The 49681-nt window shown below is 73.2% G+C and carries 55 protein-coding genes and 2 rRNA genes (1 of these 57 running past the window's edge); 35 read left to right on the top strand and 22 right to left on the bottom strand.

Features of this window, described 5'->3' with window-relative positions:
* Together ACYVJE_RS09780 and rrf are read left to right on the top strand one after the other, a co-directional pair.
* Positions 1-123 (top strand): 23S ribosomal RNA (locus ACYVJE_RS09780); the annotation flags it as partial.
* Between the two features lie 107 nt (positions 124-230).
* Positions 231-347: ribosomal RNA gene (rrf, locus tag ACYVJE_RS09775) — 5S ribosomal RNA — on the top strand.
* 679 nt (positions 348-1026) lie between these two features.
* Here rrf and ACYVJE_RS09770 read toward each other — a convergent pair.
* Entirely contained in the window at positions 1027-1785 is a 759-nt protein-coding gene (locus ACYVJE_RS09770; protein WP_461144212.1) for a TrmH family RNA methyltransferase, read from the bottom strand.
* A 100-nt stretch (positions 1786-1885) separates the two neighbouring features.
* Here ACYVJE_RS09770 and ACYVJE_RS09765 point away from each other — a divergent pair, with 100 nt between their 5' ends.
* A complete protein-coding gene (locus tag ACYVJE_RS09765; RefSeq protein WP_461144211.1) occupies positions 1886-3259 on the top strand; it encodes a WS/DGAT/MGAT family O-acyltransferase in 1374 nt (457 codons plus the stop codon).
* Entirely contained in the window at positions 3256-3768 is a 513-nt protein-coding gene (locus ACYVJE_RS09760; RefSeq protein WP_459157147.1) for a DUF6912 family protein, read from the top strand. Before ACYVJE_RS09765 ends, ACYVJE_RS09760 begins: the two co-directional genes overlap by 4 nt.
* A 66-nt stretch (positions 3769-3834) precedes the next feature.
* Here the strand turns inward: ACYVJE_RS09760 and ACYVJE_RS09755 are convergent, their stop codons facing one another.
* The 3 genes from ACYVJE_RS09755 to aroA all read right to left on the bottom strand — a co-directional run bounded on the left by ACYVJE_RS09755 (position 3835) and on the right by aroA (position 7102).
* Complete coding sequence (locus ACYVJE_RS09755) at positions 3835-4656, bottom strand: hypothetical protein (RefSeq protein WP_461144210.1); 822 nt, start codon at positions 4654-4656, stop codon at positions 3835-3837.
* Positions 4657-4826: 170 nt separating this feature from the next.
* Positions 4827-5822 carry a ribosome small subunit-dependent GTPase A gene (gene rsgA, locus ACYVJE_RS09750; protein ID WP_461144221.1) on the bottom strand — a complete coding sequence of 332 codons (996 nt, stop codon included), beginning with the start codon at positions 5820-5822 and terminating at the stop codon, positions 4827-4829.
* Positions 5819-7102: a 3-phosphoshikimate 1-carboxyvinyltransferase gene (gene aroA, locus ACYVJE_RS09745; protein ID WP_461144209.1), complete on the bottom strand. Its 1284-nt coding sequence runs from the start codon at positions 7100-7102 to the stop codon at positions 5819-5821. The genes rsgA and aroA overlap by 4 nt, the downstream gene beginning before the upstream one ends.
* Positions 7103-7227: 125 nt before the next feature.
* Between aroA and ACYVJE_RS09740 the strand changes: the two genes are divergently transcribed.
* The 3 genes from ACYVJE_RS09740 to ACYVJE_RS09730 are packed head-to-tail and all read left to right on the top strand — an operon-like array spanning position 7228 to position 9282.
* Positions 7228-7953 (top strand): SOS response-associated peptidase, encoded by a 726-nt coding sequence (locus tag ACYVJE_RS09740; RefSeq protein ID WP_461144208.1) that lies wholly within the window; start codon positions 7228-7230, stop codon positions 7951-7953.
* Positions 7954-7969: 16 nt separating this feature from the next.
* Positions 7970-8674 carry an SOS response-associated peptidase gene (locus ACYVJE_RS09735; protein ID WP_461144207.1) on the top strand — a complete coding sequence of 235 codons (705 nt, stop codon included), beginning with the start codon at positions 7970-7972 and terminating at the stop codon, positions 8672-8674.
* The gene (locus ACYVJE_RS09730; protein WP_459157142.1) at positions 8671-9282 is read left to right on the top strand and encodes an alpha/beta hydrolase family protein; all 612 of its coding nucleotides are present in this window, start codon (positions 8671-8673) and stop codon (positions 9280-9282) included. Before ACYVJE_RS09735 ends, ACYVJE_RS09730 begins: the two co-directional genes overlap by 4 nt.
* Here ACYVJE_RS09730 and ybaK read toward each other — a convergent pair whose 3' ends face one another.
* A complete protein-coding gene (gene ybaK, locus ACYVJE_RS09725; RefSeq protein ID WP_461144206.1) occupies positions 9283-9765 on the bottom strand; it encodes a Cys-tRNA(Pro) deacylase in 483 nt (160 codons plus the stop codon).
* 337 nt (positions 9766-10102) lie between these two features.
* Here ybaK and ACYVJE_RS09720 point away from each other — a divergent pair, with 337 nt between their 5' ends.
* The gene (locus ACYVJE_RS09720; protein ID WP_459157140.1) at positions 10103-10807 is read left to right on the top strand and encodes a sigma-70 family RNA polymerase sigma factor; all 705 of its coding nucleotides are present in this window, start codon (positions 10103-10105) and stop codon (positions 10805-10807) included.
* On the top strand, positions 10804-11160 hold the full coding sequence (gene rsrA, locus ACYVJE_RS09715) for a mycothiol system anti-sigma-R factor (protein ID WP_461144205.1): 357 nt from the start codon (positions 10804-10806) through the stop codon (positions 11158-11160). Before ACYVJE_RS09720 ends, rsrA begins: the two co-directional genes overlap by 4 nt.
* A gap of 296 nt (positions 11161-11456) precedes the next feature.
* Here the strand turns inward: rsrA and ACYVJE_RS09710 are convergent, their stop codons facing one another.
* Entirely contained in the window at positions 11457-11540 is an 84-nt protein-coding gene (locus ACYVJE_RS09710) for a 50S ribosomal protein bL37 (protein WP_459160067.1), read from the bottom strand.
* Between the two features lie 228 nt (positions 11541-11768).
* Here ACYVJE_RS09710 and ACYVJE_RS09705 point away from each other — a divergent pair, with 228 nt between their 5' ends.
* Together ACYVJE_RS09705 and ACYVJE_RS09700 are read left to right on the top strand one after the other, a co-directional pair.
* Complete coding sequence (locus tag ACYVJE_RS09705) at positions 11769-11984, top strand: biotin/lipoyl-binding carrier protein (RefSeq protein ID WP_459157138.1); 216 nt, start codon at positions 11769-11771, stop codon at positions 11982-11984.
* Between the two features lie 41 nt (positions 11985-12025).
* A complete protein-coding gene (locus ACYVJE_RS09700) occupies positions 12026-13519 on the top strand; it encodes a histidine kinase N-terminal domain-containing protein (RefSeq protein ID WP_459157137.1) in 1494 nt (497 codons plus the stop codon).
* A 405-nt stretch (positions 13520-13924) separates the two neighbouring features.
* Here ACYVJE_RS09700 and ACYVJE_RS09695 read toward each other — a convergent pair whose 3' ends face one another.
* Both ACYVJE_RS09695 and ACYVJE_RS09690 read right to left on the bottom strand, forming a co-directional pair.
* A complete protein-coding gene (locus ACYVJE_RS09695; protein WP_459157136.1) occupies positions 13925-14182 on the bottom strand; it encodes a WhiB family transcriptional regulator in 258 nt (85 codons plus the stop codon).
* 244 nt (positions 14183-14426) lie between these two features.
* Positions 14427-15353, bottom strand: coding sequence for a diacylglycerol/lipid kinase family protein (locus ACYVJE_RS09690; RefSeq protein WP_461144204.1), 927 nt, complete (start codon positions 15351-15353; stop codon positions 14427-14429).
* Positions 15354-15739: 386 nt separating this feature from the next.
* On the opposite strand from ACYVJE_RS09690, the gene ACYVJE_RS09685 reads away from it, so the two are divergent.
* Together ACYVJE_RS09685 and arfB are read left to right on the top strand one after the other, a co-directional pair.
* Positions 15740-16195 (top strand): hypothetical protein, encoded by a 456-nt coding sequence (locus ACYVJE_RS09685; RefSeq protein WP_461144203.1) that lies wholly within the window; start codon positions 15740-15742, stop codon positions 16193-16195.
* A 98-nt stretch (positions 16196-16293) separates the two neighbouring features.
* Positions 16294-16731, top strand: coding sequence for an alternative ribosome rescue aminoacyl-tRNA hydrolase ArfB (gene arfB, locus ACYVJE_RS09680; protein WP_461144202.1), 438 nt, complete (start codon positions 16294-16296; stop codon positions 16729-16731).
* On the opposite strand, the gene ACYVJE_RS09675 is transcribed toward arfB, so the two are convergent.
* Both ACYVJE_RS09675 and ACYVJE_RS09670 read right to left on the bottom strand, forming a co-directional pair.
* Positions 16719-17204 carry a GNAT family N-acetyltransferase gene (locus ACYVJE_RS09675; protein WP_461144201.1) on the bottom strand — a complete coding sequence of 162 codons (486 nt, stop codon included), beginning with the start codon at positions 17202-17204 and terminating at the stop codon, positions 16719-16721. The genes arfB and ACYVJE_RS09675 overlap by 13 nt on opposite strands.
* Positions 17205-17231: 27 nt before the next feature.
* Positions 17232-17816 (bottom strand): acid phosphatase, encoded by a 585-nt coding sequence (locus ACYVJE_RS09670; protein ID WP_461144200.1) that lies wholly within the window; start codon positions 17814-17816, stop codon positions 17232-17234.
* A gap of 215 nt (positions 17817-18031) precedes the next feature.
* Here ACYVJE_RS09670 and ACYVJE_RS09665 point away from each other — a divergent pair, with 215 nt between their 5' ends.
* From ACYVJE_RS09665 to ACYVJE_RS09630, 8 genes are all read left to right on the top strand, one after another.
* Positions 18032-18691 (top strand): DUF1326 domain-containing protein, encoded by a 660-nt coding sequence (locus ACYVJE_RS09665; RefSeq protein ID WP_461144199.1) that lies wholly within the window; start codon positions 18032-18034, stop codon positions 18689-18691.
* Positions 18667-19488 carry a DUF2182 domain-containing protein gene (locus ACYVJE_RS09660; protein WP_461144198.1) on the top strand — a complete coding sequence of 274 codons (822 nt, stop codon included), beginning with the start codon at positions 18667-18669 and terminating at the stop codon, positions 19486-19488. The genes ACYVJE_RS09665 and ACYVJE_RS09660 overlap by 25 nt, the downstream gene beginning before the upstream one ends.
* Before the next feature lie 130 nt (positions 19489-19618).
* Positions 19619-21208 (top strand): ABC transporter substrate-binding protein, encoded by a 1590-nt coding sequence (locus ACYVJE_RS09655; protein WP_461144197.1) that lies wholly within the window; start codon positions 19619-19621, stop codon positions 21206-21208.
* On the top strand, positions 21205-22179 hold the full coding sequence (locus ACYVJE_RS09650; protein ID WP_459157127.1) for an ABC transporter permease: 975 nt from the start codon (positions 21205-21207) through the stop codon (positions 22177-22179). Before ACYVJE_RS09655 ends, ACYVJE_RS09650 begins: the two co-directional genes overlap by 4 nt.
* Positions 22172-23074, top strand: a complete 903-nt coding sequence (locus ACYVJE_RS09645) for an ABC transporter permease (RefSeq protein ID WP_459157126.1) — start codon at positions 22172-22174, stop codon at positions 23072-23074. The genes ACYVJE_RS09650 and ACYVJE_RS09645 overlap by 8 nt, the downstream gene beginning before the upstream one ends.
* Positions 23071-24051, top strand: coding sequence for an ABC transporter ATP-binding protein (locus ACYVJE_RS09640; RefSeq protein ID WP_461144196.1), 981 nt, complete (start codon positions 23071-23073; stop codon positions 24049-24051). Before ACYVJE_RS09645 ends, ACYVJE_RS09640 begins: the two co-directional genes overlap by 4 nt.
* Positions 24045-24470 carry an ATP-binding cassette domain-containing protein gene (locus ACYVJE_RS09635; RefSeq protein WP_461144195.1) on the top strand — a complete coding sequence of 142 codons (426 nt, stop codon included), beginning with the start codon at positions 24045-24047 and terminating at the stop codon, positions 24468-24470. Before ACYVJE_RS09640 ends, ACYVJE_RS09635 begins: the two co-directional genes overlap by 7 nt.
* Before the next feature lie 66 nt (positions 24471-24536).
* Positions 24537-24725: a hypothetical protein gene (locus tag ACYVJE_RS09630; protein WP_461144194.1), complete on the top strand. Its 189-nt coding sequence runs from the start codon at positions 24537-24539 to the stop codon at positions 24723-24725.
* Positions 24726-24825: 100 nt separating this feature from the next.
* Here ACYVJE_RS09630 and ACYVJE_RS09625 read toward each other — a convergent pair whose 3' ends face one another.
* Positions 24826-25905, bottom strand: coding sequence for an alcohol dehydrogenase family protein (locus ACYVJE_RS09625; protein ID WP_461144193.1), 1080 nt, complete (start codon positions 25903-25905; stop codon positions 24826-24828).
* 220 nt (positions 25906-26125) lie between these two features.
* Positions 26126-26725 (bottom strand): ABATE domain-containing protein, encoded by a 600-nt coding sequence (locus tag ACYVJE_RS09620; RefSeq protein ID WP_461144192.1) that lies wholly within the window; start codon positions 26723-26725, stop codon positions 26126-26128.
* 89 nt (positions 26726-26814) lie between these two features.
* On the opposite strand from ACYVJE_RS09620, the gene ACYVJE_RS09615 reads away from it, so the two are divergent.
* On the top strand, positions 26815-27600 hold the full coding sequence (locus ACYVJE_RS09615; protein WP_461144191.1) for an MBL fold metallo-hydrolase: 786 nt from the start codon (positions 26815-26817) through the stop codon (positions 27598-27600).
* 76 nt (positions 27601-27676) lie between these two features.
* Here ACYVJE_RS09615 and ACYVJE_RS09610 read toward each other — a convergent pair whose 3' ends face one another.
* From ACYVJE_RS09610 to ACYVJE_RS09585, 6 genes are all read right to left on the bottom strand, one after another.
* Entirely contained in the window at positions 27677-28651 is a 975-nt protein-coding gene (locus ACYVJE_RS09610; protein WP_461144220.1) for an arsenic resistance protein, read from the bottom strand.
* A gap of 29 nt (positions 28652-28680) precedes the next feature.
* Positions 28681-29019 (bottom strand): hypothetical protein, encoded by a 339-nt coding sequence (locus tag ACYVJE_RS09605; protein ID WP_461144190.1) that lies wholly within the window; start codon positions 29017-29019, stop codon positions 28681-28683.
* 149 nt (positions 29020-29168) lie between these two features.
* The gene (locus ACYVJE_RS09600; RefSeq protein ID WP_459157119.1) at positions 29169-29567 is read right to left on the bottom strand and encodes a hypothetical protein; all 399 of its coding nucleotides are present in this window, start codon (positions 29565-29567) and stop codon (positions 29169-29171) included.
* 324 nt (positions 29568-29891) lie between these two features.
* On the bottom strand, positions 29892-30608 hold the full coding sequence (locus tag ACYVJE_RS09595; RefSeq protein ID WP_461144189.1) for a class I SAM-dependent methyltransferase: 717 nt from the start codon (positions 30606-30608) through the stop codon (positions 29892-29894).
* 208 nt (positions 30609-30816) lie between these two features.
* Positions 30817-31773 carry an ADP-ribosylglycohydrolase family protein gene (locus ACYVJE_RS09590; RefSeq protein WP_461144188.1) on the bottom strand — a complete coding sequence of 319 codons (957 nt, stop codon included), beginning with the start codon at positions 31771-31773 and terminating at the stop codon, positions 30817-30819.
* Between the two features lie 166 nt (positions 31774-31939).
* Positions 31940-32158 (bottom strand): DUF2795 domain-containing protein, encoded by a 219-nt coding sequence (locus ACYVJE_RS09585; protein ID WP_461144187.1) that lies wholly within the window; start codon positions 32156-32158, stop codon positions 31940-31942.
* A gap of 201 nt (positions 32159-32359) precedes the next feature.
* Between ACYVJE_RS09585 and ACYVJE_RS09580 the strand changes: the two genes are divergently transcribed.
* Positions 32360-32809: a hypothetical protein gene (locus tag ACYVJE_RS09580; RefSeq protein ID WP_461144186.1), complete on the top strand. Its 450-nt coding sequence runs from the start codon at positions 32360-32362 to the stop codon at positions 32807-32809.
* A gap of 728 nt (positions 32810-33537) precedes the next feature.
* Here ACYVJE_RS09580 and sodN read toward each other — a convergent pair.
* Positions 33538-33945 carry a superoxide dismutase, Ni gene (gene sodN, locus ACYVJE_RS09575; RefSeq protein ID WP_459157118.1) on the bottom strand — a complete coding sequence of 136 codons (408 nt, stop codon included), beginning with the start codon at positions 33943-33945 and terminating at the stop codon, positions 33538-33540.
* Between the two features lie 79 nt (positions 33946-34024).
* Between sodN and ACYVJE_RS09570 the strand changes: the two genes are divergently transcribed.
* On the top strand, positions 34025-34351 hold the full coding sequence (locus ACYVJE_RS09570; RefSeq protein WP_459157117.1) for a S24/S26 family peptidase: 327 nt from the start codon (positions 34025-34027) through the stop codon (positions 34349-34351).
* On the opposite strand, the gene ACYVJE_RS09565 is transcribed toward ACYVJE_RS09570, so the two are convergent.
* Positions 34337-34945 (bottom strand): dTDP-4-dehydrorhamnose 3,5-epimerase family protein, encoded by a 609-nt coding sequence (locus ACYVJE_RS09565; RefSeq protein ID WP_461144185.1) that lies wholly within the window; start codon positions 34943-34945, stop codon positions 34337-34339. The genes ACYVJE_RS09570 and ACYVJE_RS09565 overlap by 15 nt on opposite strands.
* 185 nt (positions 34946-35130) lie before the next feature.
* Here ACYVJE_RS09565 and ACYVJE_RS09560 point away from each other — a divergent pair, with 185 nt between their 5' ends.
* From ACYVJE_RS09560 to ACYVJE_RS09540, 5 genes are all read left to right on the top strand, one after another.
* Positions 35131-35361 carry a hypothetical protein gene (locus ACYVJE_RS09560; RefSeq protein ID WP_461144184.1) on the top strand — a complete coding sequence of 77 codons (231 nt, stop codon included), beginning with the start codon at positions 35131-35133 and terminating at the stop codon, positions 35359-35361.
* A complete protein-coding gene (locus ACYVJE_RS09555) occupies positions 35358-36560 on the top strand; it encodes an NAD(P)-dependent malic enzyme (protein WP_461144183.1) in 1203 nt (400 codons plus the stop codon). The genes ACYVJE_RS09560 and ACYVJE_RS09555 overlap by 4 nt, the downstream gene beginning before the upstream one ends.
* A 386-nt stretch (positions 36561-36946) precedes the next feature.
* Positions 36947-39760, top strand: coding sequence for a sensor domain-containing protein (locus ACYVJE_RS09550; RefSeq protein ID WP_461144182.1), 2814 nt, complete (start codon positions 36947-36949; stop codon positions 39758-39760).
* A gap of 260 nt (positions 39761-40020) precedes the next feature.
* Complete coding sequence (locus tag ACYVJE_RS09545; RefSeq protein WP_459157113.1) at positions 40021-40341, top strand: hypothetical protein; 321 nt, start codon at positions 40021-40023, stop codon at positions 40339-40341.
* A gap of 145 nt (positions 40342-40486) precedes the next feature.
* Entirely contained in the window at positions 40487-40981 is a 495-nt protein-coding gene (locus tag ACYVJE_RS09540; protein WP_461144181.1) for a hypothetical protein, read from the top strand.
* A gap of 200 nt (positions 40982-41181) precedes the next feature.
* Here ACYVJE_RS09540 and ACYVJE_RS09535 read toward each other — a convergent pair whose 3' ends face one another.
* A complete protein-coding gene (locus tag ACYVJE_RS09535; RefSeq protein ID WP_461144180.1) occupies positions 41182-42927 on the bottom strand; it encodes a bis-aminopropyl spermidine synthase family protein in 1746 nt (581 codons plus the stop codon).
* A 189-nt stretch (positions 42928-43116) separates the two neighbouring features.
* Here ACYVJE_RS09535 and ACYVJE_RS09530 point away from each other — a divergent pair, with 189 nt between their 5' ends.
* The 6 genes from ACYVJE_RS09530 to ACYVJE_RS09505 all read left to right on the top strand — a co-directional run bounded on the left by ACYVJE_RS09530 (position 43117) and on the right by ACYVJE_RS09505 (position 49249).
* Complete coding sequence (locus ACYVJE_RS09530) at positions 43117-44211, top strand: ABC transporter ATP-binding protein (protein WP_461144179.1); 1095 nt, start codon at positions 43117-43119, stop codon at positions 44209-44211.
* Between the two features lie 44 nt (positions 44212-44255).
* Positions 44256-44888, top strand: coding sequence for an ABC transporter permease (locus ACYVJE_RS09525; RefSeq protein ID WP_459160065.1), 633 nt, complete (start codon positions 44256-44258; stop codon positions 44886-44888).
* On the top strand, positions 44885-45607 hold the full coding sequence (locus tag ACYVJE_RS09520) for an ABC transporter permease (RefSeq protein ID WP_461144178.1): 723 nt from the start codon (positions 44885-44887) through the stop codon (positions 45605-45607). Before ACYVJE_RS09525 ends, ACYVJE_RS09520 begins: the two co-directional genes overlap by 4 nt.
* Entirely contained in the window at positions 45604-46479 is an 876-nt protein-coding gene (locus tag ACYVJE_RS09515; protein WP_461144177.1) for an ABC transporter substrate-binding protein, read from the top strand. The genes ACYVJE_RS09520 and ACYVJE_RS09515 overlap by 4 nt, the downstream gene beginning before the upstream one ends.
* A gap of 241 nt (positions 46480-46720) precedes the next feature.
* Positions 46721-47923 (top strand): allantoate amidohydrolase, encoded by a 1203-nt coding sequence (locus tag ACYVJE_RS09510; protein WP_461144176.1) that lies wholly within the window; start codon positions 46721-46723, stop codon positions 47921-47923.
* Between the two features lie 3 nt (positions 47924-47926).
* On the top strand, positions 47927-49249 hold the full coding sequence (locus ACYVJE_RS09505) for a formimidoylglutamate deiminase (protein ID WP_461144175.1): 1323 nt from the start codon (positions 47927-47929) through the stop codon (positions 49247-49249).
* A 202-nt stretch (positions 49250-49451) separates the two neighbouring features.
* Here the strand turns inward: ACYVJE_RS09505 and ACYVJE_RS09500 are convergent, their stop codons facing one another.
* Positions 49452-49681, bottom strand: partial view of an aldehyde dehydrogenase family protein gene (locus ACYVJE_RS09500; protein WP_461144174.1) — the 3' portion only. 1234 nt of this gene lie beyond the right edge of the window; the window shows 230 of its 1464 coding nt (coding positions 1235-1464); its start codon lies beyond the right edge, outside the window; it ends in the stop codon at positions 49452-49454.

Genomic DNA, 49681 nt, shown 5'->3' with positions numbered 1-49681 from the left:
GAGGTCTCCCTCCCCATGTGGGTTAAGGCTCCCAGGAGATGACTGGGTGGATAGGCTTGGCATGGAAGCGCAGTAATGTGTTTGTGAGTGGACGAGTACTAATCAGCCGAGTGACTTACCAACTCCCCGTTGTGTGGGCTGTTGGGTGGGGTGATGCGTGGGGTGTTCACACCTGCTGATCGGCTTCTCAAGCATCGTCCCCACCACCACGGGTGGTGGGGTGTGGGGTTGTCGGTGGCTATGGCGGGAGGGGTAGGCCCGGTCCCATTCCGAACCCGGTAGCGAAGTCTCCCTGCGCTGATGGTACTGCACTCGGTGGGGTGTGGGAGAGTAAGGCGCCGCCGACACAACACGAAAAGAGGGGTGGGGTTGTTGAGCCCGTCCGCCCGGGGGAACCAGGGGGTTCTCCCGTGCGGGGTGAGGGTTCCGGCCCCACCCCTTTTTTTTGTGTGTGTGGGGGTCTGTGCCGGCCGTGTGGGGTGTGGGTGTGCCTCCTGGGGTGGGGGTCGCGTCCGCACCCCTTTTGTGTGTGTGGGGGGTGCCGGCGGTGCGGGGGCGGGCTCGGCCATCTCCCCGCGTGCCTGGCGGGACCCTTCCCGCGTGTGCCGGCCCGAGTGGTCGGGTGGTCGCCGTGTTTCGGCTGGCGGGCGGCGCGTGCGGGGCGCAGCCGCACGGTGGTCCAGTTCCGGAGCTGGCGAGCATCGCATGGTGGTGTTCGTGCCTCCTCCGCCCTGGCTGCCCCTGCCAGGGCAGCGCGGTATTCCGGACTGCTGAGCTCGCACTGGCCCGGCGGTGGGTCACCGCGGCAGCGTTCGGCAGTCCCGAACGGTTCGGCGAGTGGCCGGCTGCGGCGGGCCGGGGCCGGTGCCGCAGCACCTGCTGCGGCACCGGCCAACGGTGCACACCGACCGACGGCGGGTCTCGCCGGGTCGGGACCGGGTCAGGCGCCGATCCTGCCGGCGTCGGCGCGCGTGACGGTCACGACCGCGGGCCGCGCTCGGGAAGTGCCACCACCAGGCCAGTGCGTCACCGGGTGCGGCGGAGCATTTCGAAGGCGAGCACGGACGCCGCGCTGGCGACGTTGAGCGATTCCACCGCCTCGCGCATCGGAATCCGGAGCGTGCCGGCCACGTACGCGCGCACGTCCTCCGAGAGCCCTGCGGTCTCGCTGCCGAGGATGAACGCGGCGCGGTTGCCGAACTCGGCCTCGAAGATGTCCTCCTCGCCGTCAGCGGCCAGCGCGTACAGCGGGTAGCCGGCCTCGCTGAGCAGCTCCGCCGCCTCCCCAGCTGTTTCCGTGCGCAGCACGGGGGCGTGGAAGGCCACCCCCGCCGAGGCCTTCACCACGAGGGGGTCGATGCGCGCGGTGCCGCGGTGCGGCACGACGATCCCGTCGATGCCCGCTGCGGTCGCGGTCCGCAGGACCATCCCCACGTTCGCCGGCGTCGTCAGCCCGTCGAGCAGGAAGACGCTGCGCGGGGCGCGGGCCGGGTCCTCGAGGACGTCGGTGAGGCGCCGCATGCCGCGCGCCACGACGTCCGCGACGACTCCCTGGTCGTGCCTGCCGTTGCCCGCGAGCACCTTCACCCGCTGCGCGCTCGCGCGCTGCACCTTGACGGCGCGGTCCGCGGCGGCCTCCTTGATCTCCTCGACCACGCGACCCTGCATCCCTTCGGCGAGGACGACCTTGTCCACGCGCACGTCCAGGTCGCCGAGCGCTTCGAGGACGGGTTTGCGGCCGTAGACGGTGACGAAGCGGTCCTTGGGTGCCGGTGTCGTGCTCACTCGACCAGTGTGCAACCCGGTGCCGCCCGGTTCGCCCGGACCCCCGGCGAGCCCCCGCAGCGGGTCCGGGCGCGCCCGGCGGTGTGCCAGGATCACGGGCATGTCCGAACGGTTGACCGCTCTCGACGCGTCGTTCCTCTACCTGGAGGAGCGCACCACGCCGATGCACCTGGGTGGTGTGACGGTGTTCGAAGCGCCGGGGCTGGACTACGACACCGTGCTGGAGCTGATCGACCGGCGGCTCAACGCGGTGCCGCGCTACCGGCAGCGGGTCCGGCACGTGCCCGGCCGGTTGGCGCGGCCGGTGTGGATCGACGACGAGGACTTCGACCTCACCTACCACGTGCGGCGTTCGGCGTTGCCGCGTCCGGGTGACGAGGAGCAGTTGCACGACCTCGTCGCCCGGCTCATGTCGCGGCAGCTCGACCACACGCGTCCCCTGTGGGAGATGTACGTGGTGGAGGGGTTGGCCGGTGACCGGGTCGCCGTGGTCACCAAGGCGCACCAGGCGCTGGTCGACGGTGTCGGCGCGATCGACCCGACTCAGGTGCTGCTCGACGACACGGCGCAGGGCGGCTCGGAGATGTGGGCGCCCCGGCCGGCTCCCGGGCCGGTCGGCCTGCTCGCGGACGCCGGGGTGGAGGCGGTGCAGCGCCCGGGTGCGGTCGTGGAGAACCTGCGCGCCACGGCGGCCGATCTGAACGCGACGGCGGGCAAGTTCCGCCGCGTCCTCGGCGGGATCGGCTCGGCGGCGTGGTCCGCCGCGGTGCCCGCGCCGAACCGGCCGTTGAACGCGCCGACTTCGCCGCAGCGCCGCTTCGCCGTGGCGCGTGCGGGGCTCGACGAGCTGCGCGCCGTCCGCACCGAGCACGGCACGACCGTCAACGACGTGGTGCTGGCCGTGGTGACCAGCGCCCTGCGGAACTGGTTGCTCTCCCGCGGCGAGCTCGTCGGCTCGGGCGCGAGCCTGCGGGCGATGGTGCCGATGTCCGTCCGGTTCGGCGCGGAGAGCGGGCCGGATTCCGTCGCTCCGTACCTGGTGGACCTGCCCGTGGGGGAGCCGAACCCGGCGGTGCGGCTGCACCAGATCAGCCACGTGCTGCGCAGGCACGTGGACTCGGGCCAGTCGGTGGCGGCGGACGCGCTGGTGACCCTGTCCGGGTTCGCCCCGCCCACGCTGCACGCGCTGGGCGCTAGGGTGGCCAACGGGTTCTCGGATCGCCTGTTCAACGTGCTCGTCACCAACGTGCCGGGGCCGCAGGCCGCGCGGTCGGTGGCGGGCGCGACGATGCGGGAGATGTTCCCAGTGGTACCGCTGGCCAAGAACCAGTCGCTGTCGATCGGCGTGACGTCCTATCGCGGCGACGTGTTCTTCGGGCTCAACGCGGACCGCAACGCGATGTCCGATGTGGAGGTGGTGGCGACGATGCTCACTGAGGCCGTGGACGAGATGCGCGGGACGGTCGCCGGATGAGGGTGTACGTGCCGGCGACGCTGTCCCTGTTGCGGCGCCTCGTCGACGAGCGCCAGCTGTTCCCGCTGGGCGGCAACGCGTTCGCGCTGACCGCCGCGCTGCGCGAGGCCTACGCCAGCGGGGACACCGAGGAGTTGGAGTACGCCGCGCTGCGCGAGGCCGCGCGCGCGTCGCTGCGCCTGCTGGCCACCAACGAGTCGGACAGCTCCGAGGAGGACCACGAGCACCCGCGGCGCGTGGTGCTCTCGGCCGACGTGGACGACGTGACACCGCGGCCCGACCTGGACCACGCGGTGGTGAAGGTCTCCTCGGCTCTCGAGTGGACGCAGGTGGCCGCGGTGCACGTGGACACCGGCGAGGCCGAGGAGGCGGTGCGGGCGGCCGCGTCCGTCGTGGACGCGGCCGATCTCGGCGATGTGGACGCGGAGTTCCAGCTCGGCGAGGCCGAGGACCACGAGCTCGCCTGGTACGCGCCCCAGGAGGTCCCGTTCCTGCTCGAGCTCATGTGAACCGTCCGCGCGGAACCCCGGCCGGGGTTCCGCGCGGATCCGCTGCTGCGCCGGCCGGGTGCCGGGTCAGTTCGGCATCTGCGGCGTGTTGCCGCCCATGCCGGGCATCTCCTGGACCTGGTCGGCCGGCGGGACGGTGATGTCCACCGGCTCGCCCCACTCGCTGTAGTTCACGGTCGTGGTGGTCTCGGGGACCTGCTGGCCCATGATCTGCATGGGCGGCACGACGCTCTTCACCCGGATCGGCAGGTCGTCCTCGCCGACCCACACGGTCTGCCGCAGCTGGTCGACACCGGCGTCGGCAACCGGCTGCAGGATCTTCTTCTGCTGCTCGGGAGCTTCCTGCACGGCCTTGCGCACGTCGGTCACCGTCTCGTACTTGGTGGCCTGCTGCCCGTCGACCTGCTCCTCGCTCGTGTTCGCGATCTCGGTGCCGGGCGGCAGCATGCTCTGCAGGTCCTGGAACTTGGACACGTCGGATCCCTGCTGCTGGGGCATGCCGGAGATGTCGGTCTTCATCCAGGGCTTGCCGGACTCGCCGCCGAGCTCGGCCATCTGCGGGACCTTCACGTAGACGGCGTCGCCGGTGCTGACCAATTCCTGGTCGCCGCCGCAGGCGACGTCCTGCTTGCCCAGGTCGACCTGGCAGTCGAGGTGCTGCCCGCCCTGCGGGCCGCCGGCGATGTCGATCGCCATGCGCGCGGTGTCCTTGCCGTTCATGCTCTGCGTCGACGCGTCGACGAGGGACGTGACGCTGTCGAACGCGCCACCGCTGGAGTTCTGCCCGCCGGAGTCGCCGGACGAGGAGTCACCGGCGGGGGAGCCGCAGGCGCTCAGCACGGCAGCGGTCAGGGTGACCGCGGAGAGGGTCATCGTCGTACGACGCACGATCCGTCCTTCCTTCGGTGGAATGGCTACGCGGGGGAGCGTAGTCACCGGACGGGGAGGTGCGTGTCGTTTCGGCGAATTTCACCCGGGTCGGACGCGCCCGGCGGAGCCCTCCGCTCGCCCGGCCCGTTGGGGAGGCGCCGGCCACCGCGGAGGGGTGGCGAGGCCGGTCAGGTCTCCTGGCCCGCGCGGGAGCGCAGCAGGCGGCGCAGGGAGGCCAGCTGGTCGCCGCGCTCCTCCTCGGCGGCGAACGCGTCGAGGTGGCAGTCCGGGTCGTCGATGTGGTCGCAGTGCGGCGAGCACTCCTCGGCGGCAGCGGCGAAGCCCTCGAACACGTCGATGACGTCCTCGGCGGTGACGTGGGCCAGGCCGAACGAGCGGATGCCGGGCGTGTCGACGACCCATCCGCTGCCGGGCAGCGGCAGCGCCACCATCGAGGTCGACGTGTGCCGGCCCTTGCCGACTTCGCTGACCTCGGCCGTGGCGCGCTGCGCGTCCGGGACCACCCGGTTGACCAGGGTGGACTTGCCGACGCCGGAGTGGCCGATGAGGGCGGAGACGCTTCCGGACAGGCAGGAGCGCAGCTCCTCCGGCTCCTCGTCCAGCCGGGTGACGATGATCCGCAGGTCCAGCGCGGTGTAGTCGTCGAGGAACGAGCCGGGGTCGGCCAGGTCGGCCTTGGTCAGGCACAGCACCGGGGAGAGCCCCCCGGCGTAGGCGGCGACGAGCGCGCGGTCGACGAACCCGGCGCGCGGCGGGGGGTCGGCCAGCGAGCTGACGATGAGCAGCTGCTCGGCGTTGGCCACCACGACCCGCTCGTACGGGTCGGTGTCGTCGGCGGTGCGGCGCAGCACGCTGCTGCGCTCCTCGACCCGCACGATCCGGGCGAGCGTGCCGGGATCGCCCGAGGTGTCGCCGACGAGGTTGACCCGGTCCCCGACGACGACGGGTGTGCGTTTGAGCTCCCGCGCGCGCATGGCCACCACGGTGCGGTCCGGGTCGCCGTGCAGCGCGCAGGTCCAGCGCCCGCGGTCGACGGCCACGACCATCGCGCTCTCCGCGTCGGCGTGCCGCGGCCGCTGCTTGCTGCGGGGGCGGCTGCCCCGCCGGTTCGGCCTGACCCGCACGTCGGATTCGTCGAGGTCGCGCCAACCGCGGCTCATCAGGCGCTCCCCCGCGCGTCGGTGAGCATGCCGGACCACAGCGCCGGGAAGTTCGGCATCGTCTTGCGGGTGGTGGAGATGTCGTCGATGGCCACCTCGGGCAGCCGCAGGCCGAGGATCGCCCCGGCGGTGGCCATGCGGTGGTCGTCGTAGGTGTGCCAGGTGGCCGCGCGGGGGCTGCGCGGCGGGCCGTCGATGACCAGTCCGTCCTCGGTCTGCTCGGCGGTGCAGCCGACCGCGCCCAGCTCGCGCGCGAGGGCGCCGAGCCGGTCGGTCTCGTGCCCGCGGAGGTGGGCGATGCCGCGCAGCTGGGAGCGTCCGTCGGCGAGCGCGGCCAGGGCGGCCACGGTGGGGGTGAGCTCGCCGACGTCGTGCAGGTCCGCGTCGGCCGGCTGCAGCTGTTGCGGCCCCGTCACCGTCAGCCCCGCCTCGTCGAGCCGCACCCGGCAGCCCATCGACTCGAGCAGGCCGCGGATCGCGTCGCCGGCCTGCGTGGTCCGCTGCGGCCACCCGGGCACGGTGACGCTCCCGCCGGTGGCGGCCGCGGCGGCCAGGAACGGGGTGGCGTTGGACAGGTCCGGTTCGACCGCGACGTCGGCGGCGGCGATCTCCGCCGGTGCGACGTGCCAGACGTCCGCGGTGGAGGTGTCCACGTGCACGCCGCGCTCGGCGAGCATGGCCACGGTCATGTCGATGTGCGGCAGCGACGGCACGGGCGGGCCCGCGTGCGTGACGGTCAGCCCCTCGCCGAACCGCGCGGCCGACAGCAGCAGACCGGAGACGAACTGCGAGGACGCGGACGCGTCGATGGTCACCGCGCCGCCCGCGAGACCGCCGGTGCCGTGCACGGTGAACGGCAGCGCGTCGCCGTCCACGTTCGCGCCGAGCGCGCGCAGCGCGGACACCATGGGGCCGAGGGGCCGCTCGCGCGCCCGGGGGTCGCCGTCGAAGCGGATCTCGCCCTTGGCCAGGGCGGCCATCGGGGGCACGAAGCGCATCACGGTGCCGGCCAGGCCGCAGTCCACGTCGGCGGGACCGTGCGGCGTGTCGGGCTCGACGACCCAGGAGTCCTCGTCGCCGTCCCGCACCGCCGCGCCCAGCGCGCGCACCGCCGAGGCCATGAGTTCGGTGTCCCGGCTGCGCAGCGGTCCGCGGATGGTGGACGGTCCGGTGCCCAGGGCGGCGAGCACCAGCGCCCGGTTGGTGATCGATTTCGAACCGGGCACGGGCACGGTGGCCTCCACCGGGCCGGTGGCGACGGGAGCGGGCCATGGCTGCGTCATGCCCGCAATGATTCCGTACTCGTGCGCTGAGGTGCAGCGGTGGGGGTGCGCGCGCGCCGCGCGTGCTGTTGCCTGGGGGAGGGCGCTCGTTCGCGCGGGGCGGGCGCCGCCGAGGAGGTGGGGCGATGTGCGGCAGGTACGCATCGACGAAGGGCCCGGCCGCGTTGGCCCGGGAGTTCGCCGCCGTGGACGCCACCGGCGGTGCGGCCCCCGGCGCGGACTTCAACGTGGCACCGACCAAGGAGGTGCTCGGCGTGGCCGAGCGCCCCCCGCGGCAGGACGGCGGCGGGAGCGGTGAGCGCGAGGTCCGCGTGCTGCGCTGGGGGCTCGTGCCGCACTGGGCGAAGGATCCGGCGATCGGCAACCGGATGATCAACGCGAAGGCGGAGACGGTGACCGACAAGCCGGCGTTCCGGGCGCCGATCCGCCGCAACCGCTGCCTGGTGCCCGCCGACGGCTGGTACGAGTGGCAGCCCACCGGCGCGGGCAAGCAGCCGTACTTCATGACCACCGGCGACGGTTCCTCGCTGGCCCTGGCCGGAATCTGGTCGGTGTGGCGCGACCCGTCCGCCGCGGAGGAGGCGCCGCCGCTGGTGACGTGCTCGGTGCTGACCACCCGCTCGGTGGGGCGGCTGCGGTCGATCCACGAGCGGATGCCGCTCCTGCTGCCGGCCGGGGTGTGGGGCGAGTGGCTCGACCCTGAGGTGCGGGACGTGTCCGACCTGCTGGGGCCTCCGGCGGAGGACTTCGTGGACGAGCTGGTCCTGCGGCCGGTCTCCACCCGGGTGAACAACGTGCGCAACAATGGCCCCGAACTCGTCGAGCGCGTCCGGGCGGCGGACGCCGGGTGAAGCGAAGGGAGCGGTGATGTGCGGTCGCTACGCCGTGCACCGCGATCCCGCCGCGCTGGCCGCGGAGTTCGCGGCCGCGGACAAGATCGGTGCGCACCTCGGCCCGGACTGCAACGTGACACCTGCCAGGACGGTGCCGATCGTGGTGCAGCGCGGTGCCGAGCGCAGTCTGCGGCCGGTGCGGTGGGGGCTGCTGCCGGAGTGGGCCGCCGAGGACGCCAAACCGCTGATCAACGCGCGCGCCGAGACGTTGACGCGCAAGCCCGCGTTCGCCGAGGCGGCGGCGCGGCGGCGCTGCCTCATGCCGGCCACCGGCTGGTACGAGTGGCAGCCCGGTCGGCGGCAGCCGTTCCTGTGCACGCGGCGGGACGGTGACGCGAGCCTGGCGATGGCCGCGGTGTTCACGGCCCGCCGGGTCGCCGACCGCAGCGATCCCCTGGTCACCTGCGCTGTGGTCACCACCGCCGCCGCGGGGGAGTTCGCCGGGATCCACCCGCGGATGCCCCTGGTGCTGCCGCGCCAGCGGTGGGCGGAGTGGTTGGATCCGGAGCGCGCGGTGATCGACGAGCTGCTCGCTCCGGTTCCGGAGATGCTGGCGGACATCACGGTCCAGCCCGCGCCCGTCGAGGTGAACAACATGCGCAACAACCACGCCGGGCTGCTCGACCCGGCCGCCGCCGAACCGGACCCCGCTGTGCAGACCGCGCTGTTCGAGTCATGACGACGCTCGACCTGACCACCCCGCACGGACCGGCGCGCGCCACGCTGCACTGCGCCTCGGAGGGCCGCGCCCTGCTGCTGCTCGGGCACGGCGCGGGCGGCGGCGTCGACGCGGCCGACCTCGTGGCGGTGACGCGCACGGCCACCGACGCCGGGGTGCACGTGGCGCTGGTGGAGCAGCCCTACCGCGTGGCCGGCCGGCGCGCCCCCGCCCCCGCGCGGCAGCTCGACGCGGCGTGGCTGGCGGTGGCCGAGGAGCTGGACAAGCGGCGGTTCAGCGACCTGCCGTGGATCTTCGGCGGGCGTTCCGCGGGGGCGCGGGTGGCCTGCCGCACCGCCGAGGAGGGCGGGGCCTCGGCGGTGCTGTGCCTGGCGTTCCCGCTGCACCCGCCGGGCAAGCCGGAGAAGTCGCGCCTGTCCGAGCTGGCGGAGGTGGACCTGCCGGTGCTGGTGGTGCAGGGCGAGCGCGACGCGTTCGGCCAGCCGCCGCCCACGCACGAGCGCGAGGTGGTGCTCGTGCCCGGGGACCACGCGCTGCGCGCCGACGTGGCCGCCGTCTCGCGCGCGGTCGACGAGTGGCTGACCCGGATCCTCCGGTTGATCGACTGACTAGCCCGCTCCGGTGATGTCGGCGACGCGGGCGTCGAGCAGGGCGACGAGGTCCTGCGGGGCGAGTTCGATCTGCAGGCCGCGCCGGCCGCCGCTGCAGAGGACCGTCGCGTGCTCGAGCGCCCCGGCGTGCACCACGGCGGGCAGCCGCTTCCGCTGCCCGAGCGGGGAGATGCCGCCGGCCACGTAGCCGGTGGCGCGCTCGGCGGCCTCCGCGTCGGCCATCCGCGCCTTCTTGCCGCCGGCAGCCGCGGCGAGCGCTTTGAGGTCGAGCTGCTCGGCGGTCGGCACCACCGCGGCGGTCAGCGTGCCGTCCACGTCGGCGATGAGCGTTTTGAGCAGCCGCTCGGGTGCGACGCCGAGGCGTTCGGCGGCTTCGCGGCCGAAGGAGTCGGCGCGCGGGTCGTGCTCGTACTCGTGCAGCCGGTGAGTGGTGCCGCGCTGGGAGAGCAGCTTCGTGGCCGGGGTGCCCTTGCCTGCCATGCCCGGCAGTGTAGGCCGGGTGATCGCGGCGGATCCGGAAGAGCGCGGTGGGGTGCGAACGGTGCTGTGCGCTGCGCGGAGCTTCGCGTCACCGGTTCGGGCGTGGCGCAGGACACCGGCGCGGGAGCGGAATAGCGAACCGCGGTGGGCCGTTGAACGCGGTGTGAGACGCGATTCGACTTGCGTGCTGGACCGCCCCGACCGGATCAGCGGGGGCGACGACTCGTCTTCCGTGCGCACTCCCGGATCCCCGGTATCCTGGGAGACGGACCATGCGCCCGCGTGCATGGGATCATCGTCGACCCCGAGCTCGTCGCAGCGACGGGAAAGGAGCCCGGTGCCCAGCACCTCAGGCAACGAGACCGAATCCCGGGACGCCACGGGAACGGCCGCGCGGGCCGAGGACGCCCGGTCGGCGGTTTCCGGGCAGGAGTCCGCCGCGGAGGAGGAGAGCGATCAGGAACGCGCCGCGCGGTTCGAGCGCGACGCGATGCCGCTGCTGGACCAGCTGTACGGCGCCGCTCTGCGGATGACGCGCAACGCGCAGGACGCCGAGGACCTCGTGCAGGAGACGTACCTCAAGGCGTACTCCGCCTTCCGGACGTTCACCCGGGGGACGAACCTCAAGGCGTGGTTGTACCGGATCCTCACCAACACCTACATCAACGGCTACCGCAAGCGGCAGCGCCAACCGCAGCAGCAGCCGACCGACGAGATCGCCGACTGGCAGCTGGCCCAGGCGGAGAACCACTCGTCGACGGGCTTGCGGTCCGCGGAGGTGGAGGCCCTCGACCGGCTACCGGACAGCGACGTGAAGAACGCGCTGCAGCAGCTCGCCGAGGAGTTCCGCATGGTCGTGTACCTGGCGGACGTGGAAGGCTTCGCCTACAAGGAGATCGCCGAGATCATGGACACTCCGATCGGCACGGTGATGTCGCGGCTGCACCGCGGGCGCCGCCAGCTCCGCGACATGCTCGCCGACGTGGCCCGTGACCGCGGTCTCATGCGGGCCCGGCAGCAACAGGAGGTGAGCACGTCATGAACGGGCACGAGTCCCACGAGGCCTCTTGCGAGGACGTGCTCTCCGAAGTCTGGCTCTTCCTCGACGACGAGTGCGACGAGCAGCGCCGGGCCGCGGTGCAGCGCCACCTGGACGACTGCGGTTCCTGCCTGGAGCACTACGGCATCGAGGAGCACATCAAGGCGCTGCTGCACCGCAAGTGCCAGGGCGACCACGCGCCGACCGAGCTGCGGGAACGGCTGCGGTCCTCGATCCGCGACGCGGTGCTGCGGCAGGCGCAGGTCACCGTGGAGGAGGGGCCCAGCGGAACCTCGGTGGAGGTGCGGACGTGGGAGCAGTCCTCCGCGCGCTCCTGGGAGGCCTCGGGCGACTGACGGGGACAGCACTTCTCGCCGTCCTCGGGGGAGCCGCACGCGGGAACCCGCGGTGGGCCCGGCTGCGCTGCGGCCCCTTCGGCGCTGGCGCGCCGGCGCGGGAGTGCCGGCGGCCGCTCTGAGCCGATGACCGGCTGCGCTCCGACGAAGCGCGACCAGCGGCTCCCGCGGCTCTCGAGCAGGCCGCGCCGATGCGGTGCAGCCCTGCCGACGTGCGAAACCCCGCCGACGTGAAAAACCCCGGATGGTGACTCCAGCGGAGTCCGCATCCGGGGTTTTCTGACGTCGCGCACCGCTCAGCCGCGCCCGGCGTTGGGACGCTTGCCGTGGTTGGCGTTGTTCTTGCGGCGGTCCTTCTTCTTGCGGGCCCGCTTACCCATGGCCTCTCCCTCAGGTTGGCTTGCGTCACCAGCCGACCCTGGGCGTCGCGCGAGCGGCGTCTCGCCGATGAACACCCGGCCAAGCTGGGCTTTTCCGCCCCCCAGTCTGCCATGGCCACCACCTGGTGCCGTGGGGTGGTGGCGTTCGTGGTTTCCTTGTCGTGTCCGTTGTCGGAGGCCCGTCGGCTCGTCGGCTCGGAGGACGCGGCGGGTGCGAGGAGGGAAGCGATGGCCGAGGAGATCCGCGCTGAACTGGTCGCCAACGTCATGTCGGTGTCCGTGGTGACGGGTGACGCGGTGGACAGCGGCGACTCGGTGGTCATGCTGGAGTCGATGAAGATGGAGATCCCGGTGCTGTCCGAGTCCGCCGGAACGGTGCGCGAAGTCGCCGTGCACAGCGGTGACGTGGTGCGCGAGGGCGATCTGATCGCGGTCGTGGAGTGAGCCGTGCCCGAGCGAACGCCCCCGAGGAGCGAGGTCGCCCGGTGTCCACGCTGAGTGATCTGCTGGCGGAGCACACCCGGCTGTCCGGTGCGGCGGCGGACCACCTGCAGCTGGTCGTCGCCGAGTGGCAGCTGCTGTCCGACCTGTCGTTCGCGGACTTCCTGCTGTGGGTGCCGGTCGGGCCGGAGGAGGATCCGACGAACCGGTTCATCTGCGTCGCGCAGGCCCGGCCGACCACCGCGCCCACGGCCCACCCGGAGGACGTGGTCAGCAGCGAGGTCACCGAGGAGGAGCACCCGCAGCTGCGCCGCGCGGCGTTCGAGGGGCGCATCTGCCGCGAGGAGGACCCGCGGTGGCACCTGGGGGTGCCGGTGCGGCGCGAGACGATCCCGGTGCGCCTCGGCGACGACGTCATCGCGGTGCTCGGCCGGGACACGAACCTGGCGGTGCCGCGCGTGCCGAGCCCGCTGGAGATCTCCTACCTGGGCAGCGCCGCGGACCTGTGCCAGATGGTGGCCGACGGGACGTTCCCCACCCCGGAGCCGGCTCCGGACGTGCACACCAGCCCGCGCGTGGGGGACGGCCTGGTGCGGCTGGACAGCGCGGGCACCGTGGTGTTCGTCAGCCCGAACGCGCTGTCGGCCTACCACCGCATGGGGCACGCGGCCGATCTCGTGGGGGCGCAGCTGGCGCCGCTGACCCGGTCGCTGCTGTCGGACCCGTTCGACGCGGACGAGGTCGTCCAGCGGATGCGCCGCGCGGTCACCGGCGAGCCGAGCATGCGGATCGAGGCGGAGGCCCGCGGCGCCACGGTCCTGTTCCGCGCGCTGCCGCTGTACCCGCGGGGGCAGAGCGCCGGGGCGCTGGTGCTGGTGCGGGACGTCACCGAGGTCAAGCGGCGCGACCGGGCGCTGATGTCGAAGGACGCGACGATCCGGGAGATCCACCACCGGGTGAAGAACAACCTGCAGACCGTGGCCGCGCTGCTGCGGTTGCAGGGGCGGCGCACGGGCAACGCGGGTGCGCGTTCGGCGCTGGACGAGTCGGTGCGGCGGGTGACGTCGATCGCGCTGGTGCACGAGACGCTGTCCATGTCGGTGGACGAGCGGGTGGACCTCGACGACGTGGTCGACCGGGTCATCCCGGTGATGAGCGATGTGGCCACCGCGGACACCGGTGTGCAGGTCGCTCGGGAAGGCCGGTTCGGGGTGGTCGCGGCGGAGTTGGCCACGCCGCTGGTGATGGTGTTGACCGAGCTCGTGCAGAACGCGCTGGAGCACGCGTTCGCGGACGGTCAGGGCGGCGAGGTCGTCGTGCGGGCGGAGCGCTCGGCGCGTTGGCTCGACGTCGTCATCTCCGATGACGGCCGCGGGCTGCCGAAGGGCTTCTCCCTGGAGCGCGCCGAGCACCTCGGCCTGCAGATCGTGCGGACGCTCGTGGAGTCCGAACTGCGCGGTTCGCTGAGCCTGCGCACTCGGCAGCAGCAGAGCGGCACCGAAGCGGTGCTCCGGGTGCCGCTCAAGTACCGCCGGTGAGGAGTACCGCCGGTGAGCGCCGCTCCGCGCGGGAACCCGGCGCCGGGTGCGGGCTCCGCCGGTGGATGCGCTGCTCGGTTGCTCCTCGACGGACCCTCGTCGAGGAATCCTCCGATGCAGCGCATCCGCGGGCGAGATCTCGGCTCCGCGGGTGCGGGGCCGGGCGCCCGGGCCGTCCGGCGAAGCCCTGCGATGGCGGTCGCATCGCGGTCGGTGGTGCGTCGATGGCTGGTGCGCTCGGAACGGGGTGCGCACCGGAGGCCGATCCGCCGCGGCAGCCGCGGCGTCGACGCTGATCGGCCGGGGGTGTGATCGGTTACGGGGGTTCGGTGCTGAGTTCCCTTCAGACGACGTGGGGTCGGGTGTGGACGTCGCGTCCGGCCCCACGTGGGGTGAAGGGACGGCTCAGGCGTTGCTCCGGGTGCGGGTGGTGCGCGAGTTGCGGCGCTTGAGCGCGCGCCGCTCGTCCTCGCTCATGCCGCCCCAGACGCCCGCGTCCTGGCCGGTCTCCAAGGCCCAGGCAAGGCACTCGGAGACGACGGGGCAACGGCGGCACACGGCCTTCGCCTCGTTGATCTGCAGCAACGCGGGCCCGCTGTTCCCCACGGGGAAGAACAGTTCGGGGTCCTCGTCACGGCAAACCGCGCGGTCGCGCCAGTCCATCGTCCTTGCTCCTCGCTAGGCGCGCTTGCGCGCGCCGGTCGTCGTTCGGGGTGTTTGTGAATGCTTTCACGGAGTCCGTGCGCTTGTGAATGCTTTCACGAACTGCCGCGATGTCAAGGGGTCGATCTTGCCCGGTGAGCGAGCTCACTCGGATGATCGACGGTGCTTGACCAGGGGTTTGTTCGACGATGGTGCACACGTGGGAGCCCCGTGCGCACGTCGAAGCGCATCCGTTGCGGGAAGGTTATACGGCGACGCGGAGTGCGGCCGGTGCTGAGCGGAAGACCACCTCGGACCGCTCACCCGCGCTGTCGCCGTCGACCTGAAGCCGCGACGGCACATGACAGGTTACGCACAGATGTGCCACGTTCGCACGCCAAAATGAGTTTCTCCCGTGTGGTTTCCCTCTATCGCGGAGTGCTGTCGCGACACATGACAACACTGCGTGAGCGCGCATGCTGCGCAGGCCGACGACGCCGAGACCGTCGTCAAAGCTCGTACCAGGGGAAATGCGCACAGGGCGGGAGCCGAGGTAGGTCCACGGGTCCGTGTTGGCCACGAAAACTGTGCGCAAGTCGTCCACCGGCGGAGTGTCATCAGCACGAACCGTGATCATCTCCGCGCGGCGGGCCACGTGGAAGTAGCGCTCCAGCGCGGTGCGCGCGTACAGCCAGGGCGTGACCGGGCGCCCCCGCTCGCGGTGCCGTTCGACCGCGGCGACGACCTCGGCGTCCCAGCCGATGCCGGCGTTGAAGGTGAACCAGCGCTCGTCGGCGCGGCCCAGGCTCACCCAGCGGGTGCGGCCCTCGCGCAGCGCGCGCAGCAGCCAGTGCGTCGCCTCGATCGGATCGCGGGGCATGCCGAGCGCGCGGGCGAAGACGTTCGCCGAGCCACCGGGCACCACGCCGAGCAGCGGCAGCGCGGGGTCGCCCGGCTCGCGCTCGGCCAGCACGCCGTTGACCACTTCGTTGACCGTGCCGTCGCCGCCGTGGGCGATGAGCGCGTCCACGCCCTCGCGGGCGGCCGCCCGCGCCGTCTCGGCGGCGTGGCCCGCGCAGCGCGTCTCCACCACGTCCAGCTCGAGCTCGCTGGCCAGCGCGTGGGCGAGCACGTCGCGCCCCGCCGCGGTGGTGGCGGTCGCCTGCGGGTTGACCACGAGGATGGCACGCACGGGCAGCAGCCTATGCCAGCGCGCGTCGATCTCCGGGACCGGGAAGCGGCTACCGGGGAAGCGGGCCCCGCAGGCGGTGCTGGTGCCGGAGGGGCGGTGTCGGCGCGCGGCGGGCGGTGCACCCCGGAGCACGCCCGACGCGCGACACCCGACAACCCGGCCACGACGGTGCGGAACACCCCGAAAGCCCGCCTGTGCGCCGTGACCTTGCCCCCATCATGGACCGTGCGGACGCTCGCAGTCATGCGGCGTTCGGGCGTATTACCCTCGAGGAGTGCGCACGTTCAGTGACCACCGGGCCCGGTGGCACCCGCGATCCAGTGGCCCCCGGGGCCCGGTGACCGCTGCGCCTCCCACCTCCGCGATGTCCGGAAAGGCGTGTTCCCGTGTCCGCTGAAGCATCCGCGCCCGGCCCCTCGATTCCGCGGAGCGTGCGGGTCGCCGGAGCGATCACGACCCTGCAGGCGCTCGTCGGGTGGGGGTTCGTCGTCGCCCTGCTGATCCGCGGCACGTCCGACGAGCTCGGCGCGGTCGGCACGCTGCACCGGCAGCAGACCTACGGCGAAGCCGGCTACTACGCCTTCCTCGCCGCCTGCGTGCTCGCCGCGGGGATCGGACTGCTCGCGGGCAAGCACTGGGCGCGCACGCCCGCGCTGCTGCTGCAGCTGCTGCTGCTCGGCACGGCCTGGTACGCGATGGGGCCCTCCGACCGCCCGTCCGTCGCGTTCGCGCTGGCGGTGCCCGCCGTGGCGGTGCTGTACTTCCTGTTCAACCGCGACGGGCGCGCCTGGTCCTGGAACGCGGGGATGGCGCCGGACGCGGAGCGCTCCGAATCGGGGTAGGTGTTCGACGTGTCCGACCGGCACCTCCGCCCCGGCGCGCACGCCCCGGGGCGGCGCCACCCCGCACGATCGGGCCACCCCGCGCGGGTGGGACCGCGGTGACCGCCCCCGGTTCGGACCTGCGCGTCGCGCGGCGGCTGGTGATCGCCCGCGGTGAGCTCGCCGAGCGGTTCACCCGCTCGTCCGGACCGGGCGGGCAGGGCGTCAACACCACGGCCTCGCGCGTGGAGCTGTCGCTCGACCTCGCGCGTTCGCCGTCGGTTCCCGAGGACCTGCGGCAGCGGATCCTGGCGCGGTTGGCCCACCGGCTCGCCGGCGGGGTGCTGACCATCGCCGCGAGCGAGCACCGCGAGCAGCGGCGCAACCGCGAAGCCGCCAGGGCCCGCCTGGTCGCCGTGCTCCGCGAGGCCGCGGCGCCGCCGCCCCGGAAGCGCCGCCCGACGAAGCCCACGCGCGGTTCGCAGGAGCGGCGGATCGCGGCGAAGAAGCACCGCGGACAGCTCAAGCGCGGCCGCAGCGGCCGCTACGACGACTGACCGCCCTGCTCGGCGAACGCCTGCAGGGCCCGCCCGGTGAGCCGGTAGCCCGTCCACTCGTCGAGCGCGCCGGCCCCGGCGGCCTCGTAGAAGCGGATGGCGGGTTCGTTCCAGTCGAGCACCGACCACTCCAGCCGGGCGTAGCCGTGCTCGAGGCACTCGCGGGCGAGCGCCCGCAGCAGCGTCCGGCCGAACCCGTGGCCGCGGTGCTCCGGGCGGACGTAGAGGTCCTCCAGGTAGATTCCGTGCACGCCCTCCCACGTGGAGAAGTTCAGGAACCACAGGGCGAAGCCGGCGACCCGGCCCCCGTGCTCGGCGACGTGGCCGAACAGCGCCGCGCCCTCGGCGAACAGCGCGTTCCTCAGCGCCTCGGTGGTGAGGTGGCACTGCTCGGCGGCCCGCTCGTAGTGCGCGAGCTCGTGCACCAGCTCGACGACGGCGGGCGCGTCGGCCTCGGTGATCCGGCGAATCATGCTTCCCTCCGCGGTCAGTCCGCGCGTTCAGTCCACGGGCGGAACGTTGGCGTGCACGAGCTGCGGAACGCCGCGCTCGTGGCCGAGCACGGTGATGCAGGCGGCGTCGAGCGCGAAGCGGACCCCGTCGGGGACCGGGCGGTCCAGCCAGCGCGCGACCAGGCAGCGGCTGAAGTGGCCGTGCCCGACGAGGACGACGTCGGAGCCGGCGGTGCGGGCGCGGGAGAGCACCGCGTCGGCCCGCTGCGCGACCTGCTCGGCCGTCTCCCCGCCGGGCACCCCGTGCGTCCACAGCGTCCAGCCGGGCACCTCCTCGCGGATCTCCGGGGTGGTGCGGCCCTCGCAGTCGCCGTAGTCCCACTCCGCCAGCCGCGGTTCCACCGCGGAGGGGTCGAGCCCCGCCAGCCGGGCGGTCTCCTGCGCGCGCTGCCGCGGGCTCACCAGCACCAGCGCGGGGGCGGTGCCGCGCAGCGCGGCCAGGGAGCGGCCGGCGCGCTCAGCGGCCCGCTCGCCGGCGGGGGTGAGCGGGACGTCGGTGCGTCCGGTGTGCCGGCCGCTGCTGGACCACGCGGTCTCGCCGTGGCGCAGGAGGTAGATGCGGTGCTCTGTCACGCCTGCAGAGCGTAGAGAACGGCGCGGAGCGGAGCGTTCGGTGGCACCCGGTCCGCCCGCGGTGGTCCGCCGGGCGCGGTGCGAGGCGTCCCGCGCCGGCTCCGAACTCCGTCGCCAGTTCCTCCGGACGAGGGGCCGGAACGTGTTGACAGGTGCCCTCGTCCGAAGAGGACACTACGAGTGGTAGTCGGCTACTACTGAGGGTGAGGCCCGTCATGACTACCTCCACTGCCCCGAATTGGCGGCTCAAGGGCGTGTGGTTCGACGCGTGCAAGTGCGAGATCCCCTGCCCCTGTTCCTTCGCCCAACCCCCCACCTACGGCGATTGCAGCGGCGTCCTGCTCTGGCACGTCCGCGAAGGCGCCTACGGCAGCACCAGGTTGGACGATCTCAACGTCGCGATGCTCGCCTCGTTCGTCGGCAACGTCTGGAGCGGGGAGCACGCGGACGCGTACGCGGCGGTGTTGCTCGACGAACGCGCGGACGATGACCAGCGCGCGGGGCTGCACGCGATCTTCGGCGGCGAGGCGGGCGGCTGGCCCGCGCAGTTCGGAGCGATGTTCGGTCCGGAGATCCTGGGGATGGAAAGCGGGCCCATCGAGGCGGTGATCGAGGACGACCTCGCGCGGTGGAGCGTGCGCATCCCGGGCAAGGCCGAGGCCGCCGTCGAGGCGTTGAGCGGTCCGACCGCGACCGCGGGGGAGCGGGTGCAGGTGCACAACCTGCCCGGTGCCGAAGTGGGGCCGGGGCAGGGACCGGCGACGTGGGGCAGGGCCACCGCTGATCGCGCCGATGCGTTCGGCTTCTCGTGGGACCGCTCCGGCCGTTCCAGCAAGCTCATACCGTTCGAGTGGTCGGGTCCCGATACGCCGTGACCGCGCGGACGGGCGCGCGGCGGCCGCGCGCGCGGTCGGGCGCGGAACTGCTCCTGGTGGGAACGCTGCTCGTGCTCGCCGGGCTGGCCTGGCTGCTGACCAGCGACCTCGCCGCGCCCGGCATGCGGCTCGGGATCCTCACCGGAGCTCGGCCCGTGCGGTCGCACGGGGCCGAAGGGATCCGGTTCGGCCTGTTCCTGGTGACGTGGGTGGTGATGATGGCGGCGATGATGCTGCCCGCCATCACGCCGTTCACCGTGGGCATCGGCCGCGTGATGCGGGCCCGGCGCGCGGGCACCGGCACCGTGGCCGCGTTGACCACCGGCTACCTGCTGGCGTGGGGCACGACGGGCCTCGTCGCGTACCTGCTGCTGCGCGGGTTCGACGCGGTCGCTGCCGCGGGCGGCACGACGGCCGTCCGGGCCGGTGCGGTGGTCCTGCTGGTCGCGGGCGCGTTCCAGTTCACCCGCTTCAAGCAGTGGTGCCTGGTGCACTGCCGATCGCCGATGGCCCTGCTCGTCCAGCACGGCGAGCGGGCCACCCGCAGCCGCGGCGGAGCGCTGCTGGTGGGTTCCGGTCACGGCGCTTACTGCATCGGTTGCTGCTGGGCGCTGATGCTCGTGCTGCTGGCCGCCGGGATGATGAGCCTCGTCTGGATGGCGGGCGTCGCGGCGCTGGTGACCCTCGAGAAGGTCCTCCCCCGCGGCCAACTGGTCAGTTTCGCGATCGGCGCGTTGCTGATCGGCGCCGCTGTCGTCCTGCTCGCCGCCCCCGGGCTGGTGAGCGCCGCGAGCTAGGCGCGCCAGTGGTGATCGTGAAACGGGTGCGGGCCTCCGGGGTGCCGGCGCCCCTGCGCACCCACCGGGCCGGTGCGAGCAAGATCTCAGGCAATTGAGAAAAAGTTGCAATAATGTCTAACGTGCAGCTGTGCTGACTCGTCGAAGCCTGTTCGCCGCCCTCCCGCTGGCCGCCGGCGCCTCGGCCGCCGGTTGCTCGGCCCCCTCGCAGCCGGGCGCCCGGCGGGACTCGCTGCTGCTCGCCGACGGGTTCGAGCCGGAGAGCCTCAACCCGCTGCTGGGCTACGCGAAGCAGGGGGCCGCGAAGTTCTACGACGGCCTGCTGGCCTTCGACGGGAAGTCGCGGCTCGTGCCCGCGCTGGCGGCCGAACCCCCGCAGTCCACACCGGACGCCAGGACCTGGACGGTCAAGCTGCGCGAGGGCGTGCGCTTCCACGACGGCACCCCGTTCGACGCCGAGGACGTGGTGGCCACCTACCGCGCGGCCATCGACCCCGCCTACGCCTCGACGGTGAGCTCCGACTTCGACGTGCTCGCCGACGTCGAGGCGGTGAACCCGCGCACCGTGCGCTTCCACCTGACGATCCCGTACGCGGCGTGGCCGTCCAGGATGACCACGGGCATCGTGCCCGGCGCGGCGCTGGCCGGGCACGCCGCGCTGGAGAACTCGCCGCTGAACACCGAACCGGTGGGCACCGGCCCCTACAAGCTCGTCGAGTGGCGCCAGGGCGACCAGATGGTCTGGGAGGGCAACCCGGACTACTGGGGCGGCGCCCCCGAGATCGGCAGGATCACGGTGGTGTTCGCCGAGGACGACAACACGCGCGCGCAGCGGCTGATCTCCGGCGAGTTCGACGGCACCGTGCTCCCGCCGGTGCTCGCCGAGCGCGTCGGCCGCGACGGCTACCGCACGGTGCACCACAGCACCGCCGACTACCGCGCGATCTCGCTGCCCAACGACCACCCGGTCGCGGGGGACCGCGCGGTGCGCACCGCGCTGAACCTCGCCGTCGACCGCGAGGGCGTGATCAAGGCCCTGCTGGGCGGGCACGGCACGCCCGCCCACACGCCGATCCCGGCGATCATGGGCGACAACCACGAGCCGCGGGCCCGCTTCGCCTTCGACCGGGACCGGGCCCGCGAGGTGCTCGACGAGGCCGGTTGGCGCGCCGGGCCCGACGGCATCCGCGAACGCGACGGGCGGCGCGCCAGGTTCACCGTGCTGTACTTCGCGGACCGCTCGTTGCGCCGCGACCTGGCCACCGCGTTCGCCTCGGACGCCCGCTCCGTCGGCATCGAGGTCGAGCTCGCCGGGGTGGACACCTCCGCGGTCGAGGGCCGGCTGGGCACCGACGGCCTGGTGCTCGGCGACGGCAACCCGATCGACCCGGATCCGCAGGCCTACAGCAGCCTGCACTCCTCGATGATCGGGACCGGCACGTACAACAACCCCGGCCGGTACCGCAACGCCGAGGTCGACGCCGCTCTCGACGCCGCCCGGCAGGAGCTCGACCCGGCGAAGCGCGCCGAGCACTACCGGCGGATGCAGCGCGCCTACGTCGCGGACCCGGGCCTGGTGTACCTGGCCTTCATCGACCACAGCTACGTGCTGCGCGAGGGCGACTGGACCGGGTACCGCGAGCCGGTCGAACCGCACACGCACGGCACCACCTGGGGACCGTGGTGGAACATCGAGGACTGGAAGCGGCGGGACGCATGAGCGCCGCGATCGGACGTCTGGTGCTGCGCCGGCTGGCGTTCGCGGTCCCGGTGCTGCTGATCGTCTCGCTCGGGGTGTTCCTGCTGGCAGCGGCCTCCCCGTTCGACCCGATCACGCAGTACTTCGGGGTGCAGCTGTTCGACGCCTCCGCCGCCGACGTCGCCCGGGTGCGCGCCGAGCTGGGGGTGGACGAGCCGGTGCTGCTGCAGTTCTGGCACTGGCTGACCGGGGCGCTCAGCGGCGATCTGGGCGTGTCGCGGTCGATGCGGCAGCCGGTCGGCCAGGTGGTCGCCGAGCGCCTGCCGTGGACGGCGCTGCTGGCCGTCACCGGTCTGGCGCTGGCGGTGCTCATCGCCCTGGTGCTGGGCACCGCGGCGGCCTGGCGCCAGGGCGGGGTGCTCGACCGGTTCGTGACCGCCGTCGGGCACGCCCTGGAAGGGGTGCCGCCGTTCGTGCTGGCGCTGCTGGCGATCGCCGTGTTCTCCCTGGGGCTGGGCTGGCTGCCGGTGGCCGGGCTGACCGACGGCGGCGCGGCTGTCTCGGTCGGCGAGGTCGCCGAGCACCTGGCGCTGCCCGCGCTGGTGCTGGGGGTGTCGCAGTCGCCCTGGCTGGTGCTGCACGTGCGGCAGTCGATGCTCGCCTCGCTGGCCGAGGACCACGTGACCGGTGCGCGGTCCCGCGGGCTCGCCGAGCGCGTCGTCGTGCTGCGGCACGCGCTGCCGACGGCGCTGCTGCCGTTCGTCACCCTCATCGGCGCGCGCATCCCGGAGCTGGTCACCGGTGTCGTGCTGGTGGAGGAGGTCTTCTCCTGGCCCGGCCTGGCCGGGGCGGTCGTCACCGCTGCGACCGCCGTGGACTACCCGCTGCTGGCGACCGTGACGCTGGTGGCGACGGCCGCCGTGCTGCTCGGGTCGCTGCTGGCGGACATCGCCGCGATCCTCCTCGACCCCCGGGTGGCGACCGATGGCTGAGCCCACCGCGGCGCGCACCACCGCGTCCGACGAGCCCGGCCCCTGGCGGCCCGCGGGCCGCGCGCGGCGCACGCGCGCGCATCCGCGGGCGCGGTTGTGGGCCTCGGTGGCGGTGCTGGCCGCGCTGGTGGTGGGCGCGATCGCGGTTCCCGCCCTGCTGGGGGCCGAGTCGGTGCGCTACGACGCGATCCGGCTCGCACCGAGCCCGGCCCACCCGTTCGGCACCGACTCCGGCGGCCGGGACGTCTTCGTCCGCTCGCTGGCCGGGTTGCGGGTCTCCCTGCTGGTGGCCGGGTTCAGCGCGCTGGTGTCCACCGTGCTCGGTTCCGCGGTCGGCGTGGCGGCGGGCGGCCTGGGCGGCTGGCCGGACCGGCTGCTGATGCGCCTGGTCGACACCGTCAACTCGGTGCCGCACCTCCTGCTGGGCGTGGTGATCGTCGCGCTGTACCGGGGAAGCCTGACCGCGGTGGTCTGCTCCATCGCCCTGACCCACTGGACCACGGTGGCGCGCCTGGTGCGTTCCGAGGTCCTGTCCCTGCGGCAGCGGCCGTACGTCGACGCGGCGATCGCCGGCGGGTCCTCGCGGTGGCGGATCCTCGTGCGGCACCTGCTGCCGGCGGTCGTGCCGCAGGCAGCCCTCTCGGCGGTGCTGCTGGTGCCGCACGCGGTGTGGCACGAGACGGCGCTGAGCTTCCTCGGGCTCGGGCTGCCGCCGCACCTGGCCAGCATCGGCAACATCCTGGGCGACGGCCGCGAGGCCGTGCTGCTGGGCGGCTGGTGGATCGTGCTGTTCCCCTCGGCACTGCTGGTCGCGACCACGCTGGCGGTCTCCGGGCTGGCGGCGACCTGGCGCGACCGGATCGTGCCCCGGAGGCGATCGGAGTTGGCGCTGTGACGGAAGCGGACGTGCTGACCGGACCGACCGCCGCGACCGGGTCCCTGCTGTCGCTGCGGCGGATGTCGGTGCGGTTCCGGCTCCGGCGGCGCGCCGTCGTGCGCGCGGTCAGCGACGCGACGCTGCGGCTCGAGCGGGGCCGGGTGCTGGCGCTGGTCGGCGAGTCCGGGTGCGGCAAGTCGGTGCTCGCCTCCGCGCTGCTGGGGCTGCTGCCGGACAACGCCGAGGTGCGCGGCAGCGCGCTGCTGGCCGACGGCACCGACCTGCTCGCCGCGCCGGAGGGAGCGCTGTCCGGGCGGATCCGCGGCCGCAGGATCGGTCTGGTCCCGCAGTCCGCGAGCACCCACCTCACCCCGGTGCGCACCGCGCGCAGCCAGCTCGCGGAGACCGTCGCGGCGCTCGGCGGGCCCAGCGGCACCGACGAGCTCGCCGAACGGGTCGGCCTGGCGCCGGCGGACCTGGACCGCTACCCGCACGAGCTCTCCGGCGGCATGGCGCAGCGCGCGGTGCTCGCGCTGGCGCTGGCGGGTGATCCGACGGTCCTCCTCGCCGACGAACCGACCACCGGCCTGGACCGGCCGCTGGTGCACCGCACCACCGACCTGCTGGCCGAGGCAGCCGCGGACGACCGCGCCGTGCTGCTGATCACCCACGACCTGGCCGCGGCGCGGCGGGTGGCCACCGACGTCGCCGTGATGTACGCCGGCCGCCTCGTGGAGGGCGGCCCCGCCGAGGAGGTGCTGGCCGACCCCTGGCACCCCTACACCGCGGGGCTGCTGGCCGCGCTGCCCGAGGGCGGGTTCACGCCGATCCCCGGCCACCCGCCGGCGTTGACCGAACTGGACCGCATCGAGGAGGAGTGGGGCTGCGTGTTCTGCCAGCGATGCCCGGACGTGCCCGGGTTCGCCCCGTGCACCGGCGATCCGGAACCGATCGAGCACGGCGACCGGTGGGTCGCCGCCCACCCGCCGTGCTGAGCGGCGCCGGCCTGGTCGCCGGTTACCGGCGCGGCACCCCCGTGCTCGACGGCGTGGACCTGGACGTGCCTGCTGGGGAAGTCGTCGGTCTGGCCGGACCGAGCGGGTGCGGGAAGTCCACCCTGGGCAGGGTGCTGGGCCTGCTGCACCGGCCCTGGTCCGGGCAGGTGTCGCTGGACGGCGAACCGGTCGCGGAGTTCCGGCACGCCACGCCCAGGGGAGTGCGCACCGCGGTCGGTCTCGTCTTCCAGCACCCCCGGCCCGCGGTGGACCCGCGGTTCACCCTGCGCGAGGCCATCGCCGAACCGCTGCTGGCCACCGGCTCCGCGGGCGAGGTCGCCGAGCTGGCCGAGGAGACCGGGGTGACCACCGAGGTGCTGAGCAGGCGCCCGCACGAGGTCAGCGACGGCCAGCTCTAGCGGGCCTGCCTGGCCCGCGCGCTGGCGCCGGGGCCGCGGTACCTCATCTGCGACGAGTTCACCGCGATGCTGGACGCCTCGACCACCGCGATGCTGGACGCCTCGACCACCGCGGCGCTGGTCCGGGTCGTCGACCGGCGGGTCCGCGAGCAGGGGCTCGGCGTCCTCGCCATCAGCCACGACGAGGACCTGCTGGGGCACTGGGCGGGGCGCACCGTCCACCTCGACGGGGCCGGTCCCGGCGGGTCCCCGTGATGCGGGCCCGACTCGCTCCCAGGTCACGTCCGGCTTCCCGAGCGCGTCCGCGAGATCTTCGTCCTGCTCTCCTCTCCGGCGTCTCCTGCGGGCCTGCCGTTCACGCGCTCGGAGCCGGCGGGAGGAGCACCAGCTTTCCGGGGTGGGCCTTGTCGAGGAAGTCCTGCTGCGCGCGCGTGATCTCGTCCAGCGGGTACGTCCGGGAGACGACCGGTCGCACCTCGTCGCGTTCGACGTAGGAGACCAGGTCCTCGAACACCGCGTCCTCCTGGAACGTGCAGCCGAGCAGGGACAGGTCCTTGAGGTAGAGCGTTCGCAGGTCGAGTTCCGCGAGCGGGCCTCCGATGGCGCCGGAGATGGCGTACCGGCCACCGGGTCGCAGCAGTTCCAGCAGGTGCGGGAACTGGGGACCGCCCACGAGGTCGATGACCACGTCGACGGATCCGCTCCCGAGGGCGCTGACGAGGTCCTCACCGCGGTCCACGGTCCGATCGGCGCCCTGCGCGATCACGTCGGCGGACTTCGCTGCCGAGCACACCGCGGTGACCGTCGCCCCGCGGCGTTTCGCCAGCTGCACCGCGGCGAGCCCCACGCCGCCCGAAGCGCCCGTCACCAGCACCCGCTCCGCGGTGGCGGCGGCCCGGTGCAGCATGTTCTCCGCGGTGGAGTAGGCGCACGGTACCGCCGCGAGTTCCGCGTCGCTCCAGTCGTTGCGGACGGCGTGCGCTTCCCGGGCGGGGGCGACGGTGAACTGGGCGAATCCGCCGTCGCACTCGCTGCCGAGGGTCCAGCACTCGAACGGCCGGTAGTCGACGGGGGTGCGCAGCATGTTCCGCACGAGGACCCGTTCACCGACGCGCTCGGGCGGAACTCCCGCGCCCGCCTCCACGACGCGGCCGCAGACGTCCGCGCCCTGGATGCGCGGGAACTCGAGCGCGGCGCCCGACCACGTGGCGTCCCCCTCGTCGACGGCGTCGAAACCCGCTGCTCCGCCGTCGCCCGTCCCCGAGGTGACGGCCTTCGAGTACCACCCCACTCGGGTGTTCACGTCCGTGTTGTTGACCCCGGCCGCGGTGACCTGGATCAGCACCTCGCCCGGTCCGGGCCGCGGCACCGGCACGTCCGTGCGGTACTCGAGCTTGTCCAGCCCACCGTGGCCGGTGAGGAGAGCAGCGGACATCGTCCTCGGCAGCAAGTGCGGGCCCCCTTCCACTGAGTCGAGTTCGGGTGCGGGCGCGCTCGTCCGGTGAAGCTCGATCGGCCCCGGAGCGCCCCACGCCCACAGCGTGCCGCACAGGGCTGAAAAACAATCAAACGATGTTCCGAGGATTCGTGCGAAGGCGCTGCACGGTCGAACGTGGCTGTTCCCTCCGCCCGGCGCTCGCTGCCGGGCGGGTCCGTCAGTCCGCTTTCGGCCGGGTGCGGCGGGTGTAGGCGCGGGCTGCGCGGGCGCGGTCGCCGCAGCGGGTGGAGCACCAGTGGCGGCGGCCGCGGCGGATCAGGAAGCGGTTGCAGGGGCTGGAGTCGCAGGCGGTGAGGCGTTCGGCGTCGGGGGAGGTGAGCAGGTCGGCGGCGTCGGCGGCCAGCGTCGCCAGGGCGTGGTCGACGACCTCGGTGGTGGGGTGCGGGCTCGCGCGGTACGGGCCGTCCTTGCCGTCCCAGCACAGCAGCGGGGCGGTGGGAACCCGGGTCAGGGCGTCGTTGATGGCGGACAGGGCCGCGGGCAGGGCGGGCAGTCCAGCGGTGCGGGAGGCGAACAGCGCCCGGATCTGCTCGCGCAGCGAGCGCAACTGCGCCGCGCACATCTCGCGCATGTCGATCTCGACCGATGTCAGGCCGTGCTCGGTCAGCCACCGGTTCGTCTGCGCGGGCGTGCCGAGAAGGTCGATCGTGTGCCCGCCGGGAAGGGCGAGGGCGCTGTTGGCCAGGGCGAGGGAGGGGTGGTGCTCCTCGCCCGGTGCGGGCGGGAGGGCGGTGTCTGCGGTCGTGGTCTCTCCCATGGTTCTCATGGTAATGCTTGCGCGAATCCGTGAGAACAGCTAGCGTGACTTCACGGATTAACCCATCAGAAACCGTGAGGAACACTGTGATGTCCGCTGTCCCCACCGACCAGTTCCCCGTGCGCGTCTTCGGCGGCCCGACCGTCCTGTTCGAGTACGGGGGCCTGCGCTGTCTGACCGACCCGACCTTCGACGAACCCGGCGACTACCCGGCGGGCAACGGCCCGGTCCTGACCAAGACCGCCCCTGCTGCCGGCACCCCCGCCGACCTGGATCGCGTCGACGTGGTGCTGCTCTCCCACGACGAGCACCCCGACAACCTCGACACCTCCGGCCGCGCGCTGCTCGCCGACGTCCCGCTCACGCTGACCACCCCCGGTGGCGGGCGACGCCTGGGCGAACGGGCCAAAGGACTGGACGACTGGGAGTCGATCGAGCTGGAGCGTCCCGACGGCGGCACGCTCACCGTCACCGGTGTGCCCGCCCTCCACGGCCCCGGGGCGCGCGAAGAGGTCGAAGCGATCACCGGTGAGGTCGTCGGCTTCGTGCTGACCGCCGAGGATCTGCCCACGGTCTACGTCAGCGGCGACAACGCGCAGCTCGCCCTGGTCGAACAGATCGCCGGGCGCTTCGCCCCGGTGGACACCGCCATCCTCTTCGCCGGCGCACCACGCTTCTCCGCCATCTGCGACGGCGAACCGATCGTCCTCGACAGCGCCCAGGCCGCGGAGGCGGCGACGATCCTCGACGCCCGCCGCGTCGTGCCCGTCCACTGCGACGGCTGGGCCCACTTCACCGAAGGCCGCGACGAGCTGGCGAGCACCTTCACCCGCGCCGGCCTCGCCGACCGCCTCGACTGGGGCCGGACCACCTGAACCGGCCGCCGTTTTCCGCCGCGCGGAGATCGATGACGTGCGCGGCGCGCAGCGCCTCCGCACGGGGTCGGTGAGCTCATCGGACGCGGGGTGCCCGTCGCGGCGCAGGGGGCCCGCCGGGCAGTAGTCGGGGGACGGCCCGCACGTAGGTCACCATGCCGATGACCTCGACGAGCGTCTGGGTCACCACGATGACAGCGGCGATGGCGAGCCCCTCCGGCAAGGCCAGCGCCAGGGGGAGCACGACGAGGGAGTTGCGCGTCGCTCCCGTGAAGACGATGGCTCGGCCGTCCGGGGCGTTCAAGCGGAACAGGCGGGCGACGAGGCGTCCAGCGACCGGCATGACCAGCAGGAAGAGCACGTAGAACGGAACGACGCGGGCGACGTCGCCCAGGTTGTCGCCCACCTCGGGCACCTGGGACGCGACGACGGTCAGCAACGTCGCCGCCAAGAGCGGGACCATGGCCGCGCCCACCGCATCAGCGGTCTTCCGCCCGCTCGGCCGACGAGCGGCCCAAGCCTGGGTCAGCCAGGCCAGCGTGAGCGGGATGACGATCAGCACGAGGAACGCCTCGAGGAACGGTGCCGGCTCGACGACGTCGGCCAGCGCCGAGCCCATGAACAGGTAGAGGTAGCCCGGCAGGAGAACCATCTGGGAGAGCAGCAGCAGCGGTGTAGCCGCCAGCAGTCGTTGGCTGCTGGCTCCGGCCAGGGAGCTGAAGACGATCACGTAGTCGACGCACGGCGTCAGCAGCACCAGCAGCACGCCCATCCGCACCGCCGGCTCGGCGGGGAGGAACGCGAACATCGCCGCCACGACCAGCGGCACCACGAGGAAGTTGACCACCAGGGCGGCGGCCATGAACCGGCCGGCGCGCAGCGAGCGGCCCAGCTCGGCAACGGGCACCTGCAGGAAGGTCACGTACAGCAGAGCCGCGAGCACCGGGTTGATCGCGTGCTCCAGGCCCGGCCCGAGACTCGGGGCGGACCACCCCGCGATGCCCCCGACCGCCATCGCCGCTACGTAGATGGCGACCTGGTGCCGCTCCATCCCCGCCACCAGTCGCGCGCCTGCCGCGGTCACGCGGTGTTCGCGGGTTCCTCGCGGCCGAACACGGCGGCCAGCTCGGCGAGTGCGGGTGCCCCTTCCACCCCGCCGTCGGCGTGCGCGTAGAGGCGGCAGGCCAGGCCGAACGGTTGCCCCTCCCGCGCGAAGGGGTCGCGGTCGTCGACGAGCAGCGTGGGGGAACCGCGCATGCCCCAGCGCCGCGCCTCGGCGTCGTCTTCCACGATCCGGTGCGAGACGGCGACTTCCGCCCTGTTGGCCAGGACCCGGTCCAGCCGTTCGCGCAGCAGCTGAGCGTTCGGGCACCCCGGCACGGACAGCACGGTCACGGCAGGTGCTTCTCCGGTGCTCATACCTCGCCAGGGTAGACCCCGTACCGCGTGCGTCGTGGGCGCAGCAGCAATCCCGCGCAGAGGTGTTCGCCGCGGAGTTGCCGGGCCGACGCCGCGCTCCGAGCAGGGGAGGGGGCGACCGCCCCGGCGCGTGCCGCGCGGGCACCACGTCAACCGGTCGTCGGTCCGTTCCGCCGGAGCGTGGACTGCAGCGTTTCGATCAGGTACTCCACCAGCTCGCGGAGCTCGGTGTCGCAGGCGCTGACCTGCAGGAGCCGGCGAGCGCGGAGGAGGTGGTCAGCAGCCGTGGTCGTCTGCCGCGCGGACACCGACGACTCCAGGTGGGAGGGGAGGATCCCGGTGGGGGTCAAGCCGACGCGTTCGATCCTGCGCAGCGACTCGACGATGGCTTGGCCGAGGTAGGCGGCGTTGTACTCCACGTGGAGCGCGCCGCCCTCTTCGGATTCCCGGCTCGTCCACAACGCGTTGCTCCCGCCCGCCCGCAACGCGTCGAGGCTGCAAACTTCGACTTCTTCGCCGGTGTACACCGTGAACCGATGCAAGGACATCGCGGCCTTCTCGTGCTGTTGCGACCGGCGGCCAACGGAGTGCGCTCGGTCGGATCGCTCGGCGACACGGGTGCACGAACCCACTTTAAGCCGGACGGCGCCCCTGGCGTCGGGTCTTTGTGCTCGGTCTGCGCGGCGTCGGCGAAGATCACGGCCCCCTTGACCAGGAGCTTCACATGTTGGTTTACGCGTCGGCGGTCGATCTGCCCAGTGCGACGTTGGACTGCGTGGCGGCACGGTTGCGTCGCCATCGTGCTGCCCAGGAGCAGGTCGGTGACGGCAGGCGCTTGATCCATGTGGCGGGCCCGTTCGGTCTCGTCGCGCTCACTTCCCGGGGACGTGCGCGACGCAGAAGATCGATTGGCCGAAGGGTGGCGAGACGGCCTTCTCGGTCAGTTCGGTGAGGGGGACCACGAAGCGGTCGTAGACCCGGACCAGGCGCCTGTTCGGGGCGTTGGTGCCGCCCCTGCGCACCGCTGCCCACCACGCCAGTGCGCCGAAGAAGTTGACCGGTTTCGCGAGGCGCACGCCCAGGCCGGCGCGCTCGACGACCGCGTGCAGGCTTCGCGGGGTGTAGCGGCGGACGTGGCCGACGAGCCGGTCGAACTCTCCGTAGAGCTGTTCGTAACCCGGTACCCAGAGCAGGACGGTGCCTCCGGGGCGCACGAGTCGGGCCAGCGAGTGCAGCGCGGCGACGTCGTCCTCGATGTGCTCGAGCACGTTGATCGCCATGGCCGTGTCAACCCGCGGTTCCAGCAGTGGTCGCTCGTCGAGGTTCAACGTGCGGACTTCGATCTCGGGCCGGTCGGCGAACCGCTGCTTCATGTGCTGGGTGGCTTCCGGGTCGACGTCGGTGAGGACGTAGCGCTCCAGGCCCCGCACGTGCGCGGCGAACTCGCCGGTGCCCGCGCCGATCTCGAGCATGCTGCTGCCGCAGTGCGGAAGCATGAGGTTGCGCTGATACCGCAGGTACCTGGGCTTGCCGCTGTCGTCCTCCAGCCTGCGGCCGGTCGCGCGCTCGAATCCGCTCTTGTCATCCATCCCGGTTTCTCCCGTCAAGACTGCGCGCAGCGTCGGGCGCGCTCGCTTCGGTGCCGCGCTGGCGCCACAGCGGCGCCGCGGAGCTCGTATCGCGTGTTCGGGTCGTTTCGGACCGCACAGCGCAGCCGGGCCGGCACCGCACCCGAGGGTCCGGACGGCCGCGGGAACGACCGCTGGCTCGGCCGGACCTCTTCACCGCCCGTCCGGATCACTGGGACAGGGGCATGCGTGCCGCGAGGACGTCGGCGAGCTCGCCGATCTCGGACGCGTCCTCCAACCGGTCGATCCACTCGGTGGGCAGTGCGTGCACGCCGGTGCGCCCCGCGCTCAACGCCGCGGCCATCGCCGCGGTCGTGTCCGTGTCGCCGCCGGCGAGGACGGCGTAGCGGATCGCCTCGGCCGGGTGGTCGGGGTGCTGCAGGAACGCCAGCAGGGCCAGGGGTACCGACGTGCGGGCGCGGGCGTCGTTGCCGAGGTGTTCGGCGGCCGCGGCCGGTGCTGTGTCGCCGAGCAGGTCGTACACGGCGCCCAACCGGCTCCGCCAGTCGGCGCACTCGAGCGCGCGGGCGAGGTGCGACAGGAAGGCGTACCGGTCGAGCGGCTTGCGGGGGTCGCTGTTCAGCGCCAGCAGCGCCGCGCACGCCTGCAGCACGGTGCCGTGTTGGCCGTCGGGATGGATGTGGGTGACAGCAGCGCTGCGGCGGGCCAGTCCGGCGGCGTGCGCGGGGCTGGCGGCGACCAGGGCGATGGGGGCCACGCGCATGGCCGCGCCGTTGCCGTAGGAACCCTGGCCGGCGAAGCTCGCCTTGGCGGCCTGTTCCCACGACTGCCCGGTGAGGATGCGCTCGAAGGTCTCGCGGAGGCCCCGGCCGTAGCCGCGCCCGGGTTCCCGCTGGTATTCGCGGGCCAGTTCACTGGCCAGCACGTCCTCGTCGACCGGGAGCAGGCCGCGGCGTTTTGTGAGGTGCCGTGCCAGCACCAGCGTCAGCGCGGTGTCGTCGGTGTAGTGCAGCTGTGCCGTGCCCCGCTCGTACTCGGCGAGGTGCTCAGCATCGACGCGGAGCTGTCCTTCGAACGCGGCCCCCAGGGCATCGCCGACGGCGACGCCGAGCAGGAGCCCGCGCGCCTTGACGGCGTTCTGGGAGGGTGCCTCCGGGGTCATCATGTGTCCGTTCTCCTGTCTGCGTGCCAACTGTCATGCGAAAGCGCACAGCGCGACGCAGCAGGCGATCACGGCCGCGCCCGCGGCAGCGGGAGCCGACGCAGCTCCGGGCCGCCACGCGGTGTGTGCAGCGCTCCTCGGTGAGCGCGCGGGTTGCCGCGACACCCCGTCACGCGCGGGTCGCGGCCGTGATCGCATCCGCATCGAACGGCAGGCCGGTGAGCTCGCGCCCCAGATCCAGAACCGACGTGTACCGGCGGTCGGGCAACTGCTGAAGCACCTCGATGACCTCGGGGCGAGCATGCGCGTTCTCCGCCGCCTCGTTCAGCGCGGACTTCACGGCCGCACCATCGGCGAACGCCGTCAGCACATGCTCGACCAGTTCCATCTCCGTTACCGGCAGGCCAACATGAGATCGCTGCATGCCTCGAAATCTACCCTAACGTAAGTGTTACTTTTGCAGAAGCACCCGGATACGGAACGAAACGCTCCCGCTGCAGCTGGTACCAGGGCCGTCGGGGGAGGACACGTCCGGCCTGCGGCTTCCTTCGGCGGGACACGCCGCGGTCCTGACACGACAGGAGCGGACATGGGCTATCTCTACGCCACTGACTACGCCCCCGCGCACGCGCACGAGGGCTATCTCATGGGCGTGCTCGGCGAGGGCGCCGAACAGCACGCCCCCATCCACGCCCCGCCCGAGCGCGAGCAGCTGGCCGGGCGGGTGACAGGCTGGCGGGTCGCCTGCGTCTGCGGCTGGCGCGGCCCGCACTGGCCGCGCACCGACGTGCCCACGCCCGACGACGCCGCCACCCCGCCCGAAGCGCTCGAGGAATCGGCTGCGACCGCCTGGCGCGGGCACGTGCACACCGTGCTGCCCGCCCTAGCCGTGTACGAGACCGCCACACGCGCCACCGCCGATCGCGCCGAGCTAGACGCGGCCGTGACCAGGGCCCGCGCGGCCGGAGCCAGCTGGAACACCATCGGCACCGCCACCGGCATGAGCCGCCGAGCCGCCCACGAACGCTGGGGAGACTGACCGCTCCGTACCGCTGAGCCGCCCGGGAGCCACGGCGAAGCCTCCGGCGGTCGCACGAGGCGCAGCCGCAGACCGAAGCGGCCTCTCAGCTAGGTCACGTTGCAGAGTGGGTCGGTCGGACGTACGGGATCGGTAGCCACAGATGAACATCGATACGCCGTAGCGGCCGCTGTCTGGAGCGCAGGCAGCGCCGCATTGCTATGTGCGCGCACACCACCGTTTGAACTCCTCGTACGAGCCGAACCCGCTCGCGGTTACTACCCGTTGGGGCCGAGCATCCCGGTGTTCTCCCATGAGTCGACGTTCCCAGTTCGTGTACCCGTAGATCTGCGAGGTGCCGGTGAACCGCGCTCGCTTGCGGCTGGCACCCGGGTCGCCGCCGAGCCTCGTAGGTGGCCCGGTGGGCGGCCGGATCCCTGCGCGGCTCGGGTGGCCGCCTGGGCGCGCCATCCACGGGAAGTGTGGTCACTCTGCTCAGGTGGACACCAAAACCACCACCGAGGGGCGGCCACGCTGACCCGGGCGTGCTGGCTCGCCTGCTTGTGGATGCGTGCTTAGTGGACACATCAACAATTACGCTTCAAAGGTGTCCACTGTGGATCTTCTTGGGCCGTCTCTGGGCCGTCTGGGCCTCCTGTGGGCCCTGGCAGAAGGCCCGGACGACGAAAAAGGCGCTGACCGGAGAAGGATCGTCCCCGCCGGTCAGCGCCTCACAGAAGGCTGTGCGCTCAGCCGTTCTTGGTCTCCCAGAAGATCTTGTCGATCTCAGCGATGTAGTCCAGGAGCTGCTGGCCGGTCGACGGGTCCATGGAACCCTTCGTGCCGGCGGCACCCGCGGCCTTGGTGGCCTTGTTCACCAGCTCGTGCAGCTGCGGGTACTTCTCGAAGTGGTGCGGCTTGAAGTAGTCCGTCCACAGCACCCACAGGTGGTGCTTGACCAGCTCGGAGCGCTGCTCGGCGATGTTGATCGCCCGGGTGCGGAACTCCTGGTCTTCGTTGTTCTGGTACTTCTCCTGGATCGCCTTGACCGATTCGGCCTCGATCCGGGCCTGCGCCGGGTCGTAGACACCGCACGGCAGGTCGCAGTGCGCGGTCGCCTCCAGGCGCGGGCCGAGGATCCGCGACAGTAGCCGCATTGTTCCTCCCTCACAGTGAGTGCTCCGACACCGCAGACCTTACTCTCAAAGATCTACGTTGACCTAGTGGAGGTGCCCCTTGAACTCCCTCGGGTGGCTGCCCTGGCGCAGGCTCCGCGTCCGCGGTCCCTCCATGGCCCCCGCCCTGCGGGACGGGGACGTGGCGTGGGTGCGGCTGCGCGACTTTCCCCGCTCGGGTGATGTCGTGCTGGTGCGCTGGGTCGGACGCCCGGGGCAGCTGTCGGTGAAGCGCGCGGTGCGGCGGGACGGCGCGGGCTGGCACGTGGAGGGCGACAACGCCGCGGGGTCGACCGACTCGCGCCAGCTCGGCCCGGCCGAGGTGCTCGGGGTCGTGCGGTGGCGGCTGTGGCCGCGCCCCGGGCGCGTGCCCTCACCCCTGCCGTAGCTGCGCGTACCGCGCCCGGCAGCTCTCGTAGTCGGGCAGCAGCCCCCGCTCGGCCGCGGCGCGCAGCCCGGGCGCGGCGCGGTCCTTCGCGGACAGCACCGGCTCGCCGCGCAGCCAGTCCGCCCAGGGCAGGCCGAGCTCGGGGTCGAGCGGATCGATCCCGTGCTCGGCGGAGGGGTCGTAGCCGGTGGAGCACAGGTAGACCACCGCGGTGTCCGGGGCGAGGGCGAGGAAGGCGTGGCCGAGGCCCTCCGGGAGGTAGACCGCGCGGTGCTCCTCCGCGTCCAACCGCACCGCGTCCCACCGGCCGAAGGTCGGTGAACCGGTGCGCACGTCCACGACGACGTCGAGGACCTCCCCCCGCGCGCAGTAGACGTACTTCGCCTGCCCCGGCGGGACGTCGGCGAAGTGCACCCCGCGGATGACGCCGGTGGTCGAGACGCTGTTGTTCACCTGGGCGATGGTGAGCGGGTGGCCCGTGGCCGCCGCGAACGGCTCGTGCTGGAACGGCGCCACGAACTTCCCGCGGTGGTCGGGGAAGGACGGCGGGGTGAACTCGAGCGCGTCGTCGATGGTGAGTCTCCGTGTCCGCACGGCCCGAGCCTATTAGCGGGCGCCGCCCGACGGCCGGTCCGCTGACTCCTGGCGCCGGGTGCGACGCGTGCGAGGTGGATGCTTTCAGCGGTGCGCACCGGCGGATTCGCGGCGCGTTGCGGGGGTTTTCGAGAGTGCGGCCACCGTCCATGAGGTTGACAAAATGTTGAATAACCTGGTGATATGTGACATCGGTCGCAGACAGCGGGCGGCGCGCGTGTGGCAGACTGGCCGAACCGCAGCGTCCACCCGAGCCGTTGTCCCGCACCAGGGACGGCTGGTCTCGGAAACTCGACGCCCACCGCGCCGCCTACGCCCGGCAGGTCGGCCGCGTCGAGGGGCGGTCACCGGACCGCCCGTCCACCCGGGCCGGGGTCGCCCCGGTCACCGGCATGGCTATAGGAGGGACGCCGTGACCACCGTGAACGAAGGCACCAGCACGTCCGAATCCACCGGTGCCGAACTGACCAACGAGGAAATCTTCGCCGCCCACGAAGGTGGCAAGCTGGACGTCGAGCTCAGCGCCCGGCTGGACACCTCCCGGGACCTCTCGATCGCGTACACCCCCGGGGTGGCGCAGGTCAGCCGGGCGATCGCCAGCGACCCCGAGCTCGCCGACCGCTACACCTGGACCCAGCAGCTGGTCGCCGTGGTCAGCGACGGCACCGCGGTGCTGGGGCTCGGCGACATCGGCCCGCGCGCCTCGCTGCCCGTGATGGAGGGCAAGTCGGCGCTGTTCCGCAAGTTCGCGGGCCTGAACTCGATCCCGCTGGTGCTCGACACCAACGACATCGACCAGACCGTGCAGACCCTGGTGAACCTGCGCCCCTCGTTCGGCGCGGTGAACTTGGAGGACGTCGCCGCGCCGCGCTGCTTCGAGCTGGAGCGGCGCCTCGTCGAGGCGCTCGACTGCCCGGTGATGCACGACGACCAGCACGGAACGGCGGTGGTCACGCTCGCCGCGCTGCGCAACGCCTGCCGCCTGACCGGCCGGGAGCTCTCCGAGCAGCGCGTGGTCATCTCCGGCGCGGGTGCTGCGGGCGTGGCGTGCGCGCGCATCCTGCGCGCGGCCGGGGTGAGCGACATCGTCGTCGGTGATTCGCGCGGCGTGCTGCACGAGGGGCGCGAGGGCCTGACCCCGATCAAGCAGGAGCTCGTCGAGTACACGAACCCGCGCGGTGTCACCGGTTCGGTCGCCGACGCGCTGCACGGCGCCGACGTGTTCCTCGGGCTGTCCACGGTGCAGGTCCCGGAGGAGCACCTGGCGCGGATGGCTCCGGAGGCGATCGTGTTCGCCCTGTCCAACCCGGATCCGGAGGTTCACCCGGAGGTGGCAGCGAAGTACGCCTCGGTGGTGGCCACCGGGCGCAGCGACTTCCCGAACCAGATCAACAACGTGCTGGCGTTCCCGGGCATCTTCCGCGGTGCGCTGCAGGCGGGTGCGCGGGAGATCACCGACGGCATGAAGGTGGCGGCCGCGGAGGCCGTCGCGGCGGTGGCCGCCGACGACCTCGCGTCCGACTACATCGTGCCGAGCCCGCTGGATCCGCGGGTCGCCCCCGAGGTGACCGAAGCGGTCGCCCGGACCGCACGGCGGGAAGGCGTGGTGCGGTAAGCGGTTCCGCGGGGACATGTGACCTGATCGGGTGTACCCGGTCACCGCGCGCTGTCCTCCGTTGGGCGACACCCGGTGATAATTACCCAAAATTGATCACACCGTCAGCGTAGATTCGGCGACTGGGACGCGCGTCCCAGTCGCCGAATGTGTTTCGGGTCCTACCGGTGGGTCCCTCGACAACCCGATCCGGGTGCGCCGCGTCATACCCGGGTGCGCGGTTCGTCTCGTCCGGTGCGGTGCGCGACGCGCGGAGCGCGTCGTCGCCGTGGCGAGTATTCCGATGTGTACCGCCGGTAAGGTCACGCGACGGGGCGCTGTGTTGCTGGTCACGGGTCTGGGGATCCGCGGCCCCGGTCGACGTGACCCGGAGCGCAGGAGGTGCTGTGACCGAACGGAGCGAGCGGATGTGGCGTGCGGAGGACGGACCGCGGGGGGAGGCAGCCGGTCCCGCCGGGGGAGCGGACGACGTGCTGCCCGCCGCGCCCGCCCTGCTCAGCGCCGCTGACGGCGCCGTGCTCCGCGCGACGGGCGAACTGGCCGGCCTGGCCGGAGTGCCCTCGGCCGACGACCTCGTCGGCAGGAACCTCAGCCGTCTGCTCAGCGAGGACGGACCGGTCTCCTGGCTGCACGGGGAGCGGCGCCGCGTGCCGGTGCGCGTGGTCAGCTGGCCGCGCCCCGGGAACGCGGGGGAGCGGATCTCGGTGCTGGCCGACGTCTCCGACCTCGCGGTGCACCCGCCGGACGAGGACTCGACCGCGGACGCGCGCGAGCTCTCCGGGGTGGGGCGGTGGATGTACGACCCGCAGGCGGGGGAGATCCACCCCAGCCCGATGGTCGCCGAACTGCTCGGTTCGGACTCCTCGCGCCCGAAGTTCGACGTGCTGCTCGAGGTGACGCACCCCGCCGACCGGGGCAAGGCCGAGGAGTTCTACACGCGCCTGCTCAACGCCACCGAGGGCGTGCTCATCGAGGTCGAACTGCGCGATCTCGCCGGGGAGCGCGTGTACTTGTGCACCGGCCGGGTCGAGTGCGGACCGGACGGCTGGATCGAGCGCGTGCAGGGAACGGTGCAGGACATCACCGAGCACCGCGTGCTGAAGCGCCAGCTGCACGACGAGCGCCGCAAGCTCGAGGACGCCGAGCGCATCGCGCGGCTCGGCACCTGGGAGTGGGACCCGCGCAGCGATGTCATCCGGCTGTCGGACACCCTGCACGCGCTGCTCGGGCGGCCGCCGAAGACGCACACCACGTTCTCCGGCTACCTCGAGCGGGTGCACGCGGAGGACCGCGAGCGGGTCAGGGAAGCGTGGATGCCGCTGCTGCAGCGGCACGAGACGGTCGAGGTCGAGCACCGCTACTTCTGCGGGGTCACCGGGAAGATCCTGGTGCTGCGGCTGCGCGGCAGCGCCGTGCGCGATGCCGACGGGCGCACCCTGCTGGTGGGCACCGCGCAGGACGTCACCGAGCAGCGGGCGGCCGCCACGCGGCTCGAGCGCTCCAGCCAGCGCTTCACCGACCTCGTCTCGGTCACCCCCGTCGGCATCGGCCTGTTCGACACCGGGGGGCGCCTGGTGGACGTGAACGAGGCGCTGTGCGACCTGTTCGGGTTCCGGGCCGAGCTGTTGCAGGGCAGGTCCATGGACGAGCTGGTGCATCCGGACGAACCCGCGCGCGAGCTCCCGGTTCCCGCCGAGGCGGAGGGGCGGCTGCGCGTGCCGCAGCGGGCGTTCCGGCGCTCCGACGGGGAGGCGGTGGACTGCGAGCTGCACGTGTCCTGGTCCGTGCAGGACGACGGCAGCCAGTTCTGGCTGGTGGTGTTCCAGGACATCACCGAGCGCCGCCGGGCCACCGAAGCGCTGCACTACCAGGCCACGCACGACGAGCTGACCGGGCTGCCGAACCGGGCCGCTGTCAAGGCCATGCTGTCCGGGCTGCTGCCGGCGACGACCGGTGGCGAGCTGCCGGACATCGCGGTGCTGTTCTGCGACATCGACAAGTTCAAGCGGATCAACGACGGCCTCGGTCACGACGCGGGCGACGAGCTGCTCGTGGCCCTGGCGCGCCGCCTGGAGCGCGGTCTGCCCGAGGGGTGCGTGGCCGCGCGCATCTCCGGCGACGAGTACGTCGTCATCTGCCGCGATCTCACCGCCGTCGGCGGGTTGGACGCGCTGGCCACCCGGGTCTCCCGACTGCTGCGCACGGCGGTACCGGTGCACGGTCAGCTCATCCGGGTCTCCGCGTCGATCGGGGCGGTGACCCCGCGCGGGGCCGCGGAGTCCGGTGCCGCGGGTTCGCTCGGCGCCGCGCTGCTGGGGCAGGACCTGCTCCGGTTCGCCGATGCCGCGATGTTCGAGGCCAAGAGCCGCGGGGTGGGCAAGGTGTCGTTGGCCAGCCCGGCGCTGATGGCTTCGGCCGACCGGCAGTTGCAGCTCGAGGGGCAGCTGCGGGAAGCGCTGCACAACGACGGCCTGTCGCTCGTGTACCAGCCGGTGGTGGCCACCGACGGCCGCGTGCTGGGGGCGGAGGCGCTGGTGCGGTGGCCGCACCCGGAGCGGGGGATGCTGGCCCCGGACACGTTCCTGCCCGTGGCCGAGCAGGGCGACCTGCTGCAGGAGCTGGACCGGTGGGTGCTGCGCACGGCGCTGCGGGAGGCCGCCTCGTGGCCCGGGTCCGGCGGGTCCCCGGTGTCGATCTCGGTGAACCTGGGCGGGATGGTGCCGGGGGCGCCGGATTTCGTCCGCAGCGTCACCGAGATCGTCGCGGAGACGGGCATCCAGTGGAACCGCGTGGTGCTCGAGGTGGTGGAGACGGCGCTGGTCGACCTGCCCGCGCACCCCAGGCAGGAGATGGCGGACCTCTCGGCGCGCGGTGTGCGGTTCGCCGTCGACGACTTCGGCACCGGGTACTCCTCGTTGGCCCGGTTGAAGGACCTGCCCGCGCAGATCATCAAGGTCGACCGCCGCTTCGTCTCCGGCGTGGGCGGCGACGCCTCGGACTTCGCGGTCACCCGTGCCGTGGTCGACATGGCGCGCGCGATGGGGCGGCGCTGCATCGCCGAAGGGGTGGAGCACGCGACCCAGTTCCACGTGCTCTCCGGGGTCGGCGTCGACGCCTACCAGGGGTGGCTGTTCTCCTACCCGCTGCCGGCGGCGCGGTTCCGGGAGTTGCTGGAGCGCAGTCCGCTGTCCACGCCGTGACTCGGCGGTGGTGGGGCTCCGCGGTTGCTGATCCGGGCGGCTGCTGAGCTGGGAGAGAACCGGGCGAAGTGTGTGCGCGGAACGTGATCAACTTGGCTGGTTTCACACGACCGGGTGATTGAGGGTGGAAGGGGCGGCTCATGCGCACAGCGCTCGGCATGCTGGTCGCCACGTGGGTGACGGCGGGCCGGGACGTCCTTCCGCGCGGCACCGCTCGTGCGACCCGCGGCGCCCCTGACGGAGAAGAGGGAGCGAGTCCGTTGCCACGATGGATGGCCGGCGCGGACGAGGACGTGTGGCACAACCCGGTGTCCGGGGGAGAGCACCCGCGTACCGCGTGCGGCAAGAGCCTGACCACGCCGGTGCGCGCCCAGCGCGGTGATCTGCCCCTCGCCTCGGCGGAAGCGCCTCCCGGTGCCGGCGGTGCGGTAGCCGACGCGGGCGGTGCCGTCGTGTGCCCCGTCTGCGCGCGCAAGCTCGGTGTCGACCCGGTCGGTGAGCGGCGCACCCTGCGCGACGCGCGCCTGCAACGCGCGCTGCAGCAGGCCGAGCACCGCCCCTACGGCCGCGAACGGCCCTGAGCGGCAGCGGTTCCCCGAGCCCGCGCAGCGCGCGCCCGCAGTCGTTGCCCTGGCGCGCGACCAGCGGTGCGGCGTGGGGCACCATGATCGTGATTTCTCCGCGCCCCGGAAGCGGTCAGACCGAGCAGTGGATGTGAGGAACGGCGTGCGCGAATCCGAAGACAGCCGCGAACGCGAGAGCGGTCGCGAACCCCAGGACCGCGACCCCGCGGGCAGTCGCGGAACCGGGCGCAGCGGTGCCACCGTGCGGTGGCACGCCTACGTGGAAGTCCGCGACGAGCTCGGGCTTGAGGAGGCCAGCACGCGCGCCGACCGGCTGGCCCGCACCCCGGAGGCCGTGTTCACCACGCCCGAGCAGGCGGCCCGGTGGGTGGCGGAGGAGACCGCGCAGCGGCTCGTGCCGCGCGCGGTGCACCTGTTCGGTTCCGAGGGCGGTACCGGGGAGCTCGGCGACGAGGCCCACCGCCGCCGCGACTACCGCCGCAACCTCGACGTGCTGGAGCGGGGCGACTCGCTGTACTACGAGTTCCCGAGCAACGGTGAGCGCGTGCGGCTGTGGCTGGAGGCGATCCACAGCGTTGCGGCGGTGCGCCTGCCCCCGGACGGGCAGTCGGAGTCCTCGCCCCCCGGCACTCCCTGAGCGCTCCCCTCCCGGGGCGGCGCTCCGCAGCCTCCCCGGACCCCGGGGCGGAAAGCCCGAGCGGTCCCCTGCTCGCCAGCCCTCGTCGCGCAAGAACCGTGTCCACACTCGATCGTGTGGGGACAGTTTGTCCCGCGGAGGTGTGGGGACGGAGCGCAATTTTCATGAAAATCGCGCTCTCTGGAAAGGTTCCAGAGAAGTCAGGGGCGTGTGCCCAGGGACGTGAGGAGCTCGGCGATCCGGTGGCGCGGCAGGTCGACGACACGCAGCTGCGCGTCGTCGGCGGTGGGGAGCAGCTCGGCGGCGCGCTCCTTGGCCTGCCGCTTGGTCAACGGCTCCGCCGCGTGCGCGATGAGCGCCTCGCGGACGGTGTTGCCGAGCTTGCCGTGCGCCCGGCTGAGCACGTCCCGCGCCGCGGAGGGCTCGCCGACCCGTTCGGCGAGCACCACCGCCGTGCGGTGCTCCGGGAAGCTGCGCAGCATCCGCAGCGCGTACTTCGCTCCGACCAGCCCGGTGAGGTCCTGCTGCGCCGCGGCGCTGGTGATGTCCGGGTGGTTGTTGTCCACCACGCAGGCGAGGCGCGGTGAGTTGCACGCCAGCAGCATCCGCAGCAGCCACGCGCCCGGGTCCGCGCGCAGGTCGAACACCGGGTCCCGCCCCCGGACCGGCTGGGACCAGTCCGCCTCGCGCAACTCCTCCACCGCCGCGCCCAGCCGCTCGCCGAGGCGGGCGCGGAACTCGGCCGACACCTCCGACGCGCCGCCTTCCACCGAGCGGGCGCCGTGCGTGTAGATCGCGGCCTGCTGGTGCCGACCCTGGCGCCGCCCCCGCGAGGTCGGTTGGCACACGTACAGGTCGCTGGCGCTGCCCACGGCCTCCGCACCGCGGTAGCGGTGGAAGTCCGGCAGCACCGCGGTGAACACGAGGCCCAACCGCAGCAGCTCCTGCTGCACCTTGTGACCCAGGGCGGGAGTGCGCTCGCTGAACCCGTAGGCCAGGTGCAGGCGGCTGTGCGGCCCGGCCGTGCTCTCCAGCCCGCGGGCCGCGAACAGCGCCATGCCCTCCGGCGTGTACGGCGGGTCGCTGAACACCAGGTCGGCCCACCCCTCCAGCGCGGGCGGCAAACCTCGGCGCAGGTCGGCGTGCAGCGTGCGCACCGGCAGGCCGTGCTCGGCAGCGGTCGCGTCGATGTGCCGCAGGATGCGGTCGTCCACATCGGCCACGGCGATCACCGCCTCCGGGGCGAGCAGCCCGACCGCCAGCGAGGTCAGGTCGTGGTCGCCGAGGCAGAGCAGGCGGGCCCCGGTGAGGTCGTAGGTGCCGTGCAACCAGCGCGCGCGGGCCAGCACGGTCTCCGCCGTCGCGGTGACGTGGTCCAGTTCCCGGTCGGGAGGCGGCCCCGCGGTGATGAACCCGCGCAGCAGCTCCAGCGGATCGCCGGCCTGCCCCGGACGACCCGCCGCGGCCTCCGCGGTCGCCCCGGAAGCGTCCGCCGCCGCGGCGTCCGCGGCCTCCGCGGTCGCTCCGGACTCCCCGGGAGGAGCGGCCTTCGCACCCGCCCCGGAGCCGCTCGCCGCCGCGGGCGAGGCCGGTCCGCCGGCCACCCGCGGGTCGTCGAGGCCGAACCGCGCGCGGTAGCGCCCCACCTGGTCGGGGTGCAGGAGCACCGCGTCCCCGTCGCAGCTCAGGTGCCCGTCCGCGGCGGCGAGCAGCTCGTCCACGGTGCGCCGGGGAGTGGCGGTGCACCGGACCAGTTCGGCGCGCGTGCGCCCGCCCGCGGCGAGCAGCGCGAGCACGCGGCGCAGCGCGAGGGCGTGCACCCCTGCCGCGGCGAGCCGGGCCTCGACCGCGTCGCACGGGTCGGTGGAGGTGCTGCGCCCGCCCGGCTCGGGCTCGCGCTCCGGCGCTCGGTGGGGCCGCTCAGGCTGGTGTGCTGCGGAGTCCATTGCGAGCAGCTTACGAGCCCGACGCCGCTCGCACGTCGGCGCACGGCGGGTGCGGGTGATCACGCGTCGGCTCCGAAACGTCGCACGCGCAGCCCGGGCGAACTAGGGTGTTCTCCCGTCCCGTGGCGGAAAGCAGCTCGCACCGCCCCCGCGGCAGCGGTGGGCGCCGGAGATCCAGGAGGAACCCGCGTGATCGAGTTCCGGGCCGTGAGCAAGGAGTACCGCGACGGCACGGTCGCCGTCGCGGATCTGGACCTGACCGCCGCTGCGGGCGAGATCACGGTTCTGGTGGGACCGTCCGGTTGCGGCAAGACCACCCTGCTGCGGACGGTCAACAGGATGATCGAACCGTCCTCCGGGGTGGTGGCCGTCGACGGCTTGGACGTGCGCGAGCGCGATCCGGCCGCGCTGCGGCGCGGCATGGGCTACGTCATCCAGCAGGCCGGGCTGTTCCCGCACCGCACGGTGCTGGACAACGTGGGGACGGTGCCGGTGCTCGCCGGGCTGACGCGGCGGCGGGCGCGGCGCCGGGCCACCGAGATGCTGGAACTGGTGGGGCTGCCCGCCGAGCTCGGCGACCGCTACCCGGCGCAGCTGTCCGGAGGGCAGCAGCAGCGCGTCGGCGTGGCGCGCGCCCTGGCGGCCGATCCGCCGGTGCTGCTGATGGACGAACCGTTCAGCGCGGTCGACCCGATCGTGCGCGAGTCGCTGCAGGACGAACTGCGCCGGCTGCAGGACGAGCTGCACAAGACGGTCCTGTTCGTCACGCACGACATCGACGAAGCGGTCCGGCTCGGGGACCGCGTCGCGGTGCTGCGCCAGGGCGGGCGGCTCGCCCAGTGCGCCGCGCCGGACGCGCTGCTGGCCGAACCGGCCGACGACTTCGTGGACTCGTTCGTCGGCAGGGACCGCGGTTTCCGCCGGCTGTCCTTCGTGGAACCCGACGGCGTCGCGCCGGAACGCGCCGCGACCGTCCGCATCGGACACCCGGTGCGCCCGAGCCCGCAGTGGCGGCTCGCCCTGGACGGCGACGACCGCCCGCGCGGCTGGCTCGCCCCGGACGCGCCTGCCGGCACCGCTCTCACCGAGCAGCACCTCGTGGCGGGCGGCTCGTTGTACACCGAGCGCACCCCGCTGCGGGGGGCGCTGGACGCGGCGCTGTCCTCGCCGTCCGGTCTGGGCGTGGTCGTCGACGAGGCGGGGCGCTACGTGGGAGTGGTGACCGCCCGGCACGTGCTCGACGTGCTGGACCAGCGGCGGCCCGTTTCCGGAGGCGCGCGGTGATCGAGGCGCTGGCGCACTTCTTCAGCAGCCCGAGCAACCGCGAGATGCTCGGCGCGCAACTGGTCGAGCACGCCTACCTGGCCCTGCTCCCGCTGCTGCTCGGCCTGCTGGTGGCCGTGCCGCTCGGGCGGTTCGCGCTGCGCACGCCGTGGCTGCGCGGTCCGCTGCAGGCCGCGGCCAACGCCGTGTACACGATCCCGTCGCTGGCGCTGTTCGTGCTCATCCCCGGCATCGTGGGCACCCCGCTGCTCTCCCCGGTCAACGTGGTGCTGGCGCTGGGCCTGTACACCGCGGCGCTGCTCCTCCGCCCCGTGGTGGACGCGCTGGAGGCCGTGCCCGCGCACGTGCTCTCCGCCGCCACGGCACTGGGGTACCGGCCGGTGCGGCGGTTCTTCGCGGTGGAGCTGCCCCTGGCGCTGCCCGTGCTGGCCCCCGGGGTGCGGGTGGCGTCGGTCAGCAACATCAGCCTGGTCAGCGTCGGCGCGCTCGTGGGCGTCGGCGGGCTCGGCCGGCTGTTCACCGACGGGTACCAGCGCGACTACCTGGTGCAGATCGTCATCGGCATCCTCGGCGTCGTGCTGCTGGCGCTGGTCGTGGACCTGGTGCTGGTCGCGGTGCGGCGGGTGCTCACCCCGTGGGCCCGGTGCGCGGGCGGATCCGGGAGGGACGGCGGATGATCGGCGAACTCTGGGCGTGGCTGGCCGCCCCGGAGCACTGGCGCGGCCCGGACGGGGTCCCGGCGCAGGCCCTGCTGCACCTGTACTACTGCGTGCTCGCGGTGCTGGCCGCCTCGGCCGTCGCCGTGCCCCTCGGCGTCTACCTGGGGCACACCGGCAGGGGCGGGGTGTTCGTCCTCGGGGCGAGCAACGCGATCCGCGCCCTGCCCACGTTGGGGTTGGTGACCCTGCTGGTCCTGGTGTTCGGCCTGGGCACCGGCCCCGCCCTGGCCGGGCTGGTGGTCCTGGCGGTGCCCCCGGTCCTGGCCGGCACCTACACCGGGGTGAGCAGCACGCCGGCGGATGCGGTCGACGCGGCCAAGGGCATGGGGATGACCCCGCTGCAGCGCCTCTGGCAGGTGCGGCTGCCGAACGCGACGCCGCTGATCCTCGGCGGGGTGCGCAGCGCGATGCTGCAGGTCGTCGCCACGGCGGCCGTCGCGGCCTACGTCGGCCTCGGCGGGCTGGGGCGGTTGCTGCTGGACGGTCTGAAGATCAGCGACTACGCGCAGATGGCGGCGGCCGCGATCGCGATCGCCGTGCTCGCCGTGGTCCTCGACCTGGTGCTGGCCGGCCTGACGCGGCTGTGCGTGCCGCGGGGCCTGGTGGTCGCGACCCGGGGCGACCGGCGGTCCACCGGCCTGGCCCGGCCGGTGCGCGCGAAGGGGGTCCGCCCGTGAAGCGCTTGATCGGATGCCTGGCCGCGGCGGTGCTCGCGCTCTCCGGCTGCGCCGGGCACGACCCGTTGCGGGCCAGCAACAGCTCCGACGGCACGCTCGTGGTGGGCTCGGCGGACTTCGCCGAGAGCGAGCTGCTGATGAACATCTACGCCGAGGCGCTGGCCGAGACCGGTGTCGACGTGCAGACGCGTCCCCGCATCGGCGCCCGCGAGTTCTCCGTGCCCGCCGTCCGCCAGGGCGAGCTCGCGGTGATGCCCGAGTACACGGGGAACCTGCTCGAGTACGTCGATCCCGGGGCCGGGGCGACCGCCAGCGCTCCGGTCTACGCCGCGCTGTCGCGGGAGCTTCCGCGGGGGTTGCGGGTGCTGCGGCAGTCCCCGGCGGAGAACTCCGACGTGCTCACCGTATCGCGGGAAACCGCTGCGCAGGGCATCCACTCGCTGGAGGAGCTCGGGCCGCGCTGCGGGCGGATGGTGCTCGCCGCTCCCGCGGAGTGGAAGTCGCGGTGGGCCGACACGATCGCCGAGGAGTACGGGTGCCGGTTCGCCGAGATCCGCGCGGTGGAGTCCTCGACGGTCACCGTGGACGCCCTGGTCTCCGACCAGGTCCAGGTGGCGAACCTGTTCACCACCTCGGCGCAGATCCGGCAGCACGACCTGGTGGAGCTGGCCGATCCGCGCGAGATGTTCCCCGCGCAGCACGTGGTCCCGCTGGTGCGTTCGGGGGTGCTGAACGACCGGCAGGTGGCCGCGTTGAACAGGGTTTCGGCGCGGTTGGACACGGCCACGCTGACGGAGCTGAACCGGCGGCTCGAAGTGGACAAGGCCAACCCGCGGGATCTGGCCGAGGAGTTCCTCGCCGGGATCCGCTGACCCGCCGCGCGCCGGGCCGGCTTCGCGGCGGGTGCGGTGCTGACCGCGGCCCGCGGTGAAGACGAGGCGGTCCGGCGGGTGTCGGTGCACCGCGCTCGCCGGTGGTGTGTGGCAGGGTTCCTGGTACCGGGGTGGTCGACGCTCGGTGGCCGGTCGAGCGCGGTGCGGAGCGGGAGCGCCTCGCGGCGGAGGAACGAGCGGGTCCGCGCCGGAAGCGAGCTCTCGCGGAGAGGAGTCCGTTGTGGCCACACCAGACGAGTTGCTGGCGGAGATCGCCGAGGTCGGTGCCGACCCGCGGCGGGGCGGCTACTCGCGGCACGCGTTCGAACCCGCCGAGCGGGAGCTGCGCGCGTGGTTCACCGCGCAGGCCCGCGCCCGCGGCATGCACGTGACCACCGACCGCAACACGAACATCTGGGCCTGGCTGACCGAGCCGGGCGACGACGCGGTGGTCACCGGCAGCCACCTCGACTCGGTGCCGGGCGGCGGAGCCTTCGACGGCGCGCTCGGCGTGGCGAGCGCGCTGGCGGCCGCGGACGTCCTCCGCGCCGAGCAGCTGCGACCGCGCCGGCCGATCGCGCTGCTGGTGTTCACCGAGGAGGAGGGCAGCCGGTTCGGCGCGCCCTGCCTCGGGTCGCGGCTGCTGACCGGTGCGCTGCCCGCCGACCACGCGAGCAAGCTCCGCGACGCCGACGGCACCGCGCTCGCCGAGGTGCTCGAGGACTTCGGTGCGGACCCCGGCGCGATCGGACGCGACGAGGACGCGCTGCGCCGCATCGGCCACTTCGTCGAGCTGCACGTGGAGCAGGGCCGGGCGCTGGCGGATCTGGCGCGCCCGGTGGGCGTGGCCTCGTCGGTCCTCGCGCACGGCCGGTGGCGGTTCCGCTTCCGCGGCCAGGGCAACCACGCCGGTGCCACGCGGCTGGAGGAGCGGTGCGACCCGATGCTGCCCGCCTCCCGCCTCGTTTCGGCCGCCCGCCGCGCCGCGTCCCGGGTGGACGGTGGGCGGGCGACCGTGGGGCGCCTCGTGCCCACGCCGGGCGGGACGAACGTGATCCCCTCGAGCGTGGACGTCTGGCTGGACGCGCGCGGCGCAGGCGACCGCGACGCCCGCGGGATCGTGCGCGAGCTGAGCCACCTGGCCGGCGAGTTCGCGGACGGCGAGGGCGCCACGGTGGAGATCAGCGAGGAGTCCTACGAGGACGCGGTCACCTTCGACGCGGATTTCCGCTCCAGGCTGTCCACCGTGCTCGACCAGGCCCCGCTGGTGCCTTCCGGGGCCGCGCACGACGCGGGGGTGCTCGCCGCCGAGAAATCCGCCGGCATGCTGTTCGTGCGCAACCCCACCGGGATCAGCCACGCACCGGAGGAGCACGCCGAAGCCGAGGACTGCCGGGTCGGGGCGCAGGCGCTCGCCCGCGTGCTGACGTGGTTGGCGGGGTGAGGGGTGCCGACGTTCTGGTGCGAGTGGGCGTGGCTGCCCGGCGGTCCGCGCCGTTCCACCGTCTGCGAGGTCGACCAGGGCCGCATCGTCTCCGTCCGGCCGGAGGCCCCCGCTCCGGAGGGTGCCGAACCCCTGCACGGGCTCGTGCTGCCCGGCCTGGCCAACGCGCACTCGCACGCGTTCCAACGCGCGCTGCGGGGACGCACCGGCGCGGCGGCCGCGTTCGGCACGTGGCGGGAGACCATGCACCACCTCGCCGGGCAGCTCGACCCGGACAGCTACCACCGGTTGGCGCGGGGAGCGTTCGCCGAGATGGCGCTGGCCGGGTTCACCAGCGTCGGCGAGTTCCACTACCTGCACCACGCGCCCGGTGGCAGGCGCTACGCCGATCCGAACGCGATGGGCGAGGCGCTCATCGCCGCGGCGCGGGAGACCGGCATCCGGTTGACGCTGCTGGACACGTGCTACCTGCGGGGTGACTTCGACGGGGAGCTCGGCGAGGCCCAGCGGCGGTTCGCCGACGCCGACGTCCAGGCGTGGCTCGACCGCATCGACCGGATCAGCACGGACGGCCGCACCGTGCGGTTGGCGGCGGCGGTGCACTCGGTGCGCGCCGTGCCACCGGCGGCCATCCGGAGCGTCGCCGCGTGGGCGGAGGAGACCGACTCGCCCCTGCACGTGCACGTGTCCGAGCAGCGCTCCGAGAACAAGGACTGCCTGGCCGCCTGCGGCCGCACGCCCACCCGGGTGCTCTCCGACGCGGGCGCGCTCGGTCCGCACGTGACGGCGGTGCACGCCACGCACGTCACCGACGCCGACATCGCCCTGCTCGGCAGCAGCGGCACGACCGTGTGCCTGTGCCCCACGACCGAGACCGACCTGGCCGGCGGGATGGGTTCGGCCGAGGCGCTCAGCACCGCGGGCGCACCGCTGTGCCTCGGTTCGGACGCGAACACGGTGATCGACCCGTTCCTCGAGGCGCGCACCGTGGAAGGGCTGCAGCGGTTGCGCCACGAGACCCGCGGGCACTTCGCCACCACCGAACTGCTCGCCGCGATCGGCGAGAACGGGCACCGCAGCCTCGGCTGGCTCGACGTGGGCTGGCTCGAAGTGGGGGCCCGCGCCGATTTCGTCGTGCTGGAGCTGGGCGTGCGGCACGCCGGGGTGCCCGTCGCGGAGGTTCCGGCGGTCGCCCGCGGCGACGACGTCCGGCACGTGTACGTCGACGGGCGGTGCGTGGTCCGCGGCGGCCAGCACCGCCACGTCCCCGACGTGGCCGGGGCGCTGTCCGAGGCGGTGGGTTCCCTGTTCGACGGCCCCGGCTGACTGCTCGACGGCCCCGCTGACCGGGCGGCCCGGCTCCGGGGAGCGAGGTGCTCGCCAACGGGGCCCGCCGGTTCGGCGGCACCGGGTGACCGCTCGAAGGTCGCCGGCTCGGCGGGCCCGCCGGTTCGGCGGCACCGGGTGACCGCTCGAAGGTCGCCGGCTCGGCGGGCCCGTCGGCTCGGGGTGCTGGAGGCCCGCGGGCTCAGAACGGGTACTGGGCGTGGTCCTCGCGGAAGGTGATCCACCGGGTGTCGGTGAACGACTCGACGCCGTGCCGGCCGCCGAAGCGCCCGTAGCCGGAGTCCTTCACCCCGCCGAACGGCGCCTGCGGCTGGTCGCCGACCGACTGGTCGTTGATGTGCACGATCCCGGTGTGCAGGCGTTGGGCCACCGACCAGCCGCGGCGCGTGTCCTCGGTGATCACGCCGGCCG

This window comes from Salinifilum aidingensis (genome assembly GCF_054782015.1).
The sequence above is the reverse complement of the archived record's forward strand: the minus strand, read 5'-3'. Positions and strand labels throughout refer to the sequence as shown.

Coding starts and splice junctions, on each gene's coding strand:
- ACYVJE_RS09765 (WP_461144211.1), top strand. CDS start 1,886: ATGTCCGAACGGTTGACCGCTCTCGACGCGTCGTTCCTCTACCTGGAG.
- ACYVJE_RS09760 (WP_459157147.1), top strand. CDS start 3,256: ATGAGGGTGTACGTGCCGGCGACGCTGTCCCTGTTGCGGCGCCTCGTC.
- aroA (WP_461144209.1), bottom strand. CDS start 7,102: ATGACGCAGCCATGGCCCGCTCCCGTCGCCACCGGCCCGGTGGAGGCC.
- ACYVJE_RS09740 (WP_461144208.1), top strand. CDS start 7,228: ATGTGCGGCAGGTACGCATCGACGAAGGGCCCGGCCGCGTTGGCCCGG.
- ACYVJE_RS09735 (WP_461144207.1), top strand. CDS start 7,970: ATGTGCGGTCGCTACGCCGTGCACCGCGATCCCGCCGCGCTGGCCGCG.
- ACYVJE_RS09730 (WP_459157142.1), top strand. CDS start 8,671: ATGACGACGCTCGACCTGACCACCCCGCACGGACCGGCGCGCGCCACG.
- ybaK (WP_461144206.1), bottom strand. CDS start 9,765: ATGGCAGGCAAGGGCACCCCGGCCACGAAGCTGCTCTCCCAGCGCGGC.
- rsrA (WP_461144205.1), top strand. CDS start 10,804: ATGAACGGGCACGAGTCCCACGAGGCCTCTTGCGAGGACGTGCTCTCC.
- ACYVJE_RS09710 (WP_459160067.1), bottom strand. CDS start 11,540: ATGGGTAAGCGGGCCCGCAAGAAGAAGGACCGCCGCAAGAACAACGCC.
- ACYVJE_RS09705 (WP_459157138.1), top strand. CDS start 11,769: ATGGCCGAGGAGATCCGCGCTGAACTGGTCGCCAACGTCATGTCGGTG.
- ACYVJE_RS09695 (WP_459157136.1), bottom strand. CDS start 14,182: ATGGACTGGCGCGACCGCGCGGTTTGCCGTGACGAGGACCCCGAACTG.
- ACYVJE_RS09675 (WP_461144201.1), bottom strand. CDS start 17,204: ATGATTCGCCGGATCACCGAGGCCGACGCGCCCGCCGTCGTCGAGCTG.
- ACYVJE_RS09665 (WP_461144199.1), top strand. CDS start 18,032: ATGACTACCTCCACTGCCCCGAATTGGCGGCTCAAGGGCGTGTGGTTC.
- ACYVJE_RS09650 (WP_459157127.1), top strand. CDS start 21,205: ATGAGCGCCGCGATCGGACGTCTGGTGCTGCGCCGGCTGGCGTTCGCG.
- ACYVJE_RS09645 (WP_459157126.1), top strand. CDS start 22,172: ATGGCTGAGCCCACCGCGGCGCGCACCACCGCGTCCGACGAGCCCGGC.
- ACYVJE_RS09630 (WP_461144194.1), top strand. CDS start 24,537: ATGCTGGACGCCTCGACCACCGCGATGCTGGACGCCTCGACCACCGCG.
- ACYVJE_RS09625 (WP_461144193.1), bottom strand. CDS start 25,905: ATGTCCGCTGCTCTCCTCACCGGCCACGGTGGGCTGGACAAGCTCGAG.
- ACYVJE_RS09620 (WP_461144192.1), bottom strand. CDS start 26,725: ATGGGAGAGACCACGACCGCAGACACCGCCCTCCCGCCCGCACCGGGC.
- ACYVJE_RS09615 (WP_461144191.1), top strand. CDS start 26,815: ATGTCCGCTGTCCCCACCGACCAGTTCCCCGTGCGCGTCTTCGGCGGC.
- ACYVJE_RS09610 (WP_461144220.1), bottom strand. CDS start 28,651: ATGGAGCGGCACCAGGTCGCCATCTACGTAGCGGCGATGGCGGTCGGG.
- ACYVJE_RS09605 (WP_461144190.1), bottom strand. CDS start 29,019: ATGAGCACCGGAGAAGCACCTGCCGTGACCGTGCTGTCCGTGCCGGGG.
- ACYVJE_RS09600 (WP_459157119.1), bottom strand. CDS start 29,567: ATGTCCTTGCATCGGTTCACGGTGTACACCGGCGAAGAAGTCGAAGTT.
- ACYVJE_RS09595 (WP_461144189.1), bottom strand. CDS start 30,608: ATGGATGACAAGAGCGGATTCGAGCGCGCGACCGGCCGCAGGCTGGAG.
- ACYVJE_RS09590 (WP_461144188.1), bottom strand. CDS start 31,773: ATGATGACCCCGGAGGCACCCTCCCAGAACGCCGTCAAGGCGCGCGGG.
- ACYVJE_RS09585 (WP_461144187.1), bottom strand. CDS start 32,158: ATGGAACTGGTCGAGCATGTGCTGACGGCGTTCGCCGATGGTGCGGCC.
- ACYVJE_RS09580 (WP_461144186.1), top strand. CDS start 32,360: ATGGGCTATCTCTACGCCACTGACTACGCCCCCGCGCACGCGCACGAG.
- sodN (WP_459157118.1), bottom strand. CDS start 33,945: ATGCGGCTACTGTCGCGGATCCTCGGCCCGCGCCTGGAGGCGACCGCG.
- ACYVJE_RS09535 (WP_461144180.1), bottom strand. CDS start 42,927: ATGGACTCCGCAGCACACCAGCCTGAGCGGCCCCACCGAGCGCCGGAG.
- ACYVJE_RS09525 (WP_459160065.1), top strand. CDS start 44,256: ATGCTCGGCGCGCAACTGGTCGAGCACGCCTACCTGGCCCTGCTCCCG.
- ACYVJE_RS09520 (WP_461144178.1), top strand. CDS start 44,885: ATGATCGGCGAACTCTGGGCGTGGCTGGCCGCCCCGGAGCACTGGCGC.